We start from the raw sequence: 57,671 nt of genomic DNA on the forward strand, positions 1-57,671 counted from the left end.
CAAATGGGTTATGAAGTAGAGCTACGTGAGATAGTCCCAGCATAACTGTAACTTTATGGATATTAATGTTGCTTAGGAAACCTTTTCGGTCCAAGGGACTTTAGCGCTTTAATGTTAAATAGTTTATTTTCGTACAAAAGAATCCCCTCCATCCTTATAGAGATTGCTCTAACTCGGCAAAATGCCGCGCGAGAAAATCCCGAAACGCAAGGGACGCTTTCGACAAATAACGCTCTTCCGACCAGACGAGACGATAAGTGCGCTGGCAAACGGGATGCTCAATGCGCAATTTAATCAGCGGCGTCTCCACATCGCTCTTGCAAGCTCCCACGAACGCAACGCCAAGGCCGGCGCGCACCAGATTGCCGATGGCCTCGGGACCGTCGACTTCGCATACGACATTCGGCCGGAATCCCGCCGCCCGGCAAAATTCGTCGTTCATTTTGCGGAAAGGGAAGCCTTCTTTATAACCGACGAAAGGGTCGTCGGCTACTTCGGTCAGGCTTACGCTGCTTCGGTTTGCAAACCGGTGCCCGGGCGGCACGGCTAGAAACACGTCCTCATGCAGCATCGGCAGCTCGCGGACGCCTTGCCGATCGATCGGCATCGCGGTAAAGCAGAAGTCCACCTCGCCGCTCTCGAGCAGTTGCTCCATCTCTTCCAATGAAGCCTGGCTAATGCGGATGTTAATGTCCGGGTACTTAGCGAGAAAAGCGCCTAAAGGCTCCGAAAGACGGTTCAACGTGGTCGTCGCCAAATAGATGCTCCCGCGCTCCAATCCCGCCAGATCGGCCACTACCCGCCGCCCCTCCTCCAAGGCGGATAAGGCGGTTTCCGCTTTTTTCAGAAACGCTTTGCCGTAAGCGTTCAGCCGGATTTGCCTTCCTTGCCGATCGAATAGCGGCACGCCCAAATCTTCTTCGAGGCGCGCGATCGTTTTGCTTAGCGCGGGCTGTGCGATACGAAGCTCCTGCGCCGCCTTCGTCATATGCTCCAGCCTGGCGACGGTGCGGAAATATTGCAACTGCAGCAGTTCCATGCCAGATCATCCTTTCATTCATATACTACAGTATATATATTTATAATTTTATTTGTATTTTTCATTATATATTATCAATTGTAAAATAAATGGTGACAACAGACAACATCTGAGAAAGAAGTGAGGAGGATGGAGGAGAGCATTCAACGGCAACATGGAGAGAAATTAATACAAATTCTCGCGTTTACAGTCGTTATCTCCGTTATGAGCGCGACGATGTTCAACATCGTATTGTCCGACATTAGCGCGCAATTTCAGCTTTCCACCGCGCAAGTAAGCTGGGTTTCGTCGGCATATATGCTCATTTACGCGGTCGGATCGGCGATATACGGGAAGCTTGCCGATACCTATAAATTGAAAAATTTGCTTACTTTCGGCCTCGTTTTTTTCGCGCTCGGCTCGATGATCGGGCTGGCCGCCCAGGCGTATTGGATGGTGCTGCTCGCCCGGGCGTTGCAAGCGATGGGCGCTTCGGTCATACCGGCGACGGGAATGATTATTCCGTTGCGCTATTTTCCGCCTGAGCGAAGGGGACGCGCATTAGGAATAAGCGCAACCGGCCTCGCGCTCGGCAGCGCCTTGGGCCCGATCGTCTCCGCCTTCGTCGTCAGCGTCGTTCATTGGCGATGGTTGTTCCTGATGCCGCTCTTTACGTTGCTATTGCTGCCGTTCTACCGCAAATATTTGGACGACGAGCGGGGCCAAGGCGGCGGCAACGATTGGATCGGCGGCGGCCTGCTCGGATCGGCGGTGGCGCTGCTGCTTCTGGCCGTAACGAATGAAGCGTGGCTGCCGGGCGCCGCAGCGGCTTGCTTGCTCATCTTATTTACGATCCGTATTCGCAAGGCCGCCGCGCCTTTCATTCAGCCCCGGCTGTTTCGCAATCAACGCTATACGCTTGGGCTAACGATCGCGTTTCTTGCGAGCGGAATCGGATACGCGCTGCCTTTCCTGAGCCCGCTGCTGCTGTCTCATGCGAACAATCTGCACCCCGGGTGGGTCGGCTTTGCCATGGTTCCGGCCGCCTTGGCATCGGCGGCGCTCGGCAGAACGGGCGGCAAGCTGGCGGACGTTCGAGGCAATCTGTTTCTATACTGCACGGCGTCTTCGCTGCTCGTCATTTGCCTAGTTCTACTGTCTTCGTTCGCGGGCGCGGCGCCGATCTTAATCTCCGCCTTCCTCATATTCGGCAATGTGGGACAAACCTTTATGCAAATCGCGTTATTCAACACGATCTCCCGCACGCTGCCGCAGGAACAGTCCGGCGTCGGCATGGGGCTCATGTCTATGCTTAACTTTATTGCCAATGCCGTGGCCGCAGGCATTTACAGCAAGCTGGTCGATCAAGATTACGCGGCGCGGTGGAATCCTGTGAACTCGTACGAGACAGCGTCCGAATACAGCAATCTTTATCTGGCTTTGGCTTTGCTGCATGTCGGCATTATGATCGTGTACGTCGTCCAATTCGGCAAAGCGGCACGGAGAAGCGGCGATGTCGACGGGGAACGCCGCAACAGAAGGCAACAACTTGAATCATGATCAATCTATAAAAATAAAGGAGTTGAACGCGATGAAAGCAGTCGCAATTACGAAGTACGGAACGCCGGATGTTATGCAAGTGATGGAGTTTGCCGATCCGCAGGCGGGTCCGGGCCAAGTTCGGGTCCGGGTGAAAAGCGCCGGGGTGCAGCCGGTTGATACGGCAGTGCGCGGCGGTTGGACCGGTTTCCCGGTGCAATTCCCGCAAATACTCGGCAACGAATTCGCCGGTATCATCGATCAAGTCGGCGAGGGGGTGTCCGATTTCGCAATCGGAAACGAGGTGATCGGCTGGTCGGTATTGGCTTGTTATGCCGAATATGTCGTCGTGGGCACCGACCAAATCGCATCGAAGCCGCGCGAGATGCCATGGGATGTCGCGGGCGTCTTGAGCGCCTCGGGGCAAACCGCGCATACCGCTCTGCGGGAACTCGGCGTCGGCCAAGGCGATACCGTGCTGATCCACGCCGCCGCGGGCGGAGTCGGCACCGTGGCGGTGCAGTTGGCCCGGGCCTGGGGAGCGACGGTCATCGGCACGGCAAGCGAGCGCAATCACGATTATTTGCGTTCGCTCGGCGCCATTCCCGTCGCTTACGGAGACGGTCTCGTCGAGCGCGTGCGGGACGTTGCGCCGGGCGGCGTGGATGCGGCCCTTGACGCCATCGGCGGCGAGGCGCTGCCGGCCTCGGTCGAACTTGTCGCCGACAGGAGCCGGATCGGCACGATCGTCGGCTTCGACGCCGCGCCGCGTTTGGGCGTGCGCGCCATCCGCAGCCAGCGGTCGGCGGCCCGGCTTGCCGAACTGATTGAGTTATACGTTCAAGACAAGCTGCAGATCCATATCTGGAAGTCGTTCCCGATGCATGAAGCCGCCGCCGCCCATCGCGAGGTCGAGACCGGACATGTGCGCGGCAAGGTCGTTCTTACGATCGAATGATCCAGGAATGGCACGGCAAAGCAACCGTAGTATCTGATGAGACTTCCCCGTTTCGGCGGCGGAAGTCTCTTTCTCTTACATGCGGGACTTCCTTTTTGTATAATAGATGCTAGAATGTTGAAAATTGCGGTTGGATAGACGGGAGCGGAGTCTGATGATCAATGTACCTGGTTACCGAATAGACGAAGTCATATTGGATGATGCGCATTTCGTAGTTTGCTATGCGCATTCCGATCTCGATTCCCGCCGGGTTTTGTTGAAAATCGTCAAGGACGGGCATCGCACCATGCTCGAAAATGCGAAATTGCTGCATGAACAGCAAATGCTGACCCAATTGAACATGCCGCATGTGATCCGGCCGTTGTCGCTTATCAGTCAAGGGCATTGCCTGATTCTCGTCTCCGAATGGATTGGCGGCGTGACGCTGCGGACATATTATCGTACGCAGCGGGTATCGATCCCCGCTTTTCTATCCCTTGCCATACGCACCGCCCGCGTTCTGGAATTGCTGCACGAACAGGGCGTCGTACATATGAATATCAGGCCGGATACGATCGTCGTCGAACCAGCGTCGCAGCGCATCTATTTGACCGGATTCGGACACGCATTGCGAACGGCCGGCGGCGGGGAGCGGGACGCTAGCATGCCGCTTATGGAGGGAAGCCCTCCTTACATGGCTCCGGAACGGACGGGGAGAACGGAGAGGACGATCGACGGCAGGACGGATTTGTACTCGATCGGGATCACCTTTTATGAGATGCTGGCCGGACGGCTGCCGTTTCAAGCGCGCGAGCCGCTGGAATGGGCTCACGCCCATTTGGCCCAATCCCCGCTGCCTTTGCGGAGCGACCAGATCGATGTGCCGCCATTCTTGGCGGATCTCATTATGAAGCTTCTGGCGAAAACGCCCGCCGAGCGCTACCAGAGCGCGCGCGGACTGGCGGCGGATTTGGAGAGAGGCCTGCGCCATTGGGAAAGAACGGGCTCTTACCCTCGGTTCGAACCGGGAGAGCATGATCGTCCGTTCACGGTCGACGAGCATTCGCCGGCTTCCGCGGCGGAGCCGGAAATCGCCGCAATGTCGATGGCGGAGGTTCTATCCGCGGACGTATCCGCCGATCAAGCTCCTTCCCAACCGGGATATTCGCAAATCCTCGACCTGGCTGCCGTGTTCAAAGCGTCCCAAACGTTTTCACAGGAGAACGATTTGGACCGGTTGATCCAAAGCTTGCTTCATATCCTAATCGAGAATGCCGGCGCACAGAGAGGATGCTTGGTGACATGCGCAGGCAGAGGACTGGCGGTGGAAGCGGTAGCGGAATCGGAGCGTACGCCGCAAACCGGGCGCGAAATGCCTCTGCCGCTTGCGGAATACGAAGGGCTATGCCAAGCCTTTATCGCCCGCGTCATCGATACGTCCGAAGCGCTCTATCTACACGATGCCGCCCGGCAAGGGCCGTTCGTTGGCGATCCGTACATGATCCGCCGCCGGCCGAAGTCGGTGCTCGGATTGCCGCTGTTCGTCCGGGGCGAGCGGGCAGGCGCGTTATATCTTGAAAATAACGTCACGCCGGGCGCCTTCGCGCCGGATCGATTAGGCGTAGTGCGGATGCTGGCCGCCCAGCTCATCTATGTAGCGACGCTTAAATATGCCGCCGGACAACCGCTTGCACCGTTTCGCACGCCATCATTGCTATCCGCCGGGGTCAGCTTGACCGAGCGGGAACGGGAAGTGCTGCAACTGCTTGCCGACGGCTTATCCAATCAAGAAATTGCCGACGGGCTGTTCGTCACGGTCGATACGATTAAAGTTCATGTGAAGCATATTTACGCCAAGCTGAAGGTGAAACGAAGAATTCAGGCGGTGACGAAAGCCAGAGAGATTGGATTATTGTAAATATAACAACTAGGAAGAAGGAAGAACTTTGTCGCGTTTCGTATTTTTGGCGCTTATTTTGCTCAGCCTCATTTGGGGAGGCTCTTTTTATTTTATTAAAATGTTATTGCATGATTTCGGGCCTTGGACGATCGGGTTTCTCCGGTCCGCTTGCGGGTTGGCGGTCGTTACCGCGATTATGTTGGCGCTGCGGAAACCGTTCGGCTTCCGCACCATCCCTTGGATTCCGATGGCGACGATGGCGCTGATCAACACTTCTATCCCTTGGGCCCTTATTGCATTCAGCGAGACGCGCTTGTCGAGCAGCATGGCCTCCATATTGAATGCCGCGACGCCGGTGTGGACGATCGTAGTCGGAATCTTGTTTTTCCGCGGCGTATCGAACAAGGCCCAATGGATTGGCGTTTCCGTCGCCACGGTCGGTATGGCCGTATTGCTCGGCATCACGCCAGGGTCGGTCGTTTCGGTAGATGTATTGGGATTTGTCTGCATGATCGGGGCCACCTTCTGCTATGCGATCGGGTCCCAGCTTTCCAAGCGCCTCATTTCCGGCCATGCGCTCTCCATGTATCAAATCACGTTCGGAACGCTGCTATGCTGCATGCTCGGCAGCGGCAGCGTCGCCCTACTCGCCGAGCCGGCGGCTTTCTCGCAGCTAGTTGTGCCGACCAATATCGGCATGATGATCGGTCTCGGCGCTTTCGGGTCGGGAATCGCTTATATTCTTTTCTATTATATTGTGGAAAAAGGCAGCCCCGAAATTGCGACCATGGTGACGTATCTCGTTCCGTGTACCGCTCTGATCTGGGGATACTTTTTACTGAACGAAGCAATCAAGTGGAATATGCTGCTCGGGCTATTCATTATTCTCGGAGGCGTTTATGTGGCAGGCAGGAAGGGAGGCGCCGGGAAAAAACGAAATCGGCAAACAATAGAAGAACCGCTGCGTTTGGAACGATAGGATAGCCGCGGACTTCTCAAAAGCCTGCAAGTGCAGGCTTTTGCCGTTGCGAGCTGCGCCGCAATAAAGGTTGCGAATCCGCATCTTTTCCCGGTGGCAAGCAGATGGGGGGTTAGGTAAAGGGTTTCCTGCACGATCGCAGGCTTTTTGCCCGACACCCCATTTTCGCGCGAAAAATAACGGCATCATGAGTCAATTTCGCAATACCGCCGGCGGCTGCCACCCGTCGGGCGGGCTAACGAAACGCATACACGCTAATAGCCTGTAAATCGCCTGGTTGCCGGTGTAACAAAACGAAAACACGCTAATCTAATGAGGGGGAAAAGACGGTAAAACCGCGGATTTCTAATGAATAACGATTTGTACATGAAGAAACGAAACTTTCTTTAGTAAAAACATATTAATTTTACTATCGCGTTTTTTGTCATGAATATTCATAAAATGATGAAAATAGCAATCCTTTTTCATTGTTCATTCATAAGTATTTTCCTCGGAAGGAACGATTTTCCTCAATTTTTATTAGTAAAATTATTGACATTTTACCAAGTGAAAAATATAATAAAAACCAACATCTTCCGGATTGATCGGCCTAACCGCCGATTGATGCAACCGCTTACTTCTCATGCGTCTCTCCATTGATTTCAACTTACTTCGCACTAGCGCATATTTTACAAATCCGGCTCAATGACATCGCGGCTCGGCTTGATGAAGTTTGGCATCTTGGTTTTCAATCCATTTAAACGAAGGGGTGCTTTCATGCGGAAAACGAAAGGCAGGATCGGAGTCATCGCAGTGATGCTTGTAACGATGTTCCTGGCGGCATGCGGGGACGGAGGGACGGCGGAACCGTCTGCGCAAGACGGCAAACAGGGCGGAAACGTTACGATCCGGTTCGCTACATGGGATTCGGAAGAAAATCTAACGCTTCAGCAGCAATTGATCGACACGTTTAATGAATCTCACCCGAACGTCAAAGTCAATCTGGAAGCGTACGGCAGCGAATACGATACGAAAATTGCGGCGGGCATGGGCGCCAAAGACGCGCCGGACGTCATGTACATGTGGAATTATCCGATCTATAAGGATGCGCTGGAACCGCTTGACGACTATCTCGCGCAGGAAGGCGCAGATTTCAAGAACAACTATTACGAAACGCTGTGGAACTACAATTCCGCCGACGGGAACATATTAGGTTTGCCCGTAGGATACACGACGCATGTCGTCTATTACAACAAAAGCTTGTTCGATGCGGCGGGAGTGCCGTATCCGAAGAGCGGATGGACGTGGGACGATTTGCGTGAGACGGCCAAAAAACTGAGCAATCCGGCGGAGAGTGTCAGCGGCTTCGCTTTCTCGGGAACGCCCGATCCTTACGATTTCGAAATGTTCCTCTGGGGAAATGGAACCGCTTACGTCGATAAAGACGGCAATCTGCAAGGAAACGTCAATAGCGGGAAATCGGTGGAAGTGTTGACGATGTTTCAAGACATGCTCAAGGAAGGGTACGCCATTGCGACGGAGGGTTCGGGTTCGACGGAGATGAAGTCCGGCAAAGTGGCGATGTTTACGAACGGCGCCTGGTCGATCGGCGGCTTGAAGGAAGCCGGCATCGATTTCGGCGTGGTGGAGCTGCCCGCTTTCCGCGGCGGAAGCGCCGTCAGCATCGTGTCTTCGTCCGGCATCTCAATCTCGAAAGATTCGAAGAAGAAGGACGCCGCCTGGGAGTTCGTCAAATTCTGGACGAGCGAAGAAGCGAACCGGGCGCGCATCGATTACGAACTGCCGGTTCTGAAAAGCGTCGTCGAAAGCGAAAATTTGCAGCAGGACGAATTGAAGCAGGTATTCTACAACATGCTGGAGCAAAGCCAAGGATATACGCCCGCCTCGTTTATTGTGGACAATTGGAGCGAAGTGTCGGAGCGGCTTAGCCTTGTATTCGAGCAAATTTTCAATCCGAGTACGATGACGGATCCGAAAACCGCGTTGGATGAAGCGGCGCAATAGAGTGTTCGTTTCGGATGAAGGGGTGGAAGGTTGCCTTAACGGCCGCCCCTTTTTTCCTTCATTAATATAGTCCATCCTGATCGGGAGGTTCGCTATGGAGCATGCTGCAGAACGGCGCAGAACAATTCGCAAACGGGGGAAGTTGACGCCGTATTTGTTTATTTCGCCATGGATCGTCGGATTTGTCGTGTTTACGGCCGGTCCTTTGATTTTGTCGCTGGTGATGAGTTTATTCGATTGGCCGGTCACTTCCGCTCCGAAGTTTGTCGGTTTCGAAAATTTCATCAAGATGTTTACCAAGGATCCCCAGTTCTATAAATCGCTTGTCATTACGCTGAAATTTGCGGTTTTCTACGTGCCCCTAAGTTTGGCGACATCATTGATACTCGCCTTGCTGATTGCGCAGCCGGTGCGAGGGGCGAAGGCGTTCCGTACGATCTTCTATTTGCCTGCCGTCGTGTCGGGCGTCGCCGTCTCGATTATATGGGGCTGGATTTTCAACACCAAGTACGGCATTTTGAACTATGCGCTGTCGCTGTTCGGCATCCAAGGGCCCAAGTGGCTGATCGATCCGGCCAGCGCCATTATGACGATCGTCATCGCCAGCGCCTGGGGAGTCGGCACGATGATGCTCATTTTCTATACGAATATCAAGAGCATTTCCCCGGACTTGTACGAATCGGCCGCGATGGACGGGGCGGGCTTCTTCCGGCAATTTACCGGCATTACGCTGCCGCTCATTACGCCGACGCTTTTCTTCAATTTGATTACGTCGACGATCTCCGCGCTGCAGCAGTTGACGCTCGTCTTGCTGCTGACGAACGGCGGACCGCTGAAATCGACGTACTTCTACGGCTTGTTCGTATACAACAACGCGTTCAAGCATCACAAGCTGGGATATGCGAGCGCGAACGCCTGGTTCATGTTTATCATCATCCTGCTGTTGACGGCGCTTATTTTTAAGTCTTCTTCGGTGTGGGTGTTTTACGAGAACGATATGAGAAACGAGCGGAAAAGGGGAGGCGGGAAGAAATGAAGACCCCCAAATGGCATAAAGCGGTGACTTATGTTTTGCTGGTCGTATTCTCCGTCTACTTTTTGTTCCCTTTTCTATGGATCGTACTGACCGCTTTGAAGACGGAAGCCGAGGTGCATCAATTTCCGCCGACTTTTTTCCCGGCGATGCCTCAATTCCTCAACTTCGTCAAAGCCTGGAACGCTCAGCCGTTCGGCTTGTATCTCATGAATTCCGTGACGATTACCGTGCTGACGACGCTGGGCCAATTGATTTCGTGCTCCTTGATCGCTTACGGCTTCGCGCGGTTCCAGTTCAAGTTGAAAAACGGGCTGTTCATCCTGCTGCTGGCTACGATGATGATTCCTTGGGACGTGACGATGATTCCGTTATACATGCAGTTCAATTTATTCGGCTGGATCAATACGCTCAAGCCGCTCGTCGTTCCCGCTTTTTTCGGCTCGGCTTATTATGTGTTTTTGCTGCGCCAATTTCTAATGAATGTGCCGAAGGAGTTGGAGCATGCGGCCAAAATCGACGGAGCGGGCGACTTTCAAATTTATTGGAAAATATTCGTGCCGATTATGAAAGCTCCGCTGACGCTCGTCGCGGTGCTCAATATGCTGTCGGTTTGGAACGATTATTTGGGTCCGCTTATTTTTTTGCAGGACCGGACCAAATACACGCTCGCGCTCGGCCTCGCTTCGTTCAAGGGCGTGCATGAGCTGCAAATTTTGCCGATTATGGCGATTACGATTCTAATGATGATTCCGCCTGTGATCGTGTTCCTGTATGCGCAAAAATATATCGTGGAGGGAATTAGCGGCGCAATTAAATAACTTCTTGGGAGGAGCTGGCAAAATGGAACGGAAATGCAAGCAATGGGAAGATATCGGCTTATTGCATATCAATCGAAGAGACGCGGCTGCGAGCTTCCGCAGGTACGAGTCGAGAGAACGGGCATTGGCGATGGACAAAAAAGACGCGATTGGGTATCAAAACCTTGACGGGGAATGGAAATTTCTATACTTGGAGGCGCCGGAATTGTCGCCGGAGGGGTTCTACGCGCCGGATTACGACGCAAGCGGCTGGGATCGAATCGCCGTGCCGTCTTGCTGGCAGATGAAGGGCTACGGCAAGATGAGTTATACCGATTTATTTTATCTTTTTCCGATCCATCCGCCTTATGTGCCGACCGATAATCCTACCGGCATCTACCGGCGGACGTTTCGGTTGGACGACTGGCCCGCGGGCGACCGGATCATTCTGAAATTCGACGGCGTCGACAGCGCCTTCGACGTATGGGTGAACGGGCAACATGCCGGGTATAGCAAAGGAAGCCGGATGCCGTCCGAATTCGACATCAGCGGCTGCGCGCAGGCGGACGACAATCAAATAACGGTGCGCGTGTATCAGTGGTCTGACGGAACCTATTTGGAAGATCAGGATATGTGGTGGTTCAGCGGCATTTTTCGCAGTGTGGAACTGTACCGGATGCCGCCGGTTGCGCTGGAGGATTGCTATATCGCAACGGATTTGGACAGGGAGTACCGGGACGGCGAATTGCAGGTAAGCTTGAAGCTGTCCAATCGTACGGGGGCGGACCGGGAAGTTGTCGTGACCTGCGAACTGCTGGATGCAAGCGGGGCCGTAACAAGCCGCTTCCGGCGAGCGGTCGGGATTGCGGCGCAATCGCAAGGCGAGGTCGCGTTGACGGAAACGGTCACCGCGCCGCATCTGTGGACGGCGGAAACGCCTTATCTCTACCAACTGCTCATCGCATTGCGCGACGGGGAGGATGGGGCGGAGGAGAGAGCCGCGCCGATCGAGATCGTGCCGCTGCGCGTCGGCTTCCGCAAAGTGGAGATCAAGGACGGGAACCTGACGGTGAACGGCAAGGCGATTATGCTGAACGGCGTCAACCGCCACGAGCACGATCCGCGGGAAGGCCGCACCGTGACTGAGGAAAGCATGCTGCAAGATATTATGCTGATGAAACGGCACAACATCAACGCCGTCCGCACGGCGCATTATCCGAACCAGGACGCTTTCTACGATTTATGCGACCGGTACGGCCTGTACGTGATCGACGAAGCGGATCTCGAATGCCACGGTTTCGAACTGACCGGGCATACCTCCTGGCTTGCCGACGATCGGCGGTGGGAGCGGTCATTCGTCGACCGTGCGGAACGGATGGTGCTGCGCGACCGGAATCATCCGTCCGTCATCATGTGGTCGCTTGGCAACGAATCGGGCTTCGGCGCGGGTTTCGTCGCCATGTACCGGGCCTGCAAGGCGTTGGACCCGACCAGGCCCGTTCATTACGAAGGGGACCGACAGGCTGCCGTCTGCGACGTGTACTCTACCATGTATACCCGGCTTGAAGCGCTGAAGGAGATCGGACGGGACGAAGAAGGCAAGAAGCCGCATATTTTGTGCGAATACGGCCACGCCATGGGCAACGGCCCCGGCGGATTGAAGGAATACCAGGAAGCGTTCCGGCAATATAAACGGCTGCAGGGCGGGTTTATTTGGGAATGGTGCGACCACGGCATTGAACGGCGGGACGGTCAAGGAGGCACATATTATGCGTACGGCGGCGATTTCGGGGACGAGCCGACGAACGGCAATTTTTGCATCGACGGGCTGGTGTTCCCCGATCGCACTCCTTCGCCGGGACTGCTGGAATATAAGAAGGTCGTCGAGCCGGTAAAGACCCGCCCCGTCGATTTGCAGGAGGGGACAGTCGAAATCGAGAACCGGTATGATTTTGTTGACTTGTCTCATCTGGAAATGTCTTGGAAAGTCGTGTATGACGATCAGGTGCTGACGGAAGGCATCATGGAGGAGCTTAACGTCATCGCGCCGGGAGAGAGGAAGATCGTGCGGTTGCCTTACACGATTGCCGAGGTACAGCCGAATACGGACTATTACCTGACGGTGGAATATAGGTTAAGGGAAGACATGCCGTATGCGGAAAAAGGGTTTGTCGTCGCTTGCGAGCAATTGCGTTTGCCGCATTACCGGGAACTGGTGGAGGTGCGCGAACCGGCCGGGCGCGTCGAGGTTGCGCAGGACCCGGTGCGCGCGATCGTCCGGGGCGACGGATTTGAAGTCGTGTTCGACCGTGTGCGCGGATATTTGGAGACCTACCGCATCGGCGGCGAAGCCTGGATCGAGCGCGGACCGCGGCTGACGATGTGGCGGGCGCCGATCGACAACGACATGTACAAAACGGAGGACTGGAAGAAGAAATATTTCTTGCATTTGGCCAGCGAGCAACTGGCAGGCTTTGAGATCTGCGACCGCGGCTCGCATGCGGAAGTGAACATTGCGACGTATTTCGGCGCCTTGAATCAGGCTTTCGGTTATGATGCCTTATACCGGTATATCATCTATGGCGACGGAACCGTCCGTTTGCGCCTGACCGGCACCCCGGTCATCCGGGCGAAGGAAACGCCGCCGATGCTGCCGCGGCTCGGCATCGAGCTGTTCGCCGGCAAGCGGTTGGACCAAGTGGCCTGGTACGGCAGAGGCTTCGGAGAAAATTATATCGACAGCAAAGAAGCTTCGGTCATGGGCGTCTATCGCGCAAGCGTTGCGGATTTGCAAACGCCTTACGTGTACCCGCAGGAGAATGGCAATCGCACCGGCGTGAAATGGTTCAGCATGTCCGAAGGAACCGGACGCGAGACGGCATTGTTGTTCAAGACGGAGAACGGCTGCGAATGGTCGGTGCGCGATTGCACCACCGAGGCGATGGAGCGGGCTAGGCACCCGCATGAGGTAGAAAAGGCGCCTTATCTTGTCGTTCATATCGACTATATGCAGTCCGGTTTGGGCAGCAACAGCTGCGGCGAGGAGCAGCTTCCGCCCTACCGGCTCGGGCTGCGGCCCTTCGAGCTCGAAGCGGAATGGAACGCGATCGCGCAAGGCGCCGAAATTGCGGCCGGCAAGCGGCGATACGCACAATAGGAGGTGGGCTTATGCCGCTTGATCTTTCCTCGGTACCTTTCAGCCGTTACGGTTCCTACTTTGCCGTATCCTTCGCGAAAGAAACGAACCAATTGTTTCTTCGCGATCTGCACGGCGGCGACGAAGCCCCGAGCAACATCTTCGTCCTGGACCTGCTGCGGGGCGAAGAGGCGGTCGAGTACGACCTTGAGGCGACCGAGACAAAATTGCGCATGGTTCATCGGCATAACCCCAGCGAGTATGCCGAGTTATGCATCGGCGACGAGAACGTCGTTCATTGCAGGCTCCATGGGGCGGCTTTAAAGCTGACAGCCGTGAAAACGCGCTACGACAGCCTCATGCCCTGCGGGCGGAATCAATGGGAATATCACTTGTATTCGAAGGAGATCAAGCTGATGTTCACTTTGCTGCAGGGCGATATTGATGTCCGCGCTCCGTGGCGGACGGTCGGCAACGACAAGATTGAAATGGTGCTCAATCCGGGGGGCGGCGATGGCCTGCTTGCGATCGAAAGCTACAGGACGGTATGGCGGAAGACGGAGTACGACGATTTCGATCGGGCGCATGCGCGGGCGGAACGGCATTTCCAGCAGTGGCTGGAGCGAATGCCCCCGGTTCCGTCGCGCTACGAGCCGTCGCGCCGATTGGCCGCCTACATTACCTGGTCGTGCGTCGTCCGTCCCGAAGGGCGGCTTATCGATTACGCCATGTATATGTCGAAGAACTGGATGTTCAATATTTGGAGCTGGGACAATTGCTTTAACGCAATGATGCTGAGCGGGCGCGATCCGGAGCTTGCTCTGGCCCAGTTTGAAATCTTCATGGCGCATCAGGACGACAGCGGCGTCTATGCCGATTTCATCAACGATAAGTTTTGCTCTTTCAATTGCTGCAAGCCGCCCATTCATGCATGGGCTTTCGCGCAGATGAGGCGGCGGAACGAACGGTTCAACGACAGGGCGGTCGTCGCCCGCATGTACGACAGCCTGGTGCGCGCCACGAATTATTGGCTTTCGTTCCGTCGTCCCGATCCCGCGCGGCTGCCTTTGTATCATCACGGGAACGATTCGGGCTGGGACAACGCCTCGATCTTTCACGAAGGCATCCCGGTGGAGGCGCCGGATCTGGCGGCCCATTTGATTCGCCAGATGGATATTCTGAGCGGCATGGCCGCGGAATTGGAACGGGCGGACGAGGCGCAGGCATGGAAGGGCAAAGCCGACGAACTGTGCGAATTGCTGATGAGTCGGTTATATAAGGACGGCCGCTTCGTGGCGCGATACGCGCCGGAGGACCGCGTAATCGAGAACCGGGACAGCCTGATCCTATGTATGCCGCTCATCGTCGGGTACCGTCTGCCTCGGGACGTCGTCCGCTCGCTTGCGCGCGTTCTTGCCGACAAGTTCGAGGCGACATACGGCTTATGCACGGAAAGTTACCGCAGCCCTCTCTATCGCGAGAACGGATATTGGCTTGGCCCGATCTGGGCGCCGGTCGCCTATTTATTCATTGATGCCTTACGGGATAACGGATATAATGAATTTGCAACTCGATTAGCTGCCAAATTCATGGATCTGACGCTTGCGGGCGGCATGGCGGAGAACTTCGATCCGTTCAGCGGCCAAGGCTTGGTCGATCCGGCCTTTACTTGGACGTCAAGCGTCTTCCTAATGTTGGCCGAACAATTTACAGTACTATCGGAGGACAACGAATGAGGAAATATTCCGGTGAAATCGGGTTGCTTCTTGTTGCCGTCATCTGGGGCACCGGATTTGTCGCAGGAGCGGTTTCGCTCGAATCGTTGACTCCTTATCAAGTGATGGCGATTCGATTTTTCATTGCAGCATTATTGATGTCGGTTATTTTCCGCAAGCAGTTCCGGTCGTTGACCAAACCGGCGCTCGGCGCGGGCATCGCGCTCGGCGTGTTTCTCTATCTTGCCTTTACGCTGCAAACGGTCGGCTTGCATTATACGACGCCTTCCAAGAATGCCTTCTTGACGGCCGTCAATGTCGTGATCGTCCCTTTCATCGGCTACCTGCTATACCGGAGAAAGCCGGACAAATACGGACTGATCGGCGCCGTTCTGGCTATGCTCGGCGTAGGCGTGTTATCTTTGGAGTTCAATTCCAGCCTCAATATCGGGGACGTCTTGACGCTGCTATGCGCCGTATGCTTTGCGTTCCATATCTTTTATACCGGCGAATTCGTCAAAAGGCACGATCCGATCGGTCTTACCATCATTCAAATGATCGTCGCGTGCCTGCTGTCTGTGCTCGCGGTATTGTTCCGGGGCGAAGCCGTTTTCCATGCGGACGCGCGCGGGCTGCTTGCCGCATCGTATTTGGGCGTATTCAGCACGACGATCGCGTTCCTGCTGCAAACGATCGCACAGAAATTTACGACGGAAACGAAAGCGGCCATTATTTTATCGACGGAAGCGCTGTTCGGCACTTTATTTTCCGTACTGATCCTGCATGAAACGATAACGCTTCGAATGGCCGTCGGGAGCGTCTTGATCTTGATCGCGATCGTGACGGCGGAGACGAAGCTGGATTTTATTAAAAACAAAACGAGTAGGCGGTATTATGGCGACCATTAAAGATATTGCCGATAAAGCCAACGTGTCCATTGCGACCGTGTCCAGAGTGTTGAATTACGATGAAACGCTGAACGTTACCGACGAAACGAGGCAACGGGTGTTCGAAGCGGCGGAGCAATTGTCGTATCAACTGTCGAGCAAAAAAAGAAGGAAACGGAAATTCAAAATCGGGCTTTACTATTCCTATTCCTTGGAGGAAGAATTGAACGACACGTATTATCTCTCGATACGCGTCGCCCTGGAGAAGAAGCTGGAGTTGGAGGGGCTCAAGATGTACCGCATTCGCGGCGGCGATTCTCCCGAACATCTCCGGTCGGTGGACGGCATTATTTGTCTCGGCTTCTTCATCAAGGAAGATATCGAACGAATCGCGGCCTTTCAGAAGCCGGTCGTCTTTATCGATTCTTCGCCGAACGAGGATTTGTTCGACTCCGTCGTCATCGATTTTCATAAGGCGACAAGGAAGGTATTGAATTATTTGCTCGAGCTCGGGCATACGAGAATCGCCTTTATCGGCGGCGTGGATACCGATCGGCACGGCAATCGATATTACGATTTGCGTCAGGAAGTGTTCGAACAGTTTCTGGAGAGCAAAGGGCTGTTTCGCCCGAATTATTTGAAAATCGGCGGCTACAATCCGAAGGACGGCTACATCCTGTCCAAACAACTGTTAGAGTTGGAAGAGAGACCTACAGCCGTATTCGTCGCCAACGACACGATCGCGGTCGGATTGTATAAAGCGTGTTCCGAACTCGGTTGCCGCATTCCGGAGGATATAAGCGTGATCGGCTTCAACGATATTTCGGCCGCGCAATTTATGATGCCTCCGCTGACGACGATTCGGTTGAACACCGAATTCATGGGGGAGACGGCGGTCACGCTTATGCAGGAACGGCTCATGTCAGGCAGGGAGATTTGCTTGAAGGTGACAATCCCGACGAAGTTGGTCGTACGGGAGAGCGCGCGGGAAATCGAGCGCTATTAGTACCCGAAAATTCGTTATTTTCGGATGATAACGCGTTTTTTCCGTACATTGGGAACGAGAGTGCCTTATTAGCGAACTTTGATTCGTTGATAAGGTATTTCCGTTCCCAATTTTCGTTTCGGAGGCGAAATGGCCGGGAATTTAGCGCCCGGCGATGTCTTATTAAGGTATGTTTGTTCGTTCCCAAGCAGGCGGTCGTTTCTTTGTTCCGATTTTGCCGATCTCGGCCTCTCTCTATCCCGCCTTCTGTCGATATCCCTCTCGTTCAGGGCTGGCAAAGATATAGTATCTCAGGTGCGAATGGAATGGAAAAACGACAGGAGATTTGTCGAAATACCACTTTTGGGGAATAGTCTTTTATTTTTTCGAATGGGAACATGGGAATGGCGGGGTATTTATTTTGATGAGGAACAGGAGCATTGATTTTATGAAGCATGGCAGGAAACGGTTTACGAAAACGTTAGCGTCGTTGCTTATCGTCGTCATGGCATTAGGGACATGGACCGGAGGTGCGATTCACGCCGAACTACCGGAAGGGAATTACGCATATGCTTTCGGCGACGGCCGGTATGGGCAATTAGGACTTGGCGATTATGCAGGCAGATACGATCCGACGCTCATCGAAGGCTTTTCGAACGTGAAGAGCATCGCTTCCGGTCAACAGCATTCGTTGATTTTGACGGAGGACGGTAAAGTATATTCGTTTGGCGAGGGACAATTTGGAAGACTGGGTCATGGCAATGAGGAGAGCAAGACCGCCCCTACGCAGATCCAGAGCTTGTCCAACGTGAAAGCGGTCGCGGCCGGTTATGCCCATTCGCTAGCTTTGACGGAATCGGGCGATGTTTACTCTTTCGGTTACGGCAATTTAGGCGAAACAGGCTTCGGCTATTTGGGCGACAAATGGGTTCCAACGCACATCCCAGGGCTGCCGCGCATTAAGGCAATTGCGGCCGACGGACAGCAATCGTTCCTATTAACCGAATCCGGCGATGTCTATTCTTTCGGTTCCGGGCAACATGGCGCACTCGGACATGGCGACACGGAATCCGGAGGTCCCCCGACGGTAATCCCCAACATTCCGAAAATGAAGGCGATGGCTCCCGGCAAAACGCATACATTGCTCTTAACGGAGGCAGGCGAGGTATATTCCTTCGGCCGCGATCAGGCGGGGGAATTGGGCCGCGGCGGCTTTGGGAATTACGGCGATAAGCCTACGCCGGGGAAAGTGCTCGATTTGCCCGGGGAAGTAATCCAAATTGCAGCGGGCGAACGATTTTCCCTGATCCTTACGAAAGACGGCGCCGTTTATTCGTTCGGCAGCGGCCAGTACGGCGCCCTCGGATTGGGAGATAATTACTCGCGGGATCGACCTACGCGCATTAACGGATTGCCCCCGATCAAAGCAATTGCCGCAGGCAACGGCCATTCCTTGGCGCTATCCCAATCGGGAACCGTGTATGCGTTTGGAGAAGGAGGTTACGGCCAACTTGGGTCGGGGAATAACAACCATTCGAATGTCCCGGTGCAAATTCCCGGATTGTTCAATGTATCGGCGATATTCGGCGGATATTGGCATACGATGGTCGTTCAATCGCAAAAAGCGTTGACCGCTCCTTCCAATCTTCGCGTTACGGGCAATTACGTTTACGGGGAGAAGTTAACCTTAAGCTGGAATGCGCCGGAGGAAGCTGAACGCTACTTGCTTGAAATTAGCCAGGATGGCGGCTCCACTTGGCAAGCAAGCATCGACAACGGTTCGGCGACAAGCTACGAATACTTGATCGAAGACATGGGCCGATTGCAATTCAGAGTCAAGGCTGTGCGCGATCATTACATCGATAGCGGGTGGAGCATAACAGAGGCGATGGAGGTTCGGAAAGCCGAGGCGCCGCTGCCGCCGGCCCCGCAATTCGCGGATATTCAAACGCGCAGCATATCGCTCCAAGATCAGGGTGCGAATATGGAGTACGGCATCATGGAAGGCATGGGCTGGAATCCGGACATCGCTCGCTGGCAGGAAAGTGCGGTATTCAGCGATTTACAAGCGAATTCGCGTTATACCGTTGCCGTTCGCTCGAAAGAAACGGCAACGCATAAGCAATCGCCGCCCAGCGCCAGCGTGACGGCGGTTACGCTTGCCGTCAAGCCTAGCCTTACAACTGCGGTGCAAGGAACAAATGCCGTTCGGCTCACGGTGCAGCCGGGAGATAACCCGGCTGTCGACACACAATATCGGATCGAGCGTTCCGAAACGTCGGATTTTGCGCAAGCGTCGCTCGTCCGCAACTGGAACGCGTCGCTTAGTTTCGACGATACCGAACTAAATCATCATACGACTTATTATTACCGGGTGAAAGCCCGCAATTCGGATGGAGTGGAGACCGGTTGGAGCGATATCGTGTCGGCTAAGACGGAACAGGCGCAGCAAGCTGCTCCGGCTGACGTCGAAGTGTTGGGCGATGCCGTCTATCATGGCGAGTTGACGATTCGATGGAGCGAAGTTGCCGATTCAAGCGGCTATGCGGTGCAAACGAGCACGGACGGGGGAGCCAATTGGAGCGATGATATCGGGATTGGCTCGAGTACAAGTTATAAGATTCCTATCGACGTCATGGGCCAGTATCGATTCCGCGTCAAGGCATTGCGAACCGGATATATTGACAGCGCTTGGACCTCATCGGAGATTGTCCCGATTCGCAAAGCCGAGCCCTCTGCTCCGCCGGCGCCGGTGATCGCCGCTCGATTGACAAACGGCATCGCATTAACCGATTTCGGAGCGGAATATGAGTACAGCTTTGACGAAGGAAGCGATTGGAGCGGAGGCAACGGCGCCTGGTACGAAGGCGCCAACTTCAGCGGCCTGCATGTCAATACGCAGTATAGTTTTGTCGTGCGCAGGGCGGAAACGGAGACCGAAACGGCTTCCGCGCCAAGCGTTGCGGTCGCCGTCTATACGCTGGCGGACGTTCCGGCGTTGAAAATCGCGGGGACGAGCGGCTTCGCGGTAAGCTTGATCATCGAACCGGGCGATAATCCCGCGGGCACCGAATACCAGGTATGGGTGGCCCCGAAGGGATCGAGCGATTGGCAGCCGGCCGGGGAGTGGGATCGAGAGCTCGATGTAACGGTTAACGGCTTGGCGGAAGGGACGGAGTATCAATTCCGCGCCGCCGCCCGCAACGGAGACGGCATCGAAACCGAGTACAGCGAAACGGCGGAAGGTTTGACGAAAAGTTCCAATGCGAAGCTTTCGTCGCTCGAAATCGAGCCTTTAACGCTGCTGCCCGATTTTTCGCCGGATCAATATGATTATGAAGCGTATGCGGATGCGAAAATCGAACGAATACGCGTCAAAGCGGCGAGTCAGCATCACGGGGCGCGGATTCGGATTAACGGAACCGAGACGGCAAGCGGGGTGTGGAGCGAGGAAATCGCTCTGCGAACCGGGGAGAACCGGATCGAGATCGCGGTAACGCCGGAGGACGGTCAAAGCCAATCGTACGAATTGGTCGTCGTTCGCGACTTCGGGCTGAGCGATTTGCAGCTTGGCGGCGGCTTAACGCTCGACTCCGAGTTTGCGAGCAGCAAGACGGACTATTCGGTTGCCGTCACGAACGATGTGTATACCGTGACCGTTACGCCATGGGCGAAAGACGATGTCGCATGGATCGAGATTCATGGCGTTCGAGCGGCAAACGGCCAACCTTCGCAGCCGATCCCTCTCTATGTCGGATCGAACATGATCCTGATCGTGGCGGGAACGGAGGGGGGCATGTCGAAGACCTATACGCTGGTCGTGAACAGGGAAGCGCCGGGGGAGATGGCCGATCCGTATATTATTGGGACGGAACCGAGCCATAACGCGGGGGATGTCCCCGTCGATCAGAAGCTGTCGATTCGGTTCAGCACGGATATCTTGCCGACGGATCGGCTGCAGGACATCGTGTTGAAGCGGCTCGACGATGAAATCGAGTTCGCTTATTCGATCGATCGCGACCAATTGATCGTCGAACCGTTGACCGCGTTGAAGCACGGACAGTTCCATACGCTAATCATTCCCGCGGGAAGCGTGACGGATGCCGTATATAATCCGCTGCAGGAGACGTATCAATTAACGTTCCGGACGGTGTTCGAACGGCGCGGCAACGATACCGGAAGCGGCGGAGGGCATGCAGCGATTGGAAAGCCGTCGGAAACAAAACCGAGCGAACAATCGCCTCCTCCGGCAGTGACTCCGGTTACGCTGTTCATTAACGGCAAGGAAATCGGCGAGTTGACGCAAATGTTGGAATGGGAGGAAGGCGATACGTTGCATTTGGTCGGCACGCCCAAGTTTTCCGATCTTCTAACCAATGATGAATATTGGAAGGGGGACGGCAAAGTCGTCATCGAATTAACGGCGATTCATCCTGTCGGCACGATGGCGCTGGAGTTGGACGGGCAAGCGATTCGCGTACTAGCCGACAAGCAAGCGATTGTCCGGATTGATACCGGAATAGCCGCATACGATGTGCCTATCGAGGCCGTCTATACCGGCGCATTGGCGCAAGCCATTGAGCGGCATGCGGATCAAGTGCGGGTCACGCTCGAGACTGCGCAAGTGCAGTCCGAAACGCTTCGTCTCAACGAAACGAACGGCATGAAAATAATCGCGCCTGCGGCAAGCTTTTCGATCCGCTATTCCAACGGCGGGGCTTCTCGATCCGTAGAAACGTTCCGTCGTTATGCCGCCGGGGAGATTGCGTTGCCGCAAGATGCGAATCCGCATGACGTTGTCGCCGGCATCAGGATTGACGCGAACGGAAGCTTTATCCCTGTTCCCGTTAAGATACTGAAACGGGGCGAACGGTTATTCGCCCGATTAAGCAGCGTATCGAACGGCATCTTCACGGTTGTATCGAATCCGAGATCCTTCGCGGATATCGATCGTCATTGGGCGCAAGACGAGATGGCCGAACTTGCGGCGAGAGGAATTGCCGAAGGAACCGATGACGGCAACTTTATGCCGGATCGTCCGGTTGGCCGGGCCGAGTTTGCCGCGATGATCGTTCGCGCGCTCGGACTGCATGCGGGTGGAAGCGAGCGATCGTTCGACGACGTGCAGGCGGAGGACTGGTTTTACGAGCCGATCGGCGTAGCCGGCGCATATGGATTGATCGACGGATATCCGGACGGCAGCTTCAGGCCGCAGCATCCTATTACCCGCGAGGAAGCGATGGCGGTCATTCTGAAAGCGATGAAGAGAACGGGCATGAATTCGGCCGCGCTTTCGGAGAAAGAGATTCGCGATCGGCTTGCGCCATTCGGCGATCGGGAGCGGATCAGTCCATGGGCGCAGGAGGCGGCGACGGTCAGCATTGCCGCAGGCGTATTCAACGGCGATCACGGGAAACTGCGTCCGCAAGATCGCATCACCCGCGCGGAGACGGCGGCCATTCTATTGCGCATGCTCCGGCATGCCGAGTTGATATAGGGAATGGACGGGCTGGGCGTACATCGCCCGGCCCCCTTTATTTCATTGATAAAAGAAAGGAGGATGGCTATGCAAGTTCGGCGCATTGGCAATAAACGAAGTGTTTTTATGATGTTCATGTCGTTGATTCTAGGTTTGAGCGGGATGTTCTCATCGTTCTTCGACGCATCTTTATCCTCCGTCGCTTATGCCGCGAGCGCCGGGGATACGGAAGACAATCCGATCATGGTCACGACCCCGGAGGAACTGGATGGGATCAGATACGGGTTGCATAAACATTATCGGTTGGGGGCGGATATCGATCTTAGCGATTTTTCGGATCCGGACGGTAAAGGGTGGAAGCCGATCGGCACCTCCGCAACCAATATGGATCCTTACGTCAACACCTTTCAAGGGAGTTTGGACGGAGCCGGGCATCGCATTACGGGATTAACGATCAATCGTCCCGACGAAAACTATTTGGGATTATTTGGTTGGTCTTACAAGGCAAAGTTCAAAAATATTCGTTTCGAAAAAGTGCGTTTTGTAGCGTGCAACAATATTACGGGAAGTTTGACTGGGGCGGCGTTAAACAGCGACATTTCCAACATAACGATTACCGATGTGCAAATGGCGTGCAGGAATAATTTTGTCGGGGGAATAGCGGGCGAGGTCATTTCATCGACCGTTTCCAATTCGTCGGTAGAGAATGGAAAGTTTAGCAGTATGGGTCCGGTAGGGGGATTAATAGGTTCTTTGAATGAGTCGACGCTTGCTCAATCCTATGCTATCGTGCAGTTAAAAGGAATATCCGAAGTAGGCGGACTGGTCGGCAACGCAACCAATAGCGCAATAAGGGAAAGTTATGCGGCCGCGAAATCGGAAGGCAGATTCGGCACTGTCGGCGGATTAGTCGGAAGATTTATCTGCAGCGAAGTGTACGACTCCTATGCAACGGGGATTGTTGCAGGAGAACGTGATAGAGTAGGCGGATTGATCGGGGGAATCGAAGGAGGATGGTGCGGGCAAACCAATATCATCGACACCTCATACGCAGCCAGCCGAGTAATCGGAAGTCCCGAATATGTTGAATCTACCGGCGGGCTCGTCGGCGATTGGGATCAATCGGATCTCCGCATCAAGGATGCTTTTTGGGACATCGAACAATCCGGATGGACAACCAGCCAAGGGGGAATCGGCAAAACGACAGCCGAATTGGCGCAACCGGACAATTACTCGAACTGGGATTTTTCCGGCGTATGGGAAAGATCGGCAGGAAGAACATATCCCTATCTACAATGGTCGAATCCGTTGACGGATATCGGTGTCAATGCCGATGAGCTGCAAATGAAACAAGGGGATACCTTCGAACTGACGGCATCCGCCTTCTGGGACGGTGCGGTCTTTGACATTACCGGCGCTGCCACGATCGACTCTGACGACCCTGATGTCGCCATCGTCTCGAATCATAATGAAATCCAGGCCGTCGCTTTAGGAAAAACGCATATTCGGGTACGTTATGACGGCATGGAGCGGTTGATTCCTATAAGCGTATTCGAAACAAGCTATATTCAATTCAGCTTCGACACCTACACGGCTGCGGAGAATAGCGGGGAAGCGATCATTTACGTTTCCCGCGAAGGAGGAACGGGGGGAGTCGTGTCCGTAGTGTACGGAACAAGCGACGGCAGCGCTGCGGCGGGAACGGATTATGTTCCGGCGCAGGGCGAGCTTGTTTTTGCCAAGGGAGAAACGATCCAATCGTTTACGGTGACGCTGCTGGATAACGACACGTATGAGGGAGACCGGACGGTCAACCTTTCGCTTGGCAGTCCGCAAGGCGGAGCTGAGTTAGGAAGCCCGTCCGAGGCGGTACTTACCATTGTTGACGACGAAGTCCCTTCCCAAGCGGCATATACCGTCCAGGCCGAGAGCGTCGATCCCCCGGCCGCGGCCGGGACGGTCCAAACGGTAACGATTAACGTATACAGGTCGGACGGAAAATTGGATACAAGTTATAACCGCACGACGGATGTGACGATAACGGGTTATGCCGCTTCTCCGGACGGAACAGCCGGGAGTTTCGCCGGGCGGAGCTTGACCGGAGAAGGGACGAGCGTATCCATCGCTTTTGTTGACGGCATGGCCGAGCAGCCTTTGATTTTGCATCGCGCCGCATCGCAAACGATACGTTTCCGCGTTGCGGATATCGCGTATCCCGAGACGAATGCGCTGTTGTTCCATCCGACGTCCGCCGAGGCCAGCCGGATGGAAATCGTGACACAGCCTTTGGGCCCGGCGGGCAAGGGCGGAGGCTTGTTGCAAAGACAGCCGCAAATCCGCGTGACCGATTCCTTCGGAAATCCGGTATCCGGAGTTCCGGTTCGAGCTTCTCAGCCGGAGGATACCGCCTTATGGACGCTTACAGGAAGCGAGTCTTCCACTCAGAGCGACGGCATAGCAACCTTCGCCGATTTGCGTGCGACGACGGAGCGGTCCGCCGGAATGAATCAGGCTTTCCTTATTTTTGGGGCAGAGGGGTTGCCGGAGAAGCGAAGCGATTCGTTTGCCATTAAAGGGACCTATACGCCTTCGGAGCCGGAGCCGTCTCGTCCGGGCAATCCTTCGGCATCCGCAACTTCGCCGCAGCCTGCGCCGGCAAAGCCGGACGATTCCGATTCCGGTGATTCACCGGAACTTGCGGATCTTCCTGAGGAAGAGCGGGCGGATGCGGGGAAAAAAGATAAGCCCGTGTCGCTTCCGTTTCGCGATGTACAGCGTCACTGGGCGTACGAGGAAATAGCCCGGATGTTCGAGCTTGGCCTCATTGACGGGTACCCGGACGGCACGTTCCAACCCGACAGAACGATGACGCGAGCCGAACTTGCTACAATCGTTGCGAATATGATGAAGCCGGCCTCAACCGAAGAAACCGCCGCATTCCAAGACACGGCCAATCATTGGGCCAAACAGTATATCGCCAGCGCCAAAGCGACAGGCATCGTTGAAGGATACTCCGATTCGCTGTTTGGGCCGGACGATCCCGTATCGAGGGAACAAATGATGGTCATGATCGTGAAGGCGCTGTTGGTCCAAACGGATCGTCAAACGCCGCTGCCTTCGGAAACGACCCTTTCATTTATAGATGAACGAGCAATTTCCGACTGGGCCAGAGCGTATGTCGGGTTTGCCGTGAACCGTCAGTTCGTTTCAGGATATCCGGATCGCTCGTTCAGGCCCAAAGCGCCGGCTACCCGAGCCGAGGTAGTGAAGGTGATTGCGGATTCGGGAATATTGGACGGCATAAGCAACGAATAAAAAATACGAGAATCCCGTCATAGCCAGATTAGGCGAGACGGGATTTTTTTTTGCATGGCGGGCTAGGGGATTTATCCTCCCATTTCGGTACATTCCAATTCCTGCTCCAAGTCCGTTAAATCGCAGGCTTTGGCAATGACGCTGAAGGCGGAAGCGTACCGGAACGATTCGGAGCTGACCGTTTCGGCCCGGATTCCCGCTTTGACCGCCACCCTTTTGACGATTCTCGTCGCCGCCTCACGGGTCATATGCCGGGCTGCATCCGATTTATGCGGGAACAGATAACCGGAGGAAATACGGTACAAGTCCATATACCTCTCAAGCAAAAGGATAAGTCCTTGGAATAACGGCTTCGTACGCTCACCGATGACGATCCGTGCGCCTGCCCAATCGATATCCTCCCGTTTCATCGCGATGATCTCGCTGACACGCATGCCATAGGCATACAGCAGCTCGACGATCAATCGCTCCTTCAGTTCGGTCTGGGCGTACAGAAGCTTCTGCAGTTCTTCGAAATCGACTTCCTTCGTTGCGGCGTCCATCGTTCGGAACGTTCGGTCGGCTTGCTCCGCTTGCAGGGCGATCGGGAGATTTTCGTATTCATTGATATATTTCACGAATGATTTGAGCGAAGCGATGACGCGGTTGATCGTGCTCGCTTTTTTGCCTTGGGTTTTGGCATGCTCCACAAATGCTTCGGTAGAAATAACCGTCGTCTCATCCAGATCGATGTTCGCAAATTCGAAGAAAGTCCGAAGATCGAGTTTGTAATTGTACACGGTATTTTTGGAAGCCGATTGGCTGAGATGATCCAGATAACGATTTATGTAGTCCATAGGTTTCCTCTCCCGCGTTTTTCCTCGCGATTCATCATGTCTGTTTCGAAATGCTGCGCGAATTCCTCTTCAAACCGCCTGTTGTATAAAATGACGATATGATTCGACTCGTATGGAAATCTTGCCAGCGCCCCGTTTTTGATGAAGAGATGCTCGTATGTCTTTTCGGCTGAAGTGTAGCCGACCTCGAGCGGGATCGATCGCGGCTCCGCCCGGAATGTGTCCGGAAGCGGCGGTTGGCGGTCGTCCGCAGGCGAGTGGCGTGGGACAGCTCCTTGCAGCGTGATTGGCTCCGACCACTCGACAAAACCGTCGTCTCCCGACTGCTTCGGGCTGAATTCCGCCCGATAAGGCGCCGGCAGATGAGCGAGAATCGTATTGTTATGATCGATGTCGGCATTGCTGAACGGCGAATCGGATACCCGGATCCATGCCGTTCCCACACGCCCCTGCGCTAGCGCGGCCCATATTTGGGCAAAGCACCACGTTTCATAGATGTTGATCGGATCGTTGCGCTGGAAGATCGCGTCCACCAACGTCTTCGGCCGATAGTTGCCGGCTCTGATGCGACGCATGACGCGAAACAGAATCGGCGCATTCTCCGGCTTCTCGATCATGAGAAGTTCGACTTTGTCGCGGATGATTTTTTCAATGACGGTTTGCAATAGGCTGCACATCCTCACATGTAGTAGATAGAGTTGGAATTATTATAGCGGAGTTGATGCTCCGGGTTCCAGAGACGAATAAGACTTCGCGGGAAAATTCTGTGAGGTGCGGCGAGGCGGGTGTTGAGGGGTTGGAACTTCTGAGTATGGTGCATATATTTTAGCGCGGTGAAGTGTTTGTGTGTTTCGGTTAACCGTTACCAAGTGTGTCTGTCTGGTTCTTCCTGTTCGGGGGTATCTCTTTTTCACGTCTTTTGTCGAAATCCCTTTCACTCAGGGGGAGAATTAAAGCGAACGAAGTGACGTCGATGTAAGACTATCACTTTCGCCAAGGATAGTTTTCGTCAGGATGGGACTTCTAATAGGAACGTTGGTACCGGCGGAGAGAGAGCATTTTATTGGTTTGTCATTGTTCGCAGCTTCACGAGGCAATCAAATTGCGGTCTGATTGCGGAACGACTTGCATTCTGAACGAGGGGGATTTCGACAAAAGGTCGGTGATGTTAAGTTGCACAGACCTTTAATGTGATTTTGATCGGCGATGACTCGTGGCTCATACGAATTTCTGTAAAAATACAGGTATTGTTCATCGAAACAGGGTATTAGGGAAAAAAGCCTGCGATCGTACAGGAATTTCCGTACCAAACCACCTCATCCACCATCGAAGCGAGAAAAAAGATCTGTTATCGCAGGCTTTGCTGCAGCAACCGATCAAAACGAGTAGAAGGGATGCACAATTGCAGGCTTTCTAAGGTGTCCATCATGCCGCTTATCCTTTCGAACTGGCGCAGTGTTGTTTGATTCATTCCAAATGAAGTCCTTGCAATATGTCACTGTTTGTTCTAGTGCAAACATGCAAGCTATCCTTGATAGGATTGGAGCGAAAGACTATACTTTAGATATGTGGAAGGTTTTGGAATCCTTTTATAAGGCGAGAAAATGATTCGGTGCGAACCTCAAGCTCACATAAAATCCCCGGGAGATTCGCACCTCGCTTCCGGCCTGCATTTGTTGCATTTTAAGTTGATTTTTTATGGAAGAAAAAGGGGAATAAAAATTGATTCGCACTTTTGGGCCCCGCAGGCCTTGTCCGGCAAGGCTTGAAATAGGTCGGAGTCGCTCCTCATGTAGGAGCGTGGATTGAAATAAGGGAGGGCTAAACATGACTGAATGTGGATGCGGGTCGCTCCTCATGTAGGAGCGTGGATTGAAATATGCCGACTATTCCATCTTTGGACATATCATTGCCGTCGCTCCTCATGTAGGAGCGTGGATTGAAATATCATTGTTACTTTTCCAATAGTTCGCAATATTTGTCGCTCCTCATGTAGGAGCGTGGATTGAAATAATTCCTTATCCTTGACTTAATATTACCACAGGTCGCTCCTCATGTAGGAGCGTGGATTGAAATAATTCCTTATCCTTGACTTAATATTACCACAGGTCGCTCCTCATGTAGGAGCGTGGATTGAAATCTCGCGGAAAAACTTCGTAGGCTCCGATAGGGTCGTCGCTCCTCACGTAGGAGCGTGGATTGAAATTGTGCCAGCTCCATCACCCCCTTTCGCTTTATATGTCGCTCCTCACGTAGGAGCGTGGATTGAAATGTTTGGAACTTTGATGAAGTGAAGCATTTTTTGTCCGGTCGCTCCTCACGTAGGAGCGTGGATTGAAATTTCGCCGTCGCGCACAATTGCTTTGGTGCGCTTGCGGTCGCTCCTCACGTAGGAGCGTGGATTGAAATTTTTTCTCCGATTTCAATTCCGTTTTGTCTAAGTCGCTCCTCACGTAGGAGCGTGGATTGAAATAGTTTAAAGGCGCAAAACCTCCTGAAGCAGGTGGTCGCTCCTCACGTAGGAGCGTGGATTGAAATGGAGGCTCTTAGAAGCTTCTTGTACGATCCCCCGTCGCTCCTCACGTAGGAGCGTGGATTGAAATAATCATATGGCGCTTTGCTGGAAGAGAAAAAGCGGTCGCTCCTCACGTAGGAGCGTGGATTGAAATGCGCGTACATAGATGAGCGAATGGCTGAACATTCAGTCGCTCCTCACGTAGGAGCGTGGATTGAAATTTTACCAAATGATGCAAAGCCCGAATGGCTAACGTCGCTCCTCACGTAGGAGCGTGGATTGAAATAGAAACACTAAAAGATGAAATAGAAGGAACGAGTCGCTCCTCACGTAGGAGCGTGGATTGAAATAATGTTGCGAATGTCTTGCGGTAGGATTATAATAAGTCGCTCCTCACGTAGGAGCGTGGATTGAAATATGATGATCCCTCCAATAAGCTAGGATTGTCCCGTCGCTCCTCACGTAGGAGCGTGGATTGAAATGGGTTGTAATCGTTGGCTTGCACCTCATGTGAGGTCGCTCCTCACGTAGGAGCGTGGATTGAAATACCGCCGTTTCTCTGCGCCGGTCGCGCCCGATCATGTCGCTCCTCACGTAGGAGCGTGGATTGAAATGCTGAACTTCCGCCGCGGAAAAAGGCTGCTCTTGTCGCTCCTCACGTAGGAGCGTGGATTGAAATCCCGGACAAGCTTGAAAGGAGGGATACGGTGACCGTCGCTCCTCACGTAGGAGCGTGGATTGAAATATTCGTGGTGACAGCTACGATAAAACAACCCAAGTCGCTCCTCACGTAGGAGCGTGGATTGAAATGAGGACGTCAAAACACTTGGCGAGCCGCTGAAAGTCGCTCCTCACGTAGGAGCGTGGATTGAAATGAAGTCTACCAAGTGAGGTGCAGGACAGATGAAAGAGTCGCTCCTCACGTAGGAGCGTGGATTGAAATTTTGCCTTCCCAATCCTTACATTTTGCATTTCCGTGTCGCTCCTCACGTAGGAGCGTGGATTGAAATCCTTTCGGGGTCCACGACGATAAGTCGATCCACGGTCGCTCCTCACGTAGGAGCGTGGATTGAAATGATTATTATTGCGAATTATCGAAAAAAAATAAGTCGTCGCTCCTCACGTAGGAGCGTGGATTGAAATTACGAGCACGCCTTCATGGAGTGCCTTAATAATGTCGCTCCTCACGTAGGAGCGTGGATTGAAATATCGAATACGGATTCCGAGCTCACTGGGTACCGGGGTCGCTCCTCACGTAGGAGCGTGGATTGAAATAATTAAGTCCCAATGCTCTGTATCCTTCACCCTTACGTCGCTCCTCACGTAGGAGCGTGGATTGAAATCTTCCGCCCCGTCGTAGTACAACGCAATATGTCCGTCGCTCCTCACGTAGGAGCGTGGATTGAAATGCCACTTGCGGTAGTGCCGTGCGTGGGCGTATATCGTCGCTCCTCACGTAGGAGCGTGGATTGAAATGACCACCTCGCGAATAACCTCCGATCCGTATTGGTCGCTCCTCACGTAGGAGCGTGGATTGAAATCCAACTCAAAATACTTGGCAACCGTATCGTTGACGTCGCTCCTCACGTAGGAGCGTGGATTGAAATAACCTTTTTGAGTACTACAAATGGCCCTTAATTCCCATCTAATTTGCTGAAAAACCATGTGGGACGCGGGGGGCGGACCTGCCAGGGATTTTATGTTCGCTTGGGGTTCGCACCACGATTTAAAAATATGTACACCTATAATTTTTAGTAGTCTCTGCTTATCCAAATACAACATCAAGTTGACCGCAACCAAATGTAACGTTTCGGCCGATATGCAATATGCGTGAGGCATGTAACCACGGAACAAAGTGTGACATATCTCCTTCAAACGTCATAGCCCCTAATAAGCCGCTTAAATCCATTTTTACATTTCGTCTATTGGAATACCGGCTCATCTCGCTCCAATATAAACCGGAAGAAGTGGTGTGAACCGAGGCGGACAATTGGGATACAGACGATATCGCATCAGGAGATACGTGCCCGCCGTAACGCTCCGTTAGCGCGGTCACCCTTCTTGTGATGCTGCGAATGATCGTCGGAAAATCGATTTCCCTCAACTGCTCCCCGCCGCGTCGTATGCGCAGCGGCGTTAGCAAGTGAATCGAGCATCTGGAAATTCCTTCTTGCTCCCGGACTGTAAGCATTTCGGAAGTTGCCGCTTCCATATTCAACGTGCCGCGACGCCAAACCGGCTCCAGCCGCTCTGCTTGCAAAATGTCCACAAGCTGAAACCTTTTTCTTTCGGCCCCGATCTCAAACCATGCGGTGCCGGCCAAAGCTTCCACCACATCTTTTATGTAATTCGCAGCTTTGCCTAACAGGATGAATCGAAAGCTAAGCATATCTCCCTGAAGGTAAATCGCTTGATATCTCGGCGGTTCCATAATATAAGGGTTGACTATATCCTGCTTTCTTCCCCCATAACGACGATTTTCAAAGATATATCGATAAGCCTCGGAGTAGGTAGATAATTTCCATCCCACAACACCGTGAAGTGTAGAACCGAGATATGGGGGCAACCGTACTGATTCACAACATTGCAATCGGATCAGCAATGGCAAATACGATAGTGAAAAAGGAGCTGGATTATGCATTGCAGCGTCTACTCCAACATTACTTGAACCAGACCATGAGGCAGCTTCTTCTTCATGTCAAGATAAATTGCACTATGATAATCAGTATTGTTCAATTCAACAGAAAGTACAAGCCCCTTATAGCCACCAAGTAATAACGTAAAAGCACTATTGTTAACGCCTCCCAGTCCGTCCAGTAGATCATGAGTGTTTTGTCGCAGTGCACTTAAGATGCTGCGGCTTTTTTCATCTATTATCTGATCATATATATTGTCAATTTTTTGGATCAACTGATGAAGCTTGCTTCTTGTAGTTTGCTGCGCTTCCCGAAAGTAGCGGTCAGGCTCTCGATCGCAAAACAGTTCACCCGAATATAACGAATCAGCGTTAAGCATTTCAACAGCGACATTGGGAAAGAATACATCGATTTTGGCGGACTCTTGGTTCTGCACCTTATACAAATGGTATAATCTAAGATCTTCGCTTTCAATCCTGATATCGTCCACCTGCAACCTGGGCAAGCCCGTTTCCGAACGTTGGACGGCAAGAGCGCCTTTAATCGACGAGCCCGGGATATAGTATGTTGTCCGCTGAGGCTCATATCGGGAATAAGTACCATATTGGTAAAATGGATAAATGATGTTGACTCTGGACTTGTCCAGATCAGAATCAGCCACCATATCTTCAATCGCAAAATCGCCTGCTGACTGATAAAAACCATGGTGATCCCGCGGAGACAAGGCCAGCGTCGAGCACGTTTTTAACCGATACTTAAATTTACGAAGTGCCGTCATGTTGTAACCCCCTATCGGAGTGAATTGGCAATAGAAACGCATTTCCAAAAACAATGTCTCGCGATTGAAAGGGAGAGGGAATAGAGCGCCCCGCTTCTTTCCGACCGTTTGGCAAGTAAACAATACTGCCAGCATCAATGAAACTGATAAATTTGCGGGAGAACCCTTTTTCCCACCCTCTCGAAGAATCGTATGGGCGCCGTTCGGAGGTAAAAAGCTTTAGAGACGATTGATTGAAATCAATGTTTTCGGGTAGAAGCATTCCCAGATTCAAATAAGCGCGCGTTTTCTCATCCATACTCCATGGCCCGGATTGTATGTTTTTCACCACAAACGTATTTAAACCTTGCGATGCACGTGCCCCCAGAAAAAACCGTTTTTTGTTTTCCTTCGAATAATGTAAAGCATCTAGCAGTTCAGAGCTCTCGGCACACTTATCCGCGGAAATGTAAAATGAAAATTCGGTGACGATTTCGGGTTCTGCCCCAGCCTTCATTTCCAAAACGGTAACTTCCGGTACAGAATACACATTGGGATCAAGCCCCGGCATATCATACCTAACGCTATCGATGGATGCATGAATTTGTTGCGAAGACTGTATAAACGCATATGGGTAAAGACGTTCGGCATGGACTGGGTTCGATAACAATTCGTTGATTTGCTCCAATTTAGCAAAGGAGCGCTTTTTTACCGCTTGATAGATCTGCTTGCGTTTCATCTTGTCATTAAGAGCAGCCAATTGATCCAGCAAAAAAGCTTGAGGCACCGGTAAATAATCACGAGGCAGCATATTGGACAAGGCAAAATAAAACTCTCCATCTCTAATTTTTGAAACCAACACCGTTGCTTGCTCTGAAGAATACTGTTCGGCACACATATAGATCAACGCTCCGAATATTCTCTGAGAATCGGGAAGCTGAGTAAGTCGGCCTGTTAACGACATCTCTATCTTATACGTCACAATATCAGTCAAATTGATCACTCCTCCGGATGACCTCTACCTGTATTTTGCCGTAACCGCGGCTTCCGGAATTGCCTAGACGGTATATTCCTGTATTAAACTGGCGGATGGCATGTTCTATAAATTGTTTAATGACATCAAGAGACACTGTTAATTTGTCGATCATGTAGAAATGAATCTCGCCTGCAAACTCCACACCGGGACGCACTGTCTGATAAGTGCGAGGTTTGGCAGATATTTTGGGGTCTTCCGGCGCTCCATAGTATTCTATCGTATTTTTCGAGTCAACAGAGAATGGATCATGATTACTATCTAAAAGTTGAAAATCGTTAAAAATGAGCTTAGGCGTGTGATTAAAGCCTTCCATACCAAACAGGCATTCCGCAGAAGCAGACTCTATTTCTTTCTCATAGCGCTCCTTCATCCTGCTGATTCGTTCGTTCTCAACCTCCAAGCGTCCAAGTCGTTCCATGTTTTCTTGTAGCAAATCGCGCAAATATTCCCTATAGGCTTGACCGATCAACTTCGCATTTGCGCTGTCTGAGTCAGATCGCGCCAAATCCCGTACAATCTTTCGGAGGCTTCCCTTGAATGAAGAAGCGGGAATATAAGGTTTGCCGTTATAATCTGTTACCGTAAACAGGTCGACGCCGCCTATCTCGAATGTTGCCGGAGAACCTCCGATAAATAGATTGGAAAGCGTTGTCACTTTCAAATGAATCGTATCTACGCTCATTTTCTTATCCCTCCCGATGCGTTTTGTTTATCGCTTGGATATAAACTTTTGTACTGAATGGATAACTCATTAAATTGGTAAAAAATAAGCAGAGTGTCTATATAGTCCTTAGTCCATAAATTTGTTCGATGTGCAATGCGGCAAAAAGCTTCTTTGTCAAAAAACAAACCCGGCGGCGCTTTCTTTTCTTCTTTCCTTTCCGTCTCCAACTTCCCAGTTTCTTCTTTTGTTTTTTGATTTACGGTTTGGATCATGCCAGCCGTCTTTTCTATGTCGATTTTGTCCGTTTTTTTCAAGCGGTGAAACATGGAACTGGAAATGCGCAACGTCCGATAAACTTGAACCGGCCTTCTAGATCCATTTGGGCCTTCGTATGATTCCCGCTTCACAAAAATTTCGCGAAAACCACGAACAGTACCGTGTAGGTTATGGTCATACAAATATCGCAACGTTTTATTAAACAGAGTGCTTCTTACTCTCTTCTTATCAAATACAAATTCTTTGATCGTTACTTCGCTTCCAGTAACCCCAAAGCGCTGATCGGAAAATAACAGCAGCAGGCGAACGTACTTTTCTAGCCGGTTGCGTTGAGCTTTAGCCCCAAAACATAATTCGTATTCCGGCTTTTTGTTTTTCGATTGTGGTTTCTTAACACTGCCGTGCACCTGTTTTTTGACAAGGAACTGCTTCAGGATCGATTCGATGTTTAATAATTCAAACTCTCTCAGCTCTTTATTCTGGCTATTTAAATGTTGCGGCAATACATGATAAAGCACGGCATTGCTGTACTTGATATTGCTGCTGCAGATCGTGCGATCGGTAATCTTATTGAGCAGACCATAAAAAAAGTGGTAAGCTGCAAAGCCTTGTTGCATGGCTCCCTTCAAACGCTTCACATCATGGATAAAGTAACGCCATTTCGGTATATCTTCGTAATGATCCTTATCTTTTTTGGGCATATCAAAATCATAGAATACATATTCGTTTACACATACCTTCACACAAGATGCTTTTACCGCGGCACCGCCCTTTTGCAACGAAGGGGCCGCTTTAGCGCAATCCACCTGATGCTGCACCCGTTCATAATAATACCGGATCGGCTCACGATTAAAGGTAAAATCGATTCCTACGCTCATGGAAAGCGGGGCAAGCTCTGTGTCGTGGGCTTTACTCCATTTTGTTATCTCATCATTTAATTGTCGCAGAATATCTTTGCATAAGTTCACGCCGTCCAAAAGTCGGGATGCGGCCACCGCAAAGAAGATATCGTCGCCGGCCATATAAAGCGGATAAAGCTTGAAGCCGGCATCCTTGTTCTGATATTCCCGCGTCTTCTCATGCAAGGAATTCAAACAAATGAATCGGGACAACAAATTGCTTACCGCTTCATATTCCGTGTACTGTTCGATTCGTTCAAACAAAGCGCCCATACCGTCCAAATCGGCTTTAATTACAGCGATGCGAAAATGATTGTCGTTGTCAGCATTTTCCTCTGAATAAAGTGCGTTAATCGTAGGGGAGAACGCCTCGTATTCTTGATCAGATACAATCGATTGTTTAAGTGGGTCATATACCGGGACGCTGCAAAACTGAAAAAGCAATGCTCGATGCCGATCGATGATACGGTTCAGGCAGTCCTGTTGCCTAAGACGGTGTTTGCTTTCTTTGATTGCCTCCAACTTGTCTTGATCTCTCGAAATCTCCTTCTCGAAGCAAACATACTTCACTAAAAGCTGTCCTGTAGACATCTCATAGTATGTTTTGAACAATCGATCCAGCTTCGTCAAGATCTGATGTTCTTCAAGCGAAGCAGTAAATATGCACATACCGGAGCATACCAATAGTCGATCAGTAATGTGGCCGCTGAACGCTCCGTCGCCTTCAAGTCCAATATCAAGGTAAAGCTGTTTGGATATCAAATTCGAGGATTTCACAATGTCCCTGAGCGTGCCGCTATTCGTTTGGTTTTCCTGAACCTGCGCTTGCAGCATATAATATAAAAACGCCTGTACTTTATCTATGGATATGGCAACAACATATTCTCCCATCAGGAATCCTTCCTCCCAGTATCAAAAAGGTTAGCGTATGCGCGGTGCGGGAACAATATCGGATTGTTGATCAGCATTAATAGTTGGTTTAACTGGAAGTTGAACGTAAGAAGCGACACCGGGGTGTCATTCTCGTCTCGAACCTCATATTCTTTTAGCGTGATGGCCTTTAAGTCAGTTGCGTTTATTATTTCTTCTGCGGACTTTTGGACGTTATGAAAATTAAGCTTCATAAACCATTCCATCAGATTGCTATCTGCATTGATTTTAATTTCGATACGACCCGATTCGGTTTTATCGTCTTTTACGGCGACTAATGTAAAATCAAAATTGTTTTCTATGTCCGGACTAATCTCCGCCTTCAGCGCGCACAAAATGCGAATGGGATGCGTGGATTGCTGTGTCGAAACAGCGCCAATAGCAATTTGGCCTGCTATTCTTGCAATGGAATTATTTGCAGTTTTTAAAGGTTCTATATTATTGTACCAATTTGTGATTCCATCTTTGTTCAGACTTTGACTTTTGCATTCCACTACGACAGCAACTGCTTCGATCGGGATAAACTTCAAGCGTCCGTAGCGAAAAATATAGGGGGTATACGTTTCATCGAGTATGGCCAAATCAACCTCATTGGAGACCCGCCCCTCCGAATCAATAATAAAGACGGAATACTCGATGACGAATTTCTTTGGGACAATCATTTCAAACAGTTGTCGCCAAATGTCCTCACGTGCGGAACCAATGCTTGTTCCATGCAAATCATGCTTCATATAAAGTTGATTCACGATTGATTGTTCAACCTGCCGGTAGTTCGATTGAATGTTTTCAACCAGCTTTTGTTTACGTTTTTCCGGAGTCAATGATTCTTTAGCCATTCTTTCCCCTCCCAAAGTTTCTAATTCCGTGTTTTTAGAACAATTCCCATGATGACCCTGATGATTCTAGTGAATAAGCCCTTGGGAAATTTACAAAAAAACAGGTATTTCGATATAATTCCACATCGATATACCCAACTCCTTCCAAGAAAACGCTTTAATTTTGAATCAAAAACTGGGCTGCCATGTGCGGCAAAGGTATCGGTTTCTGGAAAAATGAATACCCGCACATCACGAAACCTGCGCCAACAGGTTGATAGAGATTTACCGCCGATACGATTTCAATCCACCCATTCACATGGAGTACGACAATTTGCAAATGCATACCGGATTTATGTGCAAATTCACAGCAGGGATTTCTGAAATGTCCATTATGCCGCTTATCTTCCCGCTGGCACAGTGTTGTCTGATTCATTCTTAACCAATTGAGTTCCTCGCAATCCGTCACGGTCAGTTCTAGTGCAAACATGCAAGCTTTCCTTGATAGGATTAAAGCAAAAGACTATACTTTAGATATGTGGAAGGTTATGGTAGCATTTGCGAAGCGAGAAAAATAATGCGGTGCGAACCCCAAGCTCACATAAAATCCCCGGGGGATTCGCACTTCGCTTCCGGCCTGCATTTGTTGCATTTTAAGTTGGTTTTTCATGGAAGGAAAAGGGAAGTGGAAATTGATTCGCACTTTTGGGCCCCGCAGACCTTGTCCTGTAAGGCTCGAAATAGGTCGGAGTCGCTCCTTACGCAGGAGCGTGGATTGAAATCATCTTCCATCCATACATTACCTATCCCAAACGTGTCGCTCCTTACGCAGGAGCGTGGATTGAAATTTTCTATTTAAGATTAAAAAGGAAGAGGCGCAGGCGTCGCTCCTTACGCAGGAGCGTGGATTGAAATTTTCAATGTGTCGTGAATTATTTGCCAAGCCCTGAGTCGCTCCTTACGCAGGAGCGTGGATTGAAATACGTCCTTTACCCACGGATGTTGGGCGACGAGGTCGCTCCTTACGCAGGAGCGTGGATTGAAATTTTATGCCGGGCAACGGCATCGCAGTAAGCAGCCGTCGCTCCTTACGCAGGAGCGTGGATTGAAATACCTTCGCTTGCTCTAACTTCCAGCTTTACCGGGTCGCTCCTTACGCAGGAGCGTGGATTGAAATCGCTAAACGAACCGTCTACGCCGACGAGCGTCCCGTCGCTCCTTACGCAGGAGCGTGGATTGAAATGATTCGATGGCCCTAAAGACGGTGTTAATCGCCGTCGCTCCTTACGCAGGAGCGTGGATTGAAATCCCGGAGTGTTGCGATTGTTGAGCAAGTGGAATATTGTCGCTCCTTACGCAGGAGCGTGGATTGAAATCGCTCAAGATCCTGCCAGCCGATCAGCTCGACTCGCGTCGCTCCTTACGCAGGAGCGTGGATTGAAATTCCCCTATAGGAGAGTGAAAGAAATGATCGATATCGTCGCTCCTTACGCAGGAGCGTGGATTGAAATAAAGCTGCCGAAGCGCGAGCAGCGCTGGAAGCGGTCGCTCCTTACGCAGGAGCGTGGATTGAAATATGCACCATGCCTCCTTGCCGATTTGTAGGGTGGGTCGCTCCTTACGCAGGAGCGTGGATTGAAATTTTTCCCTCCTTCTCTGGGTAAAGGGATTTTAAAGTCGCTCCTTACGCAGGAGCGTGGATTGAAATCATATACTGCTGAACACATTTCGAATGCTCTCTGAGAGGTCGCTCCTTACGCAGGAGCGTGGATTGAAATCATGCTTTTTCCCAATCTCCGGCGAATACGCCGGTCGCTCCTTACGCAGGAGCGTGGATTGAAATGAACTTCTCTCGGAAATTCCGCTTTGCTTTATCGTCGCTCCTTACGCAGGAGCGTGGATTGAAATTATTCGGCTAAGAAGATCACAGCAGTCGAGAAAGGTCGCTCCTTACGCAGGAGCGTGGATTGAAATCGGCGACCCAGCGAAGATTCGCGAATGGCTAACCGTCGCTCCTTACGCAGGAGCGTGGATTGAAATAACACCCCAAGCATCCTCACATGCTGGCAAACATCGTCGCTCCTTACGCAGGAGCGTGGATTGAAATCGAATAAGGTCGTCGTCTCGCTCAATGACTCTCGTCGCTCCTTACGCAGGAGCGTGGATTGAAATCTAACCGTCGATGGCCGCTATATCCCCGGTTATGTCGCTCCTTACGCAGGAGCGTGGATTGAAATATCGGCAACGCCAGAGATAACCGGCAAACTGGCGTCGCTCCTTACGCAGGAGCGTGGATTGAAATAATTTTCATGGTATTTTCAAAAGTAAGAGTTTTATGTCGCTCCTTACGCAGGAGCGTGGATTGAAATAGCGGATTTTTTAATTGTCCCGGAACGGTTGAGTACGTCGCTCCTTACGCAGGAGCGTGGATTGAAATGAGGGAGAGTGAAGCGGAATGAGTGAGCTTGTCGTCGCTCCTTACGCAGGAGCGTGGATTGAAATTCCGAAGAAACGGGAATGAAGGTACAACGTCGTAGTCGCTCCTTACGCAGGAGCGTGGATTGAAATTGCGGCTCTGTAGTTGTCTTGATTTTGGGTACGTCGCTCCTTACGCAGGAGCGTGGATTGAAATTCGCTCACGTCAGAAGTTTCCCGACTCCGATCAGGCGTCGCTCCTTACGCAGGAGCGTGGATTGAAATAAATCCCCAACGCTTATAGATTTCGACCGATAGGTCGCTCCTTACGCAGGAGCGTGGATTGAAATTCTAGCAGCACACCACCAAAGCAGCCGCCACGTTTGTCGCTCCTTACGCAGGAGCGTGGATTGAAATCGCTAAAATAGTATCAGTCAACCGGTTTACTCAGTCGCTCCTTACGCAGGAGCGTGGATTGAAATAAATTAAAATACGAAATATGTCGAGAAGCATTGGGTCGCTCCTTACGCAGGAGCGTGGATTGAAATGTTACGTCGATCAATCGATCGGCATCGTCCAAGGTCGCTCCTTACGCAGGAGCGTGGATTGAAATCGACAACGAGAAGACGGAAAAACAGTGATTGACGTCACTCCTTACGCAGGAGCGTGGATTGGAATGATCCCACATCACATCAAAAAAAGCTTGGATAAACTTAACGTTCTCTTTGGGGTGGAGTATAACCTGTGAGCAACCATCAACTATTGCTGGAATGAAAGCGGCTATTCCCGTATCAATGTTTCAATGTACAAGAATAAATATCGCAGCGGCGCCGGTCATGGAGTCTAATTTGATGCTAGACTTAATAGTGGACACGGAGAACCGAGAATGAGATAGAATAAAAATATCTTAATTTGAGGTGTCCGACATGACAAAAAAGTACGACAAGGAATTCAAAATGCAAACTGTTCGACTCATCCAAGAAGAAGGTAAGACGGTGGCGCAAGTAGCCCGCGAAATGGGCTTGCATGAAAATACGATCTACCGCTGGATTGCAGAGTGTAAACAAGACGGGAGCCAAGCCTTCCCCGGCAGTGGACAACTGAAGCCGGAGGATAAGGCCATGCGTGACCTCCAGAAACGAATCCGCGACCTAGAAGAGGAGAACGATATCCTAAAAAGGCCATGCACTACTTTGCCAAAGACCGGTGCTGATCTATTCATTCATCTATGATCATCGCTTCGAGTGCCGTGTCGCGAAGTTGTGCGAGACCCTGGAAGTATCCAGAAGCGGTTATTACAAGTGGACCAATCGAAAGGAGAGCAAACGCGAGAAGCGCCGGAAGAAGCTGGAGCGGCGCATACGGCGAATTTTCTTAGATAGCCGTCGTCTCTACGGAAGCCCCAAGATCCACAAAGTACTCCAAAAGCAAGGAACTAAGGTCTCTGAGAAGACCGTAGCCCGAATCATGAAGGAGCTAGGCCTTATATCCCGGATCGTAAAGAAGTACAAGGCTACAACGAACTCTAAACACAACTTTGCGGTGTTTGAGAATGAGTTGAATCAACGGTTTCAGGTACTCGCTCCCAATAAGACCTGGGTTACTGACATTACTTATGTCCCAACCGATGAAGGCTGGTTGTATCTCGCAAGCGTCATGGACCTTTACAGCCGCAAAATCGTCGGGTTTCATATGGACGAGCGCATGATCAAGGATCTCGTGTTAAAAGCCTTGGAGCGCGCCTACATGCAACAAGGAAAGCCACAAGGGATCCTACATCACTCTGACCGCGGCAGCCAGTATGCCTCCCATGACTACAAAGCTCGGTTAAAGGAATACAACATGAAGGGCAGCATGAGCCGCAAAGGAAACTGTTATGATAATGCGTGCATTGAGTCTTTTCACAGTGTGATCAAGAAGGAACTGATCTACTCAAAAAAGTTCAAAACGCGAGAACAAGCTCGAAAAATTACTCGAAAAATTACATGCTTCTACAATGGAAAAAGGATTCACTCGTCCATAGGGTACCATACGCCCAATGAATTCGAACGTATGTACCGGTTTGCGTCATAATTTTCTCGGTTTGATGTGTCTACTCTATTGACAGAGGTACATACTGCTGGAAAGAATGCAGTAGAGATGCACAATGCTGTTACAAATAGGAAGCAAAGCATGTATGCATTTTATTTGTGATCTAGAGCGTGACAATGAACCTATTGCTTTGCTGGCAGCTACTTTATTGTTGGGATTTAGGTCTGGCAACTGATCTATGGTGGACTAGGCTCAGCTGTATCGTGAAGCTTTTGACATTCGTTTTCAGTTGAAAACCTAAAGACAATTTATGAGGCAATGCCTTGAAATTTCATGAATCGTGAGAAGGTTGATAACCTAAAGAAAATTTGGGAAGCTGGCAAGCTAGTCTAATGAAATAGCAAGATAAAAAATTAATTATTTAATAAAAATATGTGAATGGGTAAATTTTATTGCGAAAGGAAGTATAATTATGAAAATTAGAATTCTATCCATTATGTTTGTTATTGTTGCTTTTCCACTGTTGCTAACCGGTTGCATCTATAATAATACAACTGTAAATATAAGCTCAGATGGATCTGGTAGAGTCGTTTCTGAAACAGGTGCATTAAAAGAAATCTTTGATAAGCTTGGCAAAACTCCAAGTGATTTTACAAGTAAAAAAAATAAGCATCACTTGCTAAAATATGGAGGAAGGGAATATCTTGCTGAAACATGGGAAGATGCATATGTAAACCCTGAGGAAATTAACTGGTCAGGAGCTGTTGCTAGCATATCTCGAGAAATGGGACCAGTTAATTTAACTCCAATTCATAATGGATTAAAGTTAAATCTTAAATTGTGGGAACAATATAGCACTGACATGAAACCTAACCATATTTTCCCTGAGTTTAAGGACATTACCGACCAATCAATGCAGGGCATGACGCTTTATGACCTAATTGCTCAAGACATTGAAGGTTTGGTTCTTAAAGCAACTTTTAACATGCCATATGGCGTGAAGCAGGTTAAGGGCGGTACTGATGGTGTAACAGTTAAGGGCAAGACCATCTCTCTGGACTATATGAAGATGGTGAAGTCTGGAGTTTATGAGTGGGAGTTTGACAGCGTAAAGAATGTAAAGAAAAGCACATTTCCTGACGTTTCCAAGGACTCTCCATACTATGATGCCATTAATGCTGTGGTTGACGGTGGACTAATTAATGTATATGCTGACGGAACTTTCAAGCCTGACAAGCCGATAGCTCTGGATGAGCTGACTAAGATTCTTGCTAACGGTCTTGGACAGAAGATTGCTGGAGACCCCACATATTGGGCAAAGAACTATGTAATGTTTGCACAGAAGTATGGCTTCGTTATTTCCAAAGCAGCTCCTACAAGCAAAAATTGGAGCATTCCAGCCACAAGGGAGCAGGTAATTTATGCTTTGACATTTGGAGATAACACCCAAATGGCAAATGAGAAGGTTGAAAGCAGCCATATTAAGGACTGGGACAAAATTGACCCCAAGATGCGAGACATGATTCTCTGGGGATACAACACAGGAGTGGTTGACATTGAGAAGAACGAATATTTGAATCCTAAGGGAAAGATCACTCGTGCAGAGGTTGCTCAAATTCTTTACGACATGTACTGGACCGTACCCAAGAGTGATATTGTGGAAAGTTTTCTTAATGACATTCTTCTGTATATGGAGTAACAATATTTAAAATGCCAAATGGATATTTTTTGTTAATTGGAAATTAATTGATACAAATAGCCAGGAGGTCTACATACTTTAAGAGTTAATTGAGCTATTCTTAAATCAATGCAATAAATGAATGTTAAATGAACTCTCGTACCTAAAGTTGTTTAATTTTAAAATAGGAGTTTTATCAATTACCGAAGCTTTTAACCTGTCTTTATCAAATAGCATTGAAGGTGCACTATGGATATTTTGAGCAGAAAATCTATTAACGTTAAAGGCAGCCTTAGGCTGTCTTTTTCTTTTGAAAAGCCAAAACTTCTGAGTATAGTGCATATATTTTACCGCGGTGATATGCGAAGGCGATTATTTTAAAAAAACTACCGCGAAAGTAGACTGCGACATGGAGTTACAATCGCTATCTTATCGGTTATTCTTCGGAGGATCCCGCTCTTGAGAAGCAGCTTATCACGAATGGTTCAAGTTATTCTTTTAAAAATACGTCTACACGTTCTCAATCCGTTATTTTCGACAGCCATAGTTCGCTTCACAATTATCCCAATGTAGCTGTTTATTATGAAAATGGGAAAGGAAAGAGCAAAGGTTATAAGTATACTTCTTCAAGTATAAGTATCCCATCTGGAGGAGAACTGATCGTAACAGGCGTAACTGACCCACCTGTAACAGCCATTTATAATAAAGAACTCCTTCGTTTGAGCGTTAGCAACGAACCGGCCTTGACTTATAAACAATTGCAAACCGGGGAAAGTGCGACATTCTTTAATCATACGGAAGAAATGTTGCAATTGACGAGAAAGAAGATAGGGAACGCCAATTTATTATTGAATTACACTGCGTATAATCAAGATGGAACTGTTTATGCGGATAAAGTTGGTGTTGCCAGTATACCCTCGATTCCCCCAAAAGGAAAAATTGTCGTAACTGTAGCCGGGGAAGCGCCGATCGTTTTTTACGGATTTCACAGATTTCTAAGTGAAACCGAAGAAGAACAGACCAGCTTTTATGATATTGAAATCAACCAAACCGCTCAAGTGATTCATGCTAATGACGGCAATGCTTATTACAAATTTACGCCGAATAAGAGCGGACTTCATCGATTATTTACGGAAAATAATCAAGCCGCGATTGTTCGATTGTTCGACGATCCCGGTTTGCATCGCCAGATAGGTTCAGATGGGCAAACTATTGAGATTCACGGCGTCTACTATAATAAAATGGAAGCCAACCTTCGCGCAAATCAAACGTATTATGTGCAAGTATTAAACAGTTCCAGTGCTGTTACATTTCTTACGGTAGAAGAAGCAAGGCAATCCAATCGCGAAACGGCAGAAGCAATCAGCTTTGACCAAGTCTATGATTTTGACCTAACCTCCGTATTCGATAATTTTTACTACAAATTCAATGTAGCAGAATCAACTCAGATGAGCGTCAATTTTACAGAAGGGTTGGCAACACTAGAGGATCAAGAGGGGAATATTGTCACAACCTTTGATTCCGACCAAGAGGATCATGTATTTATTCCTGTTGAGACGGGAACGTATTATATCAAGCTCAATTACGACCCCAACGTTACGATTGCAACTAAAATGGCGAGAAGCAATATTCGGTCGATCCAGCCCTTTAGCAGTTTGAAAAAGGGGCAAGTAAGCATTAAAGTACTAACCGCTTCCCCCATGTTCAAAGCTATCAATGCGCTTCCCGGACACGAAGAACCTGTACAATTTACGTGGAAGTTTACCGAGGATCATTTCAGTACAACAATCAGCATTTTTGAGAAGAATACAGGTAATCCGGGACGATTAGTGTATCAAGAGAAAATGTATATGTTGGCTGGAAATACGAATTTACGTTTTACTTGGGACGGAAAAGTGAATCAACCCAATATTGGGGAATATGCCCAGAACGGAAGATACTTGGTTAGAATTGTTGCTGACGACGCGCCGGCATTTCCATACGAAGCTTATGTGAGTGTATATAATGAAGGCGAGCAGGACATTGAACTTGATGCTGACGAATTGATCACTAGATACAATACAACCATTTCTTCTTCGGATATTTCAAAGGTTCAAGGTTATCTAAAACAGATGATGTTTTATGATGGCGATATAACAGGAGCCTATGATGAGCATTTCCTGATGTCCGTGATGGCGTATGAGCATGTGATCAATAAATGGGGAACGCATGTTGCTCTTGATATCTATAGAGGATTAGACTTTCTTGAGGAAAAGGGCGAAATCAATAGCCGATTACTGCGATATGCTTATGCCGACGCATCGTTAGGGAGGGATAAGTATGGCACTCTTTACGAATATTTTTATAATGGAGATTCTTATATATTAGTCTTTGTTGGCGAAGGGATACTTGATAAGATTGTAAGAGGCGTTCTTTATGGTATTAGAGGGACAAAATTAGGTGTTGAAAGTGGAAAATTAATAAGCGCAACTGGTATTTTATCGAAAAAATTGAAAAAACACTTAACAAATCGTCATTCATTTGAAAAAGTAAAACGTCAAATCCCTCACGAAATAGAAAAAACTTCAAGGGAGCAAGTCGCGAAGAGTATATCAGATCGATCATTCTTTAATAAAAACTGGACAGAAGAGGAGATCTTTGAAGCAACAGAAAAACTTTATGAGATAGCAAAGAAAAATGGTTTTAAATCAGGAAAATATGAAACTATCTATAAAGGAGAAAAGGTTATAATGGGGGTAGGAGACGGAATACCTCGAACAGCTTATGGTTTGCATAAATATACCATCGAAGATTTTGGATTTTAGAAAGAGGGGACTATCTTGTCAATAAAAGTTAACTATAAACTGAGAATGCCGGAAGAAGAAATCAAACGCCTATCTTTGCAAGAGTTTGATGAAGAGTATTATGGTGACTTTTTCGGAATGTTCAGTTTGGAGGCCAATGGTTGTGTTTTTGGGCATGTAGAAGAAGAACCAACGGAAATTGATTTTGATTTTTTTGAGGAATGGGTTTTAGGGTGGTTTTCACTAATGAACGATGCAGTAAATGAACTGTACAAATACGGTTATTCAGCGGTCAAAGTGATCGAGGAGATGCTTTCTTGGCTCGAATTTATAGAAACGGAAGAAGGATTCATAACCATTCGGTATGTTTCTGCAAACGATGATCAAAATGAAACAATAAAAGGAAGAGAGCTTACAGAAGTTAACGAAATATATTGGTCAGTAAATCGAATCCCTTTGAACTTATTCTATGAAGAAGTCCGTAGAAAGACGGCGGAGATTTTAGATTATATCTATAGATTAAATCCCGAATTATTCGGTAGCAGGTATACACTCTTTCATTTAATCAAGAAACATCGGCAAAACAACGAAAATTTATATTCAAAAAGAAAGGATAAATAGAGAAAATATTGAATAGCCAGTCGAAGACGTTCTTCGGCTGGCCTTTCACCATGTAAGGGTGAGAAGTATGACCTTATCCGAGTTGAAAGAAAAAATAAGACAAACCAAAGAGATCGAACTCGCCGAAGAGTTGGTAGAAGATTATTTGAAAGAGAATCCGAACAGCGTTGAGGGATGGCTTTGGCTTGCTTTGGTAGAGCTTGAGATTCCATTGGTGGATATGTACCGCAGCATGGAATGTTTGGAAAAGGTTTGGGAATTGGATCCGTTCCACTTCCCTTCCTTGATATTGGCATCCTATATTATGGATACAATGCTTGGAGGGGTGGACGCAAAGCTTTTCGATAAATTAAACCGTTTCCCTACTGAACGTTTGACAAAGGAAGAACAAGGGATATTGGAAATGGCCAAGGGATGGCATTATCGATTTACCAATAAAGCTGAATATGAACGAATTTATTGCTTTCTATTGAACTGGCACCTAAAATGGTACAGAACTATTACCAACTAGGAAAATTACTACATGCGTTCCAATCAAAAAGAGTTGGGTCGATCATATATTGAAAAAGCGATTGCGAATATTACAGGTGTATATTGGATCGATGATATAGACTACGACATTATGTTTGATATAGATGAGTATTTTAATGAACTTATTAAAGGAATCCATGTTACTACGGTCGTTTTACAGATCATGCGTAAAGAAATGGAGGGCTATTATCTAGATACATAGCAAGTGTAATACTTAATTTCACAAAATTTCGCAGGAAGCAACATGCATATAAAGGCAATGAATATGAGTTGCTTGAATGGTTCTTTAAGTGAGACGATCTATAGAATGACGGTACAGTATAACTCGTCTATAAATTTTGTATTGGTCTGAGTCGGATCTATGGTGATTACGGGGCGTTTCGGGTGAGGTGAGACAGTGACGACTGAATTTAATGAGAATGACTTGAAAAGATTATTTACATAATGTATTAATATGCACAATGACGCCTCTTGCGAGTATTTTTGCATTCGGAAAGACAATCAGGGATCCAAATTGATCATGTACTTTTCTGCTTATGCTGAAGTAATTTCTCTAAACCTATATCATGGAGAACATGAAACAAAGATTGTAAAAATGGACGTGAATAATATTACTGAGGCGCGTGAACAAGACGGTAAGTTAGTCATTACACAAGAAGGAAACGATAAAAAACTCATCATTCATTTCGAACCCAACATATGGATTTCGTGGGGCGAAGAAGAGTAGTTGTTGTAGGATAGAACAATAAGCCAGTCGGAAATCATTTTCGGCTGGCATTTCATTACATTTGCTGGGGTTTGGATATGACCTTATCTTTGTTGAAAGAAAAAATATAGGGATCACGGAGATTCGAAAAGAGTAGGGGAAAACAGATGACGACTGAATTTAATGAAGATGACTTGATAAAACTATTTCCAAATCAACCGATTAATATGCACGATGATGCCTCTTGTGAGTATTTTTGTATTCGAGAAGACAGTCAGGGTTTTTCGTTGATCATGTACTTTTCTGCCTATGAAGAAGTAATGTCACTGAGTTTGTATTACGGAGAACACGAGACGAAGGTTTTGGAAATGGACTTGAAAAATATCACAGAAGCGCGAGAACAAGACGGGAAACTAGTCATTAAACAGGAGGGAAACCATAATAAACTTATTATTCATCTTGAACCTGCCATATGGATTTTCTTGGGTGAAGAAGAGAGATTATTAGATATTTGATATTTGGACATGAACCCATATGAACCCGCGAGAGGGGGATTTCTCTTTTGTTGAAGTTGAGTTATAAGCTAAGAATGCCGGAAGAAGAAATCAAACGCCTTTCTTTGGAAGAGTTTGACGAAGAATATTACGGCAATTTTTTCGGAATGTTCAGTTTGGAAGCCAATGGCTGTATTTTTGGTCATGTAGAAGAAGATCCAACGGAAATTGACTTTGATATTTATGAAGAATGGGTATTAACATGGTTTTCCATGATGAATGATGCAGTAGATGAACTATACAGATATGGTTATTCAGCGGTCAAAGTGATCGAGGAGATGCTTTCCTGGCTCGAATTTATAGAATCGGAAGAGGGACTCATAACCATTCGATATGTTTCTGCAAACGATGATGAAAATAAAACAATACCGGGCAGGGCGCTTGCAGACGTTATCAAAATCTATTGGTCGGCGGACCGAATCCCTTTGAACTTATTCTATGAAGAAGTGCGAGGAAAGACGGAGGAGATTTTAGACTATATCTATAAATTAAATCCCGACTTATTCGGCAGCAGATATATGCTCTACCATTTAATCAAGAAACATCGGCAAAACATCGAAACTGTGCGTTGGTCTGAATTGGATATATAATAGTCAGTGACTTACCGTTTTCGGGAGGAACGACGGCAAAATGGAGAGGAGCTGCGACGAATGAGTCAAGAAAGAGAAGAGCGGTTGGATTGGGACGATGAGAAAATCGAGGATCCTGCGCATTTCCTGCTGCATCGCGGGATGAGAGGGATATTCGAGGCGGAGGAGATGGTGGAGGGGGACCGTTTGTATATTCCCGAATGGGAGCTCACGATTCGTCCTCATGTGGCAAGATGGTCGGAGCAGTCCGTTATGCTTCAGTTTCAATTGCGTTCGCCGAGATGGGATCGCGATATATTCGAGACAGCGGCAGGCATTGGCGGCAACTTGAAAAGCGCGCTCGGCATGGCTGTCGGCGGCTTCGCCTTTTCGTTAATGCAGGGAATCGCATCTATGGAGAAGAACAGGGATCCCGAAGATCTCCGTACGGAATACGGAGATACGGCGCATCATTGGCAAGTGTATAGAAGCAATATCGTCGGTCTGGGCGAGTCGACAACCGAAATGCAGGAGACGCCCTATTGGGAAGCGCTGAAGGATGGAATCGCGAAACGGATTGGCAATCAGAAGCTTTGTTACGTTAAAATCTACGGCGCCAAAAACGGCGACGACATCACCGGCGAATGCCGCATCAACGATATTCCAAGCCCCGAATTGGGCCAAATCGTGGGAGAGCTAGTCAGCAAGTGGCAAGTCCAGGAGTTCGCGTCGCAGAAGCAATTTATTTTGTTGCGGCAGTCGGAAGAGACCTATACGCCATATCCGTACCAAGCCGAAGACATTGCCGCCGCCACACGGACGGCTGTCCGGATGTTCATGGAGTGCGACACGCAGGAGAAGTATGAGGAATTTCCGGTACGATTGGCCGAACAATTGCAGGATGCCAGCTTAGGGCAGGAGTTATATTCTTTTTTGCCGGAAATTTGTGCGGAGCATGCCTTCGATAAGTTAACGTATCAAGAAGAAATGTTACTACATAAAGGCGAGACCGCTTTCCCCGTCTATCGCACTCAGTTGGCCAGTTACTATATGATTTATGACGCATTGTTCGAGGGTTTTCGGACCGATCAATTTGACGATGAAGCATATAAGCAATATGTCGGCGTCAGTTCGATATACAGTGTAATTTGCAATGCGAGAGAGCAGGGAGCGGATTTGTTGGATACCGGCGGTATGTTGACGTTATCCTTTGGAATGTCGGATCGATATCAGTTTCGATAAACGCCGTGAATGTGCCTAAGCTCGGAAATTTTTGAAACACTCGATAAAATGTTGTGCCGTGTTGGATAAGCGATGATTTTTCAGCCATATGAGTCCAAGCAGTGAAGACATCCCGCATGCAGGGGAAATTTTGCAGGCATGAACGGCATATCCTTTATGCCGGTTCAGCAGCGTTTCCGGAACGATCGACGAACAAAAATCGGTGGACACCAAATCCATCAGCAGCACGATATCGGAACATTCGCCTACAATGTGGGGATGGAAATCGAACCGGGAAAAAGCCTCCAAAATTAAATAATGCACCCCCAACCCCTGTGTGCTTGGCAACAAGAGCGGCTCGTTGACAATGTCCGTTAGCGATACTTCAGCTTCAAGACGATTCCGTTTCCGGGAAGAGATCCAATAAAACGGTTCGCTATACAAATGAAGAACTGAAAAATCATCCAATTCAAGCGGCAATCGAATGAATGCCAGTTCAATGGCCCGATCCCGCACTAACCGGCAAAGATGGGCGGATTCGTTTTGCTGAATTTTATACGTCACTTTCGGATATTGCCGTTGAAATTGATGAAGGATTTCCGGCAAGCGAGCGACCGAAAACGTATTGACGCCTATCGTCAGCCTGCCGTTCGCCCCGTTTCCAACTTCGCGCACTTCCATTTTCGCTTCTTCCATTAACTGATCCATTTGCAAGGCGTACGTATATAAGGTTTTTCCCGCATCGGTTACTTCCAACTGTTTGCCGTTTCTCTCGACCAAGATGGCGCCAAGTTCCTCCTCCATTTCTTTCAATTGTTGGCTTAATGGCGGTTGCGAAATATGAAGCCTTCTCGCCGCGGCGGAGATGCTTTTTTCCTCTACAATCGCGATAAAATACCGCAGTTTACGAATGTCCATCATCTCAAACAGCTCCTTTATCTATATGAAATACGTATAGATAACTTATTTTATATATCATTTTCATGCGATTCTCTTCATGATAGCATAGTAGTAACGAACGAAAAAGGAGGCTTGATGATGCATCGTCTCTTGATAAGTCTATTTGTCGTTATGCTTGCTGCGTGCCAATCGGAACCGGGCTCTTCGCAGCTTGGATCGAATGAAGTACAATCTAATGAAAAGAGGGTGGAAGAAATGAACCTGCAATTGATTGCTTTGGCGGCGGAAGGAGATACCGATACGGTTCTGCAACTGCTTCAAGAGGGAGCGGACATCAACGCAACGGACGGAAGCGGGAGAACGGCTGTCCTGGCGGCAACGCGCAACAATCGAGCGGATACGGTGAAAGCATTGATCCAGCAAGGCGCGGACATTAACATTCGCGACAACAGCTTGGACAATGTGCTTTTGTATGCCGGAGCGTCAGGATATCTCGAAATTGTAAAATTGGCGATTGACGCCGGCGCCGATACGAAACTGACGAACCGGTTCGGCGGCACGGCTCTGATCCCGGCTTCGGAACGCGGTCATGTCGAGGTAGTTCGGGAACTGCTCACGAATTCCGATGTCGATGTCAATCACATTAACAATTTGCAGTGGACGGCGCTGTTGGAAGCGGTCATTTTAGGGGATGGCGGCGAGAGGCATCAGAACATCGTACAACTGCTGCTCGATCATGGAGCCGATGTGAATATTGGCGACGGCGACGGGATCACTCCTCTGCAGCATGCGCAAAAACGCGGATTCACGGAAATTGAATCGATTCTAAAGAAGGCGGGCGCTTAGGGGGAAATCCGCAAAATTAGGAGGAACATGAACTTATGGCTTTATTGGAAATATTGCATTTTGCTCAAGAAGAATGCCCTGCGGCATGGAGGGAGCAAATTATCGGGCTTATGCGGCAGGAATGGCCGCGAGCTTTTGAAGGCGGGCCTGTCGTGTGGCCGGATTGTCCGGATACGCATCCGACGTCGTTCGTGCTTCTCTCCGATCGAATGGTGGTGAGCCATGTGGCCGTGCCGAGGAAAGAGATCAGTCACAAAGGGCAGAGCTACCAAGCCTTCGGCATTAGCGAGGTGGTGACTCACCCGGATTGCCGCAGGCAAGGATACGGGGCGAGACTGCTGAAGGAAGCGGCTGCCTATATTGCCGGCAATTCGCCGGATATCAGCCTTTTTACTTGCGTCCCTTCGTTGGTTCCTTTCTATGCTCACGCCGGGTGGGAACATTATGCGGGCACGGTGTTGGTAGGGGGAACGCGCGACAACCCGTTCCGCAGCGATTCGCTGGGGCTGGCGACGATGATGCGTTTGTATTCGGATAAAGCGCGCCGGAATCGGCATGCCTTTCAAGAGACGGACATCGAGTTGGAACTTGGCGAACGGAAGCTATGGTAGGCATGGGGGAAATTGGGCGTTGTACCGGATATGGTGCTACCTTTCAAGCCTAGCGGTTATGCATTTTCGGCCCTTCTGTCGAAATCCCACTCGTTCAGGAAACCCCGCGGCTTCTTTCCGTCTGATCGCGATTTGCTCGCCGCGTGAAGTCCTGAAGCATCCCATGCCCTCGGAACCCGGCGGTCTTGCTGCTGATACCGATACACCAGCTTACTGAATGAAAGGGATATCGACAGAGGGCGGGATAAAGAGATATCGCAATCCCACGACATAAGGTCGACTTCAAAAATGAAATAAAGAAATATAGCGACAGGCTTCCGATTCGGTTCGGAGGGCTGTCGTTTTGCGTTCAAAGCACGATTCATAGAAAATTCCCCCGCCATCGAAGAAATGTACACCTGCTCGCTTCCCTCGCGCTTGATTTAAGATAAGGATGTGCACAGAAATGAGGGGCATGCAACCTTACCATTTATGAGAGCGGAGGAGTCGACATGGCGGAAAAACAAGTGAAAGTAGGAATCATCGGGACTGGATTTATGGGCAAAGCGCATGCCGAAGGGTACCAATTATTCAACATAGAAATCGGTATGTTCGCTTCCCGGACGGCGGAGAAAGCGCAAGCGGTCGCCGAACAATTCGGCGTGGCACGCTGGACCGACCATTGGCTCGACTTGATCCGCGATCCGGAGATCGATTGCGTGGATATTACCGTTCCCAACCATTTGCATTACGAAATGGCCATGGCCTGCATCGAGGCCGGGAAGCCGTTCCTGATCGAGAAGCCGTTGGCGCGCAATACGGAAGAAGGCGAAGCGATCGTCCGGGCGGCCAAGGAGAAAGGAATCGTCGCCGTCTATGCGGAGAATATGCGCTTTAAGCCGGCGTTGATTCGTACGAAGGAACTTGTCGACGAAGGCGCCTTCGGCAAAGTGCTCATGCTTCGCTCGAACGAAATCCATAACGGCCCGTTCCATAGCCCGTGGTTCTGGGATGCGAATTTGACCGGCGGCGGTGCGGCGATCGACATGGGCATCCATGGCGTCAATACGCTCGAATGGATTATGGGTTCGAAAATCAAGCGCGTCTATGCCGAAACGGAAGTGCTTAAATGGAAGGAGCATTGCAAGAACGGCGCGGAAGACAGCGCGATGGCGGTGCTTCGTTTCGAGAACGGAGGCATGGCGGAAATCGTCATCAGTTGGGCGATATCGGGAGGAATGGATGTGCGTCTGGAAGTGTTCGGCGATCAAGGGACCGCCTATGTGAGCACGACGCATGAAGCAGGCGGCTTGCGCATCTACAGCCAGAACGGATACGGCAAGTCCTATGAAGAGGAAGCGAGCCTCAAGCCGCATGTCGTCCCGACGAAAGGATGGAGCTTTCCGGCGCCGAAGGACGTCATTCAACAAGGGCATGCGTTTGAAGTGAAGCATTTTATCGATTGCGTGCGCGGCAAAGTGCAGCCGTCCAGCACATTGGAAGACGGCTTGCGGGCATTAAAGGTCGTCGAGGCGATGTATCGATCGGCGAAAACGGGAATGGCCGTGGAAGTGCAATGAGGGGACAAACCGGCCGCGGGAAGAAGATGAACGAGCGCCCGGTCGCCGTCGGCATCGATGTCGGCGGCACGAAGATCCGGGCCGGATACGTCGCCGAGGACGGCGAAGTGCTGCGGACGGAGCAATATCCGATGGACCGTTCTTCCCAAGCGGCCGCGCTCCATTCCATCTACCGCGCGGCGGACGATTTCCTGCAAACGCCTTGGGACGGAACGGCTCCTTGCGGCATTGGAGTCGGCCTGGTCGGCCAGGTCGATCCCGGCCGCGGCGTGTGGGTGCAGGCGATCAATATTCCGATTCGCGAACCGGTCGCTTTAGCGGCGGAACTGACCCGCAGGTACGGGCTGCCTGCAGCAATGGACAATGACGTGCAAGCGTCTACGCATGCGGAACGGCTGTACGGCGCCGGCAAGGAGTTCGAGCATTTTATCTACATCAATGTCGGCACCGGCATTGCGATGGGCATCGTGGCGGACGGCGTGCTCGTTCGAGGGGCGGCCAATTATGCGGGTGAGTTCGGCCATATGTCGGTCGATCCGCACGGGGACGTCTGCATTTGCGGCAGGCGGGGCTGCTTGGAGCCGATCGCCTCCGGAGGCGGCATGGTCGAACGGGCGGGAGCCCACTTAGCGTCGTATCCGCATTCGTCGCTGCATGCTTACGCCGACCGTCTGCAATCGCAAGCGATCTTCGAGGAGGCCCGTCGAGGCGATCCGCTTGCGGCGCGCCTTGCGCAGAATGCGATGGAGGCGCTCGGTTCGGCCGTGACGAATGCGGTGAACCTGTTGAATCCGCAGGCCGTCATTGTAGGCGGGGGCGTGTTCAGGGACATGAGCCTGATCGAGGAGCTCAATGACTATATTCGCCGATTCAGCTTGCCGGCCGCCGCCCAATCGCTCGTACGGATCGAGACGTCGGAACTGGATATTCATATGGTGGGACTGCTCGGAGCAGCATCATTAGTTTGGAGGTCTTAAGCGATGAAATGGATTGTGGAACAAAGTACTGAAGCGTTCAACCGGCGCAGCGCGCAGGAGATTACGGAGCAAATCGGGAGGAAGGCGGACAGCAGAATCAGCTTTGCCACTGGTTCGACAACGAAAGGGATCTATCGGGAATTAGCCGCCCTCTATCGTCAGGGGGGCTTGGATTTTTCCCGCGTCGAGGCGTTTGTCCTCGACGAATACCAAGGCGCTTCCCAAGCCAATCCGGCAAGCTGCCTGGCCCGATTAACGGCGCAACTGTTCGATCAAGTCAACATGGATGCGTCACGGATCCACTTCTTTGACAGCATGGCGGCGGATCTGCATCAGGTTGCCGAAGCTTACGAGCGGAACATTCGGGCTCTTGGCGGAATCGATCTGCAAGTGCTGGGGCTGGGCGCCAACGGCCATATCGGATTCAACGAGCCTGGCACCCCTTTCCATGCCGTGACGCGCGTCGTAGATGTCGGCGAGGAGACGATCGAGGCGCGGGCGGACATGTTCGGTTCCAGGGAGCTTGTGCCCCGGCAAGGTATTACCTTGGGAATCAAGACGATTATGCAATCAAGGAAAATATTCCTGTTTGCGAACGGCGAACATAAAGCTACGATGGTGGAACAGGCGCTATTCGGTCCCGTTACGCCGGATATTCCCGCCTCGGTACTGCAACTGCATCCGGACTTGACCGTCGTTCTCGACCGGGATGCCGCCGGGAAAGTACGGGATCGTCTGCCGGAAGACGCTGTTGAATAACACGGGCGATCGCAGCCGCGAACACAGGACACGAACAAGACTATAACGGTCCGGGAGGTAAAGATGAAGATTTCAATCGGAGGATACTCCTTTAACAACACCTATTGCGATGGAAAAATGGACGTATTCGGTTATTTGGAGACGGTCAAATACCGGTATCGTATGGATGCGGTCGATCTATGGAACGGCTTCTTTATCGATCGGAGCCAGCCGATCTATAAGCTTGCGGATGAAAGCTATATTCGCAAAATCAAAGAAGCGCTTGACGAGAAAGAGATGAGGGTCGTCAATTTTGCCGTTGACGGAGCCCATCTATGGGACCCGGATCCGGACATTCGGCAGAAGCTGTACGAGAATGCGCTGGTCCATCTCGACGCGGCGGAAATATTGGGCGCCGAGACAGTGCGAATCGATACGGGCGGCAGTTACCGGGAATCGGAGCCGATGACGGACGAACAATTCGAGTATACGGTCAAGCGCTATCGGGAATACGCGGACCGGGCGGCGGACCGCGGGTATAAGATCGGTCCCGAGAATCATATGGGCGCCTCCTTGCTGCCGCGGGAAATGAAACGAATCGCGGAGGCCGTCGATCATCCGGCATTCGGATTTCTGCTTCATCTCAACCGGTGGAAAGCCGATGAATTGGAAGGGGACGAACTGGTTGCGCCATGGGCGTTCCATACCCATTTCGATGCGAAAACGGTCGTTCTGCCCGAGGCGGAAGCGAAAGTCAAAAGCTTGCTCGCGGGCGGTTATGAAGGCTACTGGGGCGTGGAATACAATGCGCCCGGCAATCAGTACGCCGAGATGGAATGGATCATTGCGGCCGTGAAACGATTGTTGATCGGCGCCGGCAATGAAATCGAGCGAGGTGAACAGGCGCAATGAGCGATACGGTCAAAATCGGCATGATAGGCGTTGGGCAGATCGGCAAGCTGCATCTGGAAAGATACGAAGCGATTCCCGGCGTGGAGATTGTCGCCGCCTGCGACGTGAATGAAGCGGAAGCCCGGAGAACGGCGGAACGATACGGAATTCCCCATGTCTACACCGACTTCCGGGAAATGCTGAAGCGGGACGATATCGTCGCGGTCGACGTATGCTTGCATAACAACTTTCACGCGCCGGTTACGCTGGCCGCGTTCGAGGCGGGCAAGCATGTCTATTGCGAGAAGCCGATCGCCGGTTCTTACGCCGACGGCAAAGCGATGTTCGACGCGGCGGCGCAAACCGGCCGCATGCTGCATATTCAGCTCAGCACGTTATACCGGCCGGAAACGAAAGCGGCCAAAACGTTAATCGACGGAGGCAAGCTCGGCAAGCTCTATCATGCCCGTTCCACCGGATTTCGCCGGCGGGGACGCCCGTATGTGGACGGATACGGCACGCCGTTCTTCACCCGCAAGGAAACGGCCGCGGGCGGGGCGCTGCTGGACATGGGCGTCTATCATATTGCGCAAATGCTGTATTTGCTGGGCAATCCGGAAGTGGCTAGCGTCTCGGGCAAAGTGTATCAAGAGATGGATATGCTGGCCGAACGGCGGGAGAAGAGCGGATTCGACGTGGAGGAGTTGGCCGTCGGGCTGGTTAAATGCCGGAACGGCATTACACTGGATTTGATCGAAGCGTGGTCGGTCCATATGGGCGGCTTCGAAGGCGGAACCGTCCTCGGGTCGCAAGGCGGGATCCGATTGCCGGCGGAGCTTGCGAACGGGATCAGCCAGCCGTTCAGCTTCCACAGCACCGTTTGCGATATCGACATGGACGCCACGGTGGATTTGGAGAAGATGGATCTGCGCTGGCATCGGTTAAGAGA

General features: G+C 50.4%; 41 protein-coding genes and 2 CRISPR repeat arrays (1 of these 43 running past the window's edge). Of the genes, 30 read left to right on the forward strand and 11 right to left on the reverse strand.

Annotated elements, in window-relative coordinates; genetic code table 11:
• Positions 1 to 154: 154 nt before the first annotated feature.
• Positions 155 to 1,039, reverse strand: a complete 885-nt coding sequence (locus KQI79_RS10785; protein WP_216538240.1) for a LysR family transcriptional regulator — start codon at positions 1,037 to 1,039, stop codon at positions 155 to 157.
• Positions 1,040 to 1,168: 129 nt separating this feature from the next.
• On the opposite strand from KQI79_RS10785, the gene KQI79_RS10790 reads away from it, so the two are divergent.
• The 13 genes from KQI79_RS10790 to KQI79_RS10850 all read left to right on the forward strand — a co-directional run bounded on the left by KQI79_RS10790 (position 1,169) and on the right by KQI79_RS10850 (position 25,727).
• The gene (locus KQI79_RS10790) at positions 1,169 to 2,578 is read left to right on the forward strand and encodes an MFS transporter (protein ID WP_216538241.1); all 1,410 of its coding nucleotides are present in this window, start codon (positions 1,169 to 1,171) and stop codon (positions 2,576 to 2,578) included.
• Between the two features lie 31 nt (positions 2,579 to 2,609).
• Positions 2,610 to 3,515, forward strand: coding sequence for an NADP-dependent oxidoreductase (locus KQI79_RS10795; RefSeq protein WP_216538242.1), 906 nt, complete (start codon positions 2,610 to 2,612; stop codon positions 3,513 to 3,515).
• A 154-nt stretch (positions 3,516 to 3,669) separates the two neighbouring features.
• On the forward strand, positions 3,670 to 5,412 hold the full coding sequence (locus tag KQI79_RS10800) for a protein kinase domain-containing protein (RefSeq protein WP_216538243.1): 1,743 nt from the start codon (positions 3,670 to 3,672) through the stop codon (positions 5,410 to 5,412).
• A 28-nt stretch (positions 5,413 to 5,440) separates the two neighbouring features.
• Positions 5,441 to 6,373, forward strand: coding sequence for a DMT family transporter (locus KQI79_RS10805; protein WP_216538244.1), 933 nt, complete (start codon positions 5,441 to 5,443; stop codon positions 6,371 to 6,373).
• Positions 6,374 to 7,129: 756 nt separating this feature from the next.
• Entirely contained in the window at positions 7,130 to 8,377 is a 1,248-nt protein-coding gene (locus KQI79_RS10810) for an ABC transporter substrate-binding protein (protein WP_216538245.1), read from the forward strand.
• A gap of 94 nt (positions 8,378 to 8,471) precedes the next feature.
• Complete coding sequence (locus KQI79_RS10815) at positions 8,472 to 9,413, forward strand: carbohydrate ABC transporter permease (protein ID WP_216538246.1); 942 nt, start codon at positions 8,472 to 8,474, stop codon at positions 9,411 to 9,413.
• Positions 9,410 to 10,231: a carbohydrate ABC transporter permease gene (locus KQI79_RS10820; protein ID WP_216538247.1), complete on the forward strand. Its 822-nt coding sequence runs from the start codon at positions 9,410 to 9,412 to the stop codon at positions 10,229 to 10,231. The genes KQI79_RS10815 and KQI79_RS10820 overlap by 4 nt, the downstream gene beginning before the upstream one ends.
• A 22-nt stretch (positions 10,232 to 10,253) precedes the next feature.
• Positions 10,254 to 13,367 (forward strand): glycoside hydrolase family 2 TIM barrel-domain containing protein, encoded by a 3,114-nt coding sequence (locus KQI79_RS10825; protein ID WP_216538248.1) that lies wholly within the window; start codon positions 10,254 to 10,256, stop codon positions 13,365 to 13,367.
• An 11-nt stretch (positions 13,368 to 13,378) separates the two neighbouring features.
• A complete protein-coding gene (locus tag KQI79_RS10830) occupies positions 13,379 to 15,082 on the forward strand; it encodes an amylo-alpha-1,6-glucosidase (protein ID WP_216538249.1) in 1,704 nt (567 codons plus the stop codon).
• The gene (locus KQI79_RS10835) at positions 15,079 to 15,969 is read left to right on the forward strand and encodes a DMT family transporter (protein ID WP_216538250.1); all 891 of its coding nucleotides are present in this window, start codon (positions 15,079 to 15,081) and stop codon (positions 15,967 to 15,969) included. Before KQI79_RS10830 ends, KQI79_RS10835 begins: the two co-directional genes overlap by 4 nt.
• Positions 15,956 to 16,954 carry a LacI family DNA-binding transcriptional regulator gene (locus tag KQI79_RS10840; protein ID WP_216538251.1) on the forward strand — a complete coding sequence of 333 codons (999 nt, stop codon included), beginning with the start codon at positions 15,956 to 15,958 and terminating at the stop codon, positions 16,952 to 16,954. The genes KQI79_RS10835 and KQI79_RS10840 overlap by 14 nt, the downstream gene beginning before the upstream one ends.
• A gap of 427 nt (positions 16,955 to 17,381) precedes the next feature.
• Entirely contained in the window at positions 17,382 to 22,430 is a 5,049-nt protein-coding gene (locus KQI79_RS10845) for an RCC1 domain-containing protein (protein ID WP_216538252.1), read from the forward strand.
• A gap of 63 nt (positions 22,431 to 22,493) precedes the next feature.
• Positions 22,494 to 25,727 (forward strand): S-layer homology domain-containing protein, encoded by a 3,234-nt coding sequence (locus KQI79_RS10850; RefSeq protein ID WP_216538253.1) that lies wholly within the window; start codon positions 22,494 to 22,496, stop codon positions 25,725 to 25,727.
• Between the two features lie 71 nt (positions 25,728 to 25,798).
• On the opposite strand, the gene KQI79_RS10855 is transcribed toward KQI79_RS10850, so the two are convergent.
• From KQI79_RS10855 to KQI79_RS10895, 9 genes are all read right to left on the reverse strand, one after another.
• Entirely contained in the window at positions 25,799 to 26,563 is a 765-nt protein-coding gene (locus KQI79_RS10855; RefSeq protein WP_216538254.1) for a tyrosine-type recombinase/integrase, read from the reverse strand.
• Positions 26,551 to 27,228, reverse strand: a complete 678-nt coding sequence (locus KQI79_RS10860; RefSeq protein ID WP_216538255.1) for a hypothetical protein — start codon at positions 27,226 to 27,228, stop codon at positions 26,551 to 26,553. The genes KQI79_RS10855 and KQI79_RS10860 overlap by 13 nt, the downstream gene beginning before the upstream one ends.
• Positions 27,229 to 28,343: 1,115 nt before the next feature.
• A CRISPR array of direct repeats spans positions 28,344 to 30,685; the repeat unit is 32 nt; unit sequence GTCGCTCCTCACGTAGGAGCGTGGATTGAAAT.
• Between the two features lie 158 nt (positions 30,686 to 30,843).
• Positions 30,844 to 31,719 (reverse strand): CRISPR system precrRNA processing endoribonuclease RAMP protein Cas6, encoded by an 876-nt coding sequence (gene cas6 / locus KQI79_RS10865; protein ID WP_216538256.1) that lies wholly within the window; start codon positions 31,717 to 31,719, stop codon positions 30,844 to 30,846.
• Between the two features lie 8 nt (positions 31,720 to 31,727).
• Positions 31,728 to 32,492: a hypothetical protein gene (locus KQI79_RS10870; RefSeq protein WP_216538257.1), complete on the reverse strand. Its 765-nt coding sequence runs from the start codon at positions 32,490 to 32,492 to the stop codon at positions 31,728 to 31,730.
• Positions 32,476 to 33,465: a hypothetical protein gene (locus KQI79_RS10875; protein ID WP_216538258.1), complete on the reverse strand. Its 990-nt coding sequence runs from the start codon at positions 33,463 to 33,465 to the stop codon at positions 32,476 to 32,478. The genes KQI79_RS10870 and KQI79_RS10875 overlap by 17 nt, the downstream gene beginning before the upstream one ends.
• Entirely contained in the window at positions 33,458 to 34,189 is a 732-nt protein-coding gene (locus KQI79_RS10880; RefSeq protein ID WP_216538259.1) for an RAMP superfamily CRISPR-associated protein, read from the reverse strand. Before KQI79_RS10880 ends, KQI79_RS10875 begins: the two co-directional genes overlap by 8 nt.
• Positions 34,186 to 36,237, reverse strand: a complete 2,052-nt coding sequence (locus KQI79_RS10885; protein ID WP_216538260.1) for a Cas10/Cmr2 second palm domain-containing protein — start codon at positions 36,235 to 36,237, stop codon at positions 34,186 to 34,188. Before KQI79_RS10885 ends, KQI79_RS10880 begins: the two co-directional genes overlap by 4 nt.
• Positions 36,237 to 37,112 carry a DUF6602 domain-containing protein gene (locus KQI79_RS10890; protein WP_253298085.1) on the reverse strand — a complete coding sequence of 292 codons (876 nt, stop codon included), beginning with the start codon at positions 37,110 to 37,112 and terminating at the stop codon, positions 36,237 to 36,239. The genes KQI79_RS10885 and KQI79_RS10890 overlap by 1 nt, the downstream gene beginning before the upstream one ends.
• Positions 37,113 to 37,269: 157 nt before the next feature.
• Positions 37,270 to 37,581 carry a hypothetical protein gene (locus KQI79_RS10895; RefSeq protein ID WP_216538261.1) on the reverse strand — a complete coding sequence of 104 codons (312 nt, stop codon included), beginning with the start codon at positions 37,579 to 37,581 and terminating at the stop codon, positions 37,270 to 37,272.
• Between the two features lie 260 nt (positions 37,582 to 37,841).
• Positions 37,842 to 40,184: direct repeats of the CRISPR family, unit length 32 nt; unit sequence GTCGCTCCTTACGCAGGAGCGTGGATTGAAAT.
• Positions 40,185 to 40,432: 248 nt separating this feature from the next.
• Here KQI79_RS10895 and KQI79_RS10900 point away from each other — a divergent pair.
• The 10 genes from KQI79_RS10900 (at position 40,433) to KQI79_RS10945 (ending at position 50,221) form a co-directional block, all read left to right on the forward strand.
• Positions 40,433 to 41,579, forward strand: a protein-coding gene (locus tag KQI79_RS10900; RefSeq protein ID WP_253298086.1) for an IS3 family transposase whose coding sequence is annotated in 2 segments (ribosomal slippage) — positions 40,433 to 40,689 and positions 40,688 to 41,579 — 1,149 coding nt in all. Because the reading frame shifts where the segments join, the coding sequence is not laid out codon by codon here.
• Positions 41,580 to 42,009: 430 nt separating this feature from the next.
• Positions 42,010 to 43,236 (forward strand): S-layer homology domain-containing protein, encoded by a 1,227-nt coding sequence (locus tag KQI79_RS10905; protein WP_216538262.1) that lies wholly within the window; start codon positions 42,010 to 42,012, stop codon positions 43,234 to 43,236.
• 698 nt (positions 43,237 to 43,934) lie between these two features.
• Positions 43,935 to 46,019: a hypothetical protein gene (locus tag KQI79_RS10910; RefSeq protein ID WP_216538263.1), complete on the forward strand. Its 2,085-nt coding sequence runs from the start codon at positions 43,935 to 43,937 to the stop codon at positions 46,017 to 46,019.
• 15 nt (positions 46,020 to 46,034) lie between these two features.
• A complete protein-coding gene (locus KQI79_RS10915; RefSeq protein WP_216538264.1) occupies positions 46,035 to 46,619 on the forward strand; it encodes a ubiquitin family protein in 585 nt (194 codons plus the stop codon).
• Positions 46,620 to 46,686: 67 nt separating this feature from the next.
• The gene (locus KQI79_RS10920) at positions 46,687 to 47,130 is read left to right on the forward strand and encodes a tetratricopeptide repeat protein (protein ID WP_216538265.1); all 444 of its coding nucleotides are present in this window, start codon (positions 46,687 to 46,689) and stop codon (positions 47,128 to 47,130) included.
• A gap of 12 nt (positions 47,131 to 47,142) precedes the next feature.
• Positions 47,143 to 47,352 (forward strand): hypothetical protein, encoded by a 210-nt coding sequence (locus KQI79_RS10925; protein WP_216538266.1) that lies wholly within the window; start codon positions 47,143 to 47,145, stop codon positions 47,350 to 47,352.
• A gap of 318 nt (positions 47,353 to 47,670) precedes the next feature.
• On the forward strand, positions 47,671 to 47,877 hold the full coding sequence (locus KQI79_RS10930) for a hypothetical protein (RefSeq protein WP_216538267.1): 207 nt from the start codon (positions 47,671 to 47,673) through the stop codon (positions 47,875 to 47,877).
• A gap of 146 nt (positions 47,878 to 48,023) precedes the next feature.
• A complete protein-coding gene (locus KQI79_RS10935) occupies positions 48,024 to 48,371 on the forward strand; it encodes a hypothetical protein (RefSeq protein WP_216538268.1) in 348 nt (115 codons plus the stop codon).
• Between the two features lie 47 nt (positions 48,372 to 48,418).
• Complete coding sequence (locus KQI79_RS10940) at positions 48,419 to 49,000, forward strand: hypothetical protein (RefSeq protein ID WP_216538269.1); 582 nt, start codon at positions 48,419 to 48,421, stop codon at positions 48,998 to 49,000.
• Positions 49,001 to 49,060: 60 nt separating this feature from the next.
• Positions 49,061 to 50,221 (forward strand): DUF6348 family protein, encoded by a 1,161-nt coding sequence (locus tag KQI79_RS10945; RefSeq protein WP_216538270.1) that lies wholly within the window; start codon positions 49,061 to 49,063, stop codon positions 50,219 to 50,221.
• 15 nt (positions 50,222 to 50,236) lie between these two features.
• Here the strand turns inward: KQI79_RS10945 and KQI79_RS10950 are convergent, their stop codons facing one another.
• Positions 50,237 to 51,118: a LysR family transcriptional regulator gene (locus tag KQI79_RS10950; RefSeq protein WP_216538308.1), complete on the reverse strand. Its 882-nt coding sequence runs from the start codon at positions 51,116 to 51,118 to the stop codon at positions 50,237 to 50,239.
• A 237-nt stretch (positions 51,119 to 51,355) separates the two neighbouring features.
• Between KQI79_RS10950 and KQI79_RS10955 the strand changes: the two genes are divergently transcribed.
• The 7 genes from KQI79_RS10955 to KQI79_RS10985 form a co-directional block, all read left to right on the forward strand.
• On the forward strand, positions 51,356 to 51,946 hold the full coding sequence (locus KQI79_RS10955) for an ankyrin repeat domain-containing protein (RefSeq protein WP_216538309.1): 591 nt from the start codon (positions 51,356 to 51,358) through the stop codon (positions 51,944 to 51,946).
• 35 nt (positions 51,947 to 51,981) lie between these two features.
• Positions 51,982 to 52,557: a GNAT family N-acetyltransferase gene (locus KQI79_RS10960; protein WP_216538271.1), complete on the forward strand. Its 576-nt coding sequence runs from the start codon at positions 51,982 to 51,984 to the stop codon at positions 52,555 to 52,557.
• A 491-nt stretch (positions 52,558 to 53,048) separates the two neighbouring features.
• Positions 53,049 to 54,116 (forward strand): Gfo/Idh/MocA family protein, encoded by a 1,068-nt coding sequence (locus KQI79_RS10965; protein WP_216538272.1) that lies wholly within the window; start codon positions 53,049 to 53,051, stop codon positions 54,114 to 54,116.
• Complete coding sequence (locus tag KQI79_RS10970) at positions 54,113 to 55,093, forward strand: ROK family protein (protein WP_216538273.1); 981 nt, start codon at positions 54,113 to 54,115, stop codon at positions 55,091 to 55,093. The genes KQI79_RS10965 and KQI79_RS10970 overlap by 4 nt, the downstream gene beginning before the upstream one ends.
• Before the next feature lie 3 nt (positions 55,094 to 55,096).
• Positions 55,097 to 55,852, forward strand: coding sequence for a glucosamine-6-phosphate deaminase (locus KQI79_RS10975; RefSeq protein WP_216538274.1), 756 nt, complete (start codon positions 55,097 to 55,099; stop codon positions 55,850 to 55,852).
• A gap of 63 nt (positions 55,853 to 55,915) precedes the next feature.
• Entirely contained in the window at positions 55,916 to 56,743 is an 828-nt protein-coding gene (locus KQI79_RS10980; protein WP_216538275.1) for a sugar phosphate isomerase/epimerase family protein, read from the forward strand.
• Positions 56,740 to 57,671, forward strand: the 5' portion of a protein-coding gene (locus KQI79_RS10985) for a Gfo/Idh/MocA family protein (RefSeq protein ID WP_216538276.1). The gene runs 199 nt beyond the window's last position; 932 of the gene's 1,131 nt are visible here — the first part of the coding sequence; it begins with the start codon at positions 56,740 to 56,742; the stop codon falls past the right edge of the window. Before KQI79_RS10980 ends, KQI79_RS10985 begins: the two co-directional genes overlap by 4 nt.

It is taken from the genome of Paenibacillus sp. MSJ-34 (genome assembly GCF_018918005.1).
Lineage (GTDB): Bacteria > Bacillota > Bacilli > Paenibacillales > Paenibacillaceae > MSJ-34.

Coding starts and splice junctions, on each gene's coding strand:
- KQI79_RS10785 (WP_216538240.1), bottom strand. CDS start 1,039: ATGGAACTGCTGCAGTTGCAATATTTCCGCACCGTCGCCAGGCTGGAG.
- KQI79_RS10790 (WP_216538241.1), top strand. CDS start 1,169: ATGGAGGAGAGCATTCAACGGCAACATGGAGAGAAATTAATACAAATT.
- KQI79_RS10795 (WP_216538242.1), top strand. CDS start 2,610: ATGAAAGCAGTCGCAATTACGAAGTACGGAACGCCGGATGTTATGCAA.
- KQI79_RS10800 (WP_216538243.1), top strand. CDS start 3,670: ATGATCAATGTACCTGGTTACCGAATAGACGAAGTCATATTGGATGAT.
- KQI79_RS10810 (WP_216538245.1), top strand. CDS start 7,130: ATGCGGAAAACGAAAGGCAGGATCGGAGTCATCGCAGTGATGCTTGTA.
- KQI79_RS10815 (WP_216538246.1), top strand. CDS start 8,472: ATGGAGCATGCTGCAGAACGGCGCAGAACAATTCGCAAACGGGGGAAG.
- KQI79_RS10820 (WP_216538247.1), top strand. CDS start 9,410: ATGAAGACCCCCAAATGGCATAAAGCGGTGACTTATGTTTTGCTGGTC.
- KQI79_RS10825 (WP_216538248.1), top strand. CDS start 10,254: ATGGAACGGAAATGCAAGCAATGGGAAGATATCGGCTTATTGCATATC.
- KQI79_RS10830 (WP_216538249.1), top strand. CDS start 13,379: ATGCCGCTTGATCTTTCCTCGGTACCTTTCAGCCGTTACGGTTCCTAC.
- KQI79_RS10835 (WP_216538250.1), top strand. CDS start 15,079: ATGAGGAAATATTCCGGTGAAATCGGGTTGCTTCTTGTTGCCGTCATC.
- KQI79_RS10840 (WP_216538251.1), top strand. CDS start 15,956: ATGGCGACCATTAAAGATATTGCCGATAAAGCCAACGTGTCCATTGCG.
- KQI79_RS10845 (WP_216538252.1), top strand. CDS start 17,382: ATGAAGCATGGCAGGAAACGGTTTACGAAAACGTTAGCGTCGTTGCTT.
- KQI79_RS10850 (WP_216538253.1), top strand. CDS start 22,494: ATGGCTATGCAAGTTCGGCGCATTGGCAATAAACGAAGTGTTTTTATG.
- KQI79_RS10855 (WP_216538254.1), bottom strand. CDS start 26,563: ATGGACTACATAAATCGTTATCTGGATCATCTCAGCCAATCGGCTTCC.
- cas6 (WP_216538256.1), bottom strand. CDS start 31,719: ATGCATAATCCAGCTCCTTTTTCACTATCGTATTTGCCATTGCTGATC.
- KQI79_RS10870 (WP_216538257.1), bottom strand. CDS start 32,492: ATGACGGCACTTCGTAAATTTAAGTATCGGTTAAAAACGTGCTCGACG.
- KQI79_RS10880 (WP_216538259.1), bottom strand. CDS start 34,189: ATGAGCGTAGATACGATTCATTTGAAAGTGACAACGCTTTCCAATCTA.
- KQI79_RS10885 (WP_216538260.1), bottom strand. CDS start 36,237: ATGGGAGAATATGTTGTTGCCATATCCATAGATAAAGTACAGGCGTTT.
- KQI79_RS10890 (WP_253298085.1), bottom strand. CDS start 37,112: ATGGCTAAAGAATCATTGACTCCGGAAAAACGTAAACAAAAGCTGGTT.
- KQI79_RS10895 (WP_216538261.1), bottom strand. CDS start 37,581: ATGTTTGCACTAGAACTGACCGTGACGGATTGCGAGGAACTCAATTGG.
- KQI79_RS10905 (WP_216538262.1), top strand. CDS start 42,010: ATGAAAATTAGAATTCTATCCATTATGTTTGTTATTGTTGCTTTTCCA.
- KQI79_RS10920 (WP_216538265.1), top strand. CDS start 46,687: ATGACCTTATCCGAGTTGAAAGAAAAAATAAGACAAACCAAAGAGATC.
- KQI79_RS10925 (WP_216538266.1), top strand. CDS start 47,143: ATGCGTTCCAATCAAAAAGAGTTGGGTCGATCATATATTGAAAAAGCG.
- KQI79_RS10930 (WP_216538267.1), top strand. CDS start 47,671: ATGTACTTTTCTGCTTATGCTGAAGTAATTTCTCTAAACCTATATCAT.
- KQI79_RS10935 (WP_216538268.1), top strand. CDS start 48,024: ATGACGACTGAATTTAATGAAGATGACTTGATAAAACTATTTCCAAAT.
- KQI79_RS10945 (WP_216538270.1), top strand. CDS start 49,061: ATGAGTCAAGAAAGAGAAGAGCGGTTGGATTGGGACGATGAGAAAATC.
- KQI79_RS10950 (WP_216538308.1), bottom strand. CDS start 51,118: ATGGACATTCGTAAACTGCGGTATTTTATCGCGATTGTAGAGGAAAAA.
- KQI79_RS10955 (WP_216538309.1), top strand. CDS start 51,356: ATGAACCTGCAATTGATTGCTTTGGCGGCGGAAGGAGATACCGATACG.
- KQI79_RS10960 (WP_216538271.1), top strand. CDS start 51,982: ATGGCTTTATTGGAAATATTGCATTTTGCTCAAGAAGAATGCCCTGCG.
- KQI79_RS10965 (WP_216538272.1), top strand. CDS start 53,049: ATGGCGGAAAAACAAGTGAAAGTAGGAATCATCGGGACTGGATTTATG.
- KQI79_RS10970 (WP_216538273.1), top strand. CDS start 54,113: ATGAGGGGACAAACCGGCCGCGGGAAGAAGATGAACGAGCGCCCGGTC.
- KQI79_RS10975 (WP_216538274.1), top strand. CDS start 55,097: ATGAAATGGATTGTGGAACAAAGTACTGAAGCGTTCAACCGGCGCAGC.
- KQI79_RS10980 (WP_216538275.1), top strand. CDS start 55,916: ATGAAGATTTCAATCGGAGGATACTCCTTTAACAACACCTATTGCGAT.